56 protein-coding genes, 1 tRNA gene and 2 riboswitches (1 of these 59 only partly in view) are annotated in these 56457 nt (G+C 65.5%); of the genes, 37 read left to right on the top strand and 20 right to left on the bottom strand.

The features are described from left to right. The 3 genes from glpK to AC59JP_RS20835 all read left to right on the top strand — a co-directional run. Window positions 1-1320, top strand: partial view of a glycerol kinase GlpK gene (gene glpK, locus AC59JP_RS20845; protein ID WP_497327742.1) — the 3' portion only. Its footprint begins 192 nt before the window's first position; the window shows 1320 of its 1512 coding nt (coding positions 193-1512); its start codon lies off the left edge, out of view; it ends in the stop codon at window positions 1318-1320. Next, the gene (locus AC59JP_RS20840; RefSeq protein WP_497327741.1) at window positions 1317-3026 is read left to right on the top strand and encodes a glycerol-3-phosphate dehydrogenase/oxidase; all 1710 of its coding nucleotides are present in this window, start codon (window positions 1317-1319) and stop codon (window positions 3024-3026) included. Before glpK ends, AC59JP_RS20840 begins: the two co-directional genes overlap by 4 nt. Window positions 3027-3095: 69 nt before the next feature. Further along, window positions 3096-3797, top strand: coding sequence for a type 1 glutamine amidotransferase domain-containing protein (locus tag AC59JP_RS20835; protein ID WP_497327740.1), 702 nt, complete (start codon window positions 3096-3098; stop codon window positions 3795-3797). A 45-nt stretch (window positions 3798-3842) separates the two neighbouring features. Here the strand turns inward: AC59JP_RS20835 and AC59JP_RS20830 are convergent, their stop codons facing one another. The 6 genes from AC59JP_RS20830 to AC59JP_RS20805 all read right to left on the bottom strand — a co-directional run bounded on the left by AC59JP_RS20830 (window position 3843) and on the right by AC59JP_RS20805 (window position 11311). Then, on the bottom strand, window positions 3843-5078 hold the full coding sequence (locus AC59JP_RS20830; RefSeq protein ID WP_497327739.1) for an APC family permease: 1236 nt from the start codon (window positions 5076-5078) through the stop codon (window positions 3843-3845). Continuing rightward, window positions 5078-5923, bottom strand: a complete 846-nt coding sequence (locus AC59JP_RS20825; protein ID WP_497327738.1) for a 3-hydroxybutyryl-CoA dehydrogenase — start codon at window positions 5921-5923, stop codon at window positions 5078-5080. The genes AC59JP_RS20830 and AC59JP_RS20825 overlap by 1 nt, the downstream gene beginning before the upstream one ends. 51 nt (window positions 5924-5974) lie before the next feature. After that, window positions 5975-7567, bottom strand: a complete 1593-nt coding sequence (locus tag AC59JP_RS20820; protein WP_497327737.1) for an AMP-binding protein — start codon at window positions 7565-7567, stop codon at window positions 5975-5977. A gap of 78 nt (window positions 7568-7645) precedes the next feature. Next, on the bottom strand, window positions 7646-9481 hold the full coding sequence (locus AC59JP_RS20815; RefSeq protein ID WP_497327736.1) for an acyl-CoA dehydrogenase: 1836 nt from the start codon (window positions 9479-9481) through the stop codon (window positions 7646-7648). 118 nt (window positions 9482-9599) lie between these two features. Then, the gene (locus AC59JP_RS20810) at window positions 9600-10223 is read right to left on the bottom strand and encodes a class I SAM-dependent methyltransferase (protein ID WP_497327735.1); all 624 of its coding nucleotides are present in this window, start codon (window positions 10221-10223) and stop codon (window positions 9600-9602) included. Continuing rightward, entirely contained in the window at window positions 10223-11311 is a 1089-nt protein-coding gene (locus tag AC59JP_RS20805) for a CaiB/BaiF CoA transferase family protein (protein WP_497327734.1), read from the bottom strand. The genes AC59JP_RS20810 and AC59JP_RS20805 overlap by 1 nt, the downstream gene beginning before the upstream one ends. 66 nt (window positions 11312-11377) lie before the next feature. On the opposite strand from AC59JP_RS20805, the gene purT reads away from it, so the two are divergent. Together purT and AC59JP_RS20795 are read left to right on the top strand one after the other, a co-directional pair. Beyond that, window positions 11378-12571, top strand: coding sequence for a formate-dependent phosphoribosylglycinamide formyltransferase (purT, locus tag AC59JP_RS20800; RefSeq protein WP_497327733.1), 1194 nt, complete (start codon window positions 11378-11380; stop codon window positions 12569-12571). 21 nt (window positions 12572-12592) lie between these two features. Continuing rightward, complete coding sequence (locus AC59JP_RS20795; protein WP_497327732.1) at window positions 12593-13075, top strand: DUF456 domain-containing protein; 483 nt, start codon at window positions 12593-12595, stop codon at window positions 13073-13075. Window positions 13076-13080: 5 nt separating this feature from the next. Here the strand turns inward: AC59JP_RS20795 and AC59JP_RS20790 are convergent, their stop codons facing one another. Then, entirely contained in the window at window positions 13081-13815 is a 735-nt protein-coding gene (locus AC59JP_RS20790) for an amidohydrolase family protein (protein ID WP_497327731.1), read from the bottom strand. Between the two features lie 68 nt (window positions 13816-13883). On the opposite strand from AC59JP_RS20790, the gene AC59JP_RS20785 reads away from it, so the two are divergent. After that, window positions 13884-14768 (top strand): SMP-30/gluconolactonase/LRE family protein, encoded by an 885-nt coding sequence (locus AC59JP_RS20785; RefSeq protein WP_497327730.1) that lies wholly within the window; start codon window positions 13884-13886, stop codon window positions 14766-14768. A gap of 11 nt (window positions 14769-14779) precedes the next feature. On the opposite strand, the gene AC59JP_RS20780 is transcribed toward AC59JP_RS20785, so the two are convergent. Further along, the gene (locus tag AC59JP_RS20780) at window positions 14780-16159 is read right to left on the bottom strand and encodes an FAD-dependent oxidoreductase (RefSeq protein ID WP_497327729.1); all 1380 of its coding nucleotides are present in this window, start codon (window positions 16157-16159) and stop codon (window positions 14780-14782) included. A gap of 83 nt (window positions 16160-16242) precedes the next feature. After that, a complete protein-coding gene (locus AC59JP_RS20775; RefSeq protein WP_497327923.1) occupies window positions 16243-16635 on the bottom strand; it encodes a tautomerase family protein in 393 nt (130 codons plus the stop codon). 165 nt (window positions 16636-16800) lie between these two features. Between AC59JP_RS20775 and AC59JP_RS20770 the strand changes: the two genes are divergently transcribed. Then, window positions 16801-17223 (top strand): GtrA family protein, encoded by a 423-nt coding sequence (locus AC59JP_RS20770; protein WP_497327728.1) that lies wholly within the window; start codon window positions 16801-16803, stop codon window positions 17221-17223. A gap of 44 nt (window positions 17224-17267) precedes the next feature. Next, a complete protein-coding gene (locus AC59JP_RS20765) occupies window positions 17268-17660 on the top strand; it encodes an Rv0361 family membrane protein (protein WP_497327727.1) in 393 nt (130 codons plus the stop codon). Here the strand turns inward: AC59JP_RS20765 and AC59JP_RS20760 are convergent. Further along, on the bottom strand, window positions 17657-19555 hold the full coding sequence (locus AC59JP_RS20760) for an MDR family MFS transporter (RefSeq protein ID WP_497327726.1): 1899 nt from the start codon (window positions 19553-19555) through the stop codon (window positions 17657-17659). The two genes, AC59JP_RS20765 and AC59JP_RS20760, sit on opposite strands and share 4 nt — an antisense overlap. A gap of 143 nt (window positions 19556-19698) precedes the next feature. Between AC59JP_RS20760 and AC59JP_RS20755 the strand changes: the two genes are divergently transcribed. Both AC59JP_RS20755 and AC59JP_RS20750 read left to right on the top strand, forming a co-directional pair. After that, entirely contained in the window at window positions 19699-20109 is a 411-nt protein-coding gene (locus tag AC59JP_RS20755) for a rhodanese-like domain-containing protein (protein WP_497327725.1), read from the top strand. Further along, window positions 20073-21329 carry an O-succinylhomoserine sulfhydrylase gene (locus tag AC59JP_RS20750; RefSeq protein WP_497327724.1) on the top strand — a complete coding sequence of 419 codons (1257 nt, stop codon included), beginning with the start codon at window positions 20073-20075 and terminating at the stop codon, window positions 21327-21329. Before AC59JP_RS20755 ends, AC59JP_RS20750 begins: the two co-directional genes overlap by 37 nt. A 60-nt stretch (window positions 21330-21389) precedes the next feature. On the opposite strand, the gene AC59JP_RS20745 is transcribed toward AC59JP_RS20750, so the two are convergent. Continuing rightward, on the bottom strand, window positions 21390-22484 hold the full coding sequence (locus AC59JP_RS20745; protein ID WP_497327723.1) for an isochorismate synthase: 1095 nt from the start codon (window positions 22482-22484) through the stop codon (window positions 21390-21392). Next, window positions 22481-23242: an HAD-IIA family hydrolase gene (locus tag AC59JP_RS20740; protein WP_497327922.1), complete on the bottom strand. Its 762-nt coding sequence runs from the start codon at window positions 23240-23242 to the stop codon at window positions 22481-22483. The genes AC59JP_RS20745 and AC59JP_RS20740 overlap by 4 nt, the downstream gene beginning before the upstream one ends. A gap of 27 nt (window positions 23243-23269) precedes the next feature. Between AC59JP_RS20740 and AC59JP_RS20735 the strand changes: the two genes are divergently transcribed. Beyond that, window positions 23270-24196 carry an AraC family transcriptional regulator gene (locus tag AC59JP_RS20735; RefSeq protein ID WP_497327722.1) on the top strand — a complete coding sequence of 309 codons (927 nt, stop codon included), beginning with the start codon at window positions 23270-23272 and terminating at the stop codon, window positions 24194-24196. A gap of 7 nt (window positions 24197-24203) precedes the next feature. Here the strand turns inward: AC59JP_RS20735 and AC59JP_RS20730 are convergent, their stop codons facing one another. The 3 genes from AC59JP_RS20730 to AC59JP_RS20720 all read right to left on the bottom strand — a co-directional run bounded on the left by AC59JP_RS20730 (window position 24204) and on the right by AC59JP_RS20720 (window position 25849). Continuing rightward, window positions 24204-24506, bottom strand: coding sequence for a WhiB family transcriptional regulator (locus AC59JP_RS20730; RefSeq protein ID WP_497327721.1), 303 nt, complete (start codon window positions 24504-24506; stop codon window positions 24204-24206). Between the two features lie 81 nt (window positions 24507-24587). Then, window positions 24588-25700, bottom strand: coding sequence for a YeiH family protein (locus AC59JP_RS20725; protein ID WP_497327720.1), 1113 nt, complete (start codon window positions 25698-25700; stop codon window positions 24588-24590). Then, window positions 25697-25849, bottom strand: a complete 153-nt coding sequence (locus AC59JP_RS20720; protein WP_497327719.1) for a hypothetical protein — start codon at window positions 25847-25849, stop codon at window positions 25697-25699. The genes AC59JP_RS20725 and AC59JP_RS20720 overlap by 4 nt, the downstream gene beginning before the upstream one ends. A gap of 193 nt (window positions 25850-26042) precedes the next feature. Between AC59JP_RS20720 and AC59JP_RS20715 the strand changes: the two genes are divergently transcribed. The 4 genes from AC59JP_RS20715 to AC59JP_RS20700 are packed head-to-tail and all read left to right on the top strand — an operon-like array spanning window position 26043 to window position 29618. Next, window positions 26043-26684 (top strand): ABC transporter permease, encoded by a 642-nt coding sequence (locus AC59JP_RS20715; RefSeq protein WP_497327718.1) that lies wholly within the window; start codon window positions 26043-26045, stop codon window positions 26682-26684. Continuing rightward, window positions 26684-27904: a betaine/proline/choline family ABC transporter ATP-binding protein gene (locus tag AC59JP_RS20710; protein WP_497327717.1), complete on the top strand. Its 1221-nt coding sequence runs from the start codon at window positions 26684-26686 to the stop codon at window positions 27902-27904. The genes AC59JP_RS20715 and AC59JP_RS20710 overlap by 1 nt, the downstream gene beginning before the upstream one ends. Then, window positions 27901-28638, top strand: a complete 738-nt coding sequence (locus AC59JP_RS20705; protein WP_497327716.1) for an ABC transporter permease — start codon at window positions 27901-27903, stop codon at window positions 28636-28638. Before AC59JP_RS20710 ends, AC59JP_RS20705 begins: the two co-directional genes overlap by 4 nt. Beyond that, the gene (locus tag AC59JP_RS20700) at window positions 28635-29618 is read left to right on the top strand and encodes a glycine betaine ABC transporter substrate-binding protein (RefSeq protein ID WP_497327715.1); all 984 of its coding nucleotides are present in this window, start codon (window positions 28635-28637) and stop codon (window positions 29616-29618) included. Before AC59JP_RS20705 ends, AC59JP_RS20700 begins: the two co-directional genes overlap by 4 nt. 16 nt (window positions 29619-29634) lie before the next feature. Here AC59JP_RS20700 and cysC read toward each other — a convergent pair whose 3' ends face one another. The 3 genes from cysC to AC59JP_RS20685 all read right to left on the bottom strand — a co-directional run bounded on the left by cysC (window position 29635) and on the right by AC59JP_RS20685 (window position 33711). Continuing rightward, window positions 29635-31494, bottom strand: coding sequence for an adenylyl-sulfate kinase (gene cysC, locus AC59JP_RS20695; protein ID WP_497327714.1), 1860 nt, complete (start codon window positions 31492-31494; stop codon window positions 29635-29637). Continuing rightward, window positions 31491-32279, bottom strand: coding sequence for a trehalose 2-sulfotransferase (gene stf0, locus AC59JP_RS20690; RefSeq protein ID WP_497327713.1), 789 nt, complete (start codon window positions 32277-32279; stop codon window positions 31491-31493). The genes cysC and stf0 overlap by 4 nt, the downstream gene beginning before the upstream one ends. A gap of 94 nt (window positions 32280-32373) precedes the next feature. Then, the gene (locus tag AC59JP_RS20685; protein ID WP_497327712.1) at window positions 32374-33711 is read right to left on the bottom strand and encodes a sulfatase family protein; all 1338 of its coding nucleotides are present in this window, start codon (window positions 33709-33711) and stop codon (window positions 32374-32376) included. A gap of 32 nt (window positions 33712-33743) precedes the next feature. Here AC59JP_RS20685 and AC59JP_RS20680 point away from each other — a divergent pair, with 32 nt between their 5' ends. Then, complete coding sequence (locus tag AC59JP_RS20680) at window positions 33744-34613, top strand: formylglycine-generating enzyme family protein (protein WP_497327711.1); 870 nt, start codon at window positions 33744-33746, stop codon at window positions 34611-34613. After that, complete coding sequence (locus AC59JP_RS20675) at window positions 34610-35080, top strand: GNAT family N-acetyltransferase (RefSeq protein ID WP_497327710.1); 471 nt, start codon at window positions 34610-34612, stop codon at window positions 35078-35080. The genes AC59JP_RS20680 and AC59JP_RS20675 overlap by 4 nt, the downstream gene beginning before the upstream one ends. On the opposite strand, the gene AC59JP_RS20670 is transcribed toward AC59JP_RS20675, so the two are convergent. Then, window positions 35072-35142 (bottom strand) — tRNA-Cys (locus AC59JP_RS20670). The genes AC59JP_RS20675 and AC59JP_RS20670 overlap by 9 nt on opposite strands. Before the next feature lie 96 nt (window positions 35143-35238). Further along, the gene (locus tag AC59JP_RS20665) at window positions 35239-35445 is read right to left on the bottom strand and encodes an ANTAR domain-containing protein (protein WP_497327709.1); all 207 of its coding nucleotides are present in this window, start codon (window positions 35443-35445) and stop codon (window positions 35239-35241) included. Between the two features lie 277 nt (window positions 35446-35722). Here AC59JP_RS20665 and AC59JP_RS20660 point away from each other — a divergent pair, with 277 nt between their 5' ends. The 20 genes from AC59JP_RS20660 to AC59JP_RS20565 all read left to right on the top strand — a co-directional run bounded on the left by AC59JP_RS20660 (window position 35723) and on the right by AC59JP_RS20565 (window position 56443). Next, window positions 35723-36568, top strand: coding sequence for an ABC transporter permease (locus AC59JP_RS20660; protein ID WP_497327708.1), 846 nt, complete (start codon window positions 35723-35725; stop codon window positions 36566-36568). Continuing rightward, on the top strand, window positions 36565-37599 hold the full coding sequence (locus tag AC59JP_RS20655; protein ID WP_497327707.1) for a taurine ABC transporter substrate-binding protein: 1035 nt from the start codon (window positions 36565-36567) through the stop codon (window positions 37597-37599). Before AC59JP_RS20660 ends, AC59JP_RS20655 begins: the two co-directional genes overlap by 4 nt. 13 nt (window positions 37600-37612) lie before the next feature. Then, window positions 37613-38392, top strand: a complete 780-nt coding sequence (locus tag AC59JP_RS20650; RefSeq protein ID WP_497327921.1) for an ABC transporter ATP-binding protein — start codon at window positions 37613-37615, stop codon at window positions 38390-38392. Between the two features lie 4 nt (window positions 38393-38396). Next, the gene (locus tag AC59JP_RS20645; RefSeq protein ID WP_497327706.1) at window positions 38397-39095 is read left to right on the top strand and encodes a GNAT family N-acetyltransferase; all 699 of its coding nucleotides are present in this window, start codon (window positions 38397-38399) and stop codon (window positions 39093-39095) included. 19 nt (window positions 39096-39114) lie between these two features. After that, a complete protein-coding gene (locus tag AC59JP_RS20640) occupies window positions 39115-40224 on the top strand; it encodes an LLM class flavin-dependent oxidoreductase (protein ID WP_497327705.1) in 1110 nt (369 codons plus the stop codon). Window positions 40225-40267: 43 nt separating this feature from the next. Continuing rightward, window positions 40268-40361: riboswitch (SAM riboswitch) on the top strand. Window positions 40362-40370: 9 nt separating this feature from the next. Then, the gene (locus AC59JP_RS20635; RefSeq protein ID WP_497327704.1) at window positions 40371-41327 is read left to right on the top strand and encodes an amino acid ABC transporter permease; all 957 of its coding nucleotides are present in this window, start codon (window positions 40371-40373) and stop codon (window positions 41325-41327) included. Then, entirely contained in the window at window positions 41324-42106 is a 783-nt protein-coding gene (locus AC59JP_RS20630) for an amino acid ABC transporter ATP-binding protein (protein ID WP_497327703.1), read from the top strand. The genes AC59JP_RS20635 and AC59JP_RS20630 overlap by 4 nt, the downstream gene beginning before the upstream one ends. Before the next feature lie 38 nt (window positions 42107-42144). Next, window positions 42145-43116 (top strand): ABC transporter substrate-binding protein, encoded by a 972-nt coding sequence (locus tag AC59JP_RS20625; RefSeq protein ID WP_497327702.1) that lies wholly within the window; start codon window positions 42145-42147, stop codon window positions 43114-43116. Window positions 43117-43165: 49 nt separating this feature from the next. Further along, window positions 43166-43657: a GNAT family N-acetyltransferase gene (locus AC59JP_RS20620; RefSeq protein ID WP_497327701.1), complete on the top strand. Its 492-nt coding sequence runs from the start codon at window positions 43166-43168 to the stop codon at window positions 43655-43657. Next, a complete protein-coding gene (locus AC59JP_RS20615; RefSeq protein ID WP_497327700.1) occupies window positions 43657-44574 on the top strand; it encodes an LLM class flavin-dependent oxidoreductase in 918 nt (305 codons plus the stop codon). Before AC59JP_RS20620 ends, AC59JP_RS20615 begins: the two co-directional genes overlap by 1 nt. After that, window positions 44571-45914: an LLM class flavin-dependent oxidoreductase gene (locus AC59JP_RS20610; RefSeq protein WP_497327699.1), complete on the top strand. Its 1344-nt coding sequence runs from the start codon at window positions 44571-44573 to the stop codon at window positions 45912-45914. The genes AC59JP_RS20615 and AC59JP_RS20610 overlap by 4 nt, the downstream gene beginning before the upstream one ends. A gap of 45 nt (window positions 45915-45959) precedes the next feature. Beyond that, a riboswitch (SAM riboswitch) is annotated at window positions 45960-46054 on the top strand. 175 nt (window positions 46055-46229) lie between these two features. Next, the gene (locus AC59JP_RS20605) at window positions 46230-47858 is read left to right on the top strand and encodes an ABC transporter substrate-binding protein (RefSeq protein WP_497327698.1); all 1629 of its coding nucleotides are present in this window, start codon (window positions 46230-46232) and stop codon (window positions 47856-47858) included. A 1-nt stretch (window position 47859) separates the two neighbouring features. Further along, window positions 47860-48837, top strand: a complete 978-nt coding sequence (locus tag AC59JP_RS20600) for an ABC transporter permease (protein ID WP_497327697.1) — start codon at window positions 47860-47862, stop codon at window positions 48835-48837. Further along, the gene (locus AC59JP_RS20595; protein WP_497327696.1) at window positions 48830-49714 is read left to right on the top strand and encodes an ABC transporter permease; all 885 of its coding nucleotides are present in this window, start codon (window positions 48830-48832) and stop codon (window positions 49712-49714) included. The genes AC59JP_RS20600 and AC59JP_RS20595 overlap by 8 nt, the downstream gene beginning before the upstream one ends. Continuing rightward, complete coding sequence (locus tag AC59JP_RS20590) at window positions 49711-51321, top strand: dipeptide ABC transporter ATP-binding protein (protein WP_497327695.1); 1611 nt, start codon at window positions 49711-49713, stop codon at window positions 51319-51321. The genes AC59JP_RS20595 and AC59JP_RS20590 overlap by 4 nt, the downstream gene beginning before the upstream one ends. Then, window positions 51318-52361, top strand: a complete 1044-nt coding sequence (locus AC59JP_RS20585) for an LLM class flavin-dependent oxidoreductase (protein WP_497327694.1) — start codon at window positions 51318-51320, stop codon at window positions 52359-52361. The genes AC59JP_RS20590 and AC59JP_RS20585 overlap by 4 nt, the downstream gene beginning before the upstream one ends. A 3-nt stretch (window positions 52362-52364) precedes the next feature. Then, window positions 52365-53720: an NtaA/DmoA family FMN-dependent monooxygenase gene (locus AC59JP_RS20580; RefSeq protein WP_497327693.1), complete on the top strand. Its 1356-nt coding sequence runs from the start codon at window positions 52365-52367 to the stop codon at window positions 53718-53720. Beyond that, window positions 53717-54511, top strand: a complete 795-nt coding sequence (locus AC59JP_RS20575; RefSeq protein ID WP_497327692.1) for a DUF1684 domain-containing protein — start codon at window positions 53717-53719, stop codon at window positions 54509-54511. Before AC59JP_RS20580 ends, AC59JP_RS20575 begins: the two co-directional genes overlap by 4 nt. Further along, window positions 54508-55476, top strand: coding sequence for an isopenicillin N synthase family dioxygenase (locus tag AC59JP_RS20570; protein ID WP_497327691.1), 969 nt, complete (start codon window positions 54508-54510; stop codon window positions 55474-55476). Before AC59JP_RS20575 ends, AC59JP_RS20570 begins: the two co-directional genes overlap by 4 nt. A gap of 25 nt (window positions 55477-55501) precedes the next feature. Further along, the gene (locus AC59JP_RS20565; protein ID WP_497327690.1) at window positions 55502-56443 is read left to right on the top strand and encodes an NADP-dependent oxidoreductase; all 942 of its coding nucleotides are present in this window, start codon (window positions 55502-55504) and stop codon (window positions 56441-56443) included. Window positions 56444-56457 lie beyond the last annotated feature (14 nt).

Raw genomic sequence — 56457 nt, 5'->3', positions numbered from 1 at the left:
CTGGCCAAGGCCGACCTTCGGCCGAACGACATCGCCGCCGTCGGCATCACCAACCAGCGCGAGACCGCGCTGGTGTGGGAGCGCGCAACGGGCAAGCCGGTCTACAACGCCATCGTGTGGCAGGACACCCGCACCGACCGCATCGTCACCAAGCTCGGCGGCGGCGACGCCAACAAGTACACCGCCACAACGGGATTGCCTCTTGCCACGTACTTCTCGGGACCCAAGGTGAAGTGGGTGCTCGACAACGTCGACGGCGCGCAGGAGAAGGCCGACGCGGGCGAGCTGTGCTTCGGCAACATGGACACGTGGGTGCTGTGGAACATGACCGGCGGCGTCGACGGCGGACTGCACTACACGGACCCGACCAACGCATCGCGCACCTTGCTCATGGACCTCGACACCCTCTCGTGGGACGAGAGCATCTGCGCCGACATGGGTATTCCGATGTCGATGCTTCCCGAGATCCGCAGTTCCTCCGAGGTGTACGGCAACGTGCGCGAGCGCGGTTCGCTGAGCGGTGTCCCCATCGCGGGCATCCTCGGCGACCAGCAGGCCGCGACGTTCGGTCAGGCCTGCCTCTCACCGGGTGAGGCAAAGAACACGTACGGCACAGGCAATTTCGTGTTGCTGAACACCGGTACAGAGAAGGTCATGAGCAAGAACGGTCTGCTCACCACGGTCTGCTACAAGATCGGCGACCAGCCGACGGTCTACGCCCTCGAAGGTTCGATCGCCGTCACCGGATCGTTGGTGCAATGGCTGCGCGACAACCTCGGAATGATCTCCACCGCAGCCGATATCGAGACGGACGCCAAGTCGGTCGACGACAACGGCGGCGCCTACTTCGTGCCCGCGTTCTCCGGTCTGTTCGCCCCGCACTGGCGCAGCGATGCGCGCGGCGCGATCGTCGGACTGACTCGATTCGTCAACAAGGGCCATCTCGCGCGCGCCGTGCTCGAGGCCACGGCTTACCAGACCCGCGAGGTCATCGAGGCCATGAACGCCGATTCGGGAGTCGACCTCGAGGTTCTCAAGGTCGACGGAGGTATGGTGGTGAACGAGCTTCTCATGCAGTTCCAGTCGGACATCCTGAACGTCGATGTCGTCCGGCCGGTCGTTGCCGAAACCACGGCACTGGGAGCTGCGTACGCAGCCGGCCTCGCTGTCGGATTCTGGCAGGGCGAGGACGACATCCGCGAGAACTGGGCCGAGGACAAGACGTGGACGCCGTCCATGGACGAGGGGCAGCGCGAGAAGCTGTACGCCGGTTGGAAGAAAGCCGTCACACGAACACTCGATTGGGTCGATGCCGAATGAGTTCCACCACAACAGCTCTCAGTCCACAGGCGCGAACCGAGGCGCTCCGTCGCCTCGCGTCCGAGGAGATGGACGTCCTCGTGATCGGCGGAGGCGTCGTGGGCACCGGCGCCGCCCTCGACGCCGTGACCCGCGGTCTCAAGACCGGTTTGGTCGAGGCGCGCGACTACGCGGCGGGAACGTCGAGTCGGTCCAGCAAGCTCTTCCACGGCGGTCTGCGGTACCTCGAACAATTCAACTTCGCGTTGGTGTTCGAGGCGCTGAAGGAGCGCTCGCTGGTTCTGAACGAACTGTGCCCGCACCTAGCGCGCCCCGTGCCCTTCATTTACCCGCTCGAGAAGCTAATCGACCGCCCGTACGTGGGCCTCGGCATCGGCGTCTACGACGTGATGGGAGCGGGACGCGGCGTTCCCTCGCACCACCGGCACCTGGGCAAGAAGAAGACGCTCGAGTCCTTCCCGTCGGGCAAGCGGTCCGCCATCCGCGGCGCCGTCCGGTTCTACGAGGGCCAGGTCGACGACGCACGCCACACCATGATGATCGCCCGCACCGCGGCGTCCTACGGCGCACTGTGCGCCAACAGCGTCCGCGTGACGGGTTTCCTCCGGGAGGAGGACCGTGTGGTGGGAGTGATCGCGACGGACCTCGAGTCCGGTGACTCGTTCGAGATCCAGGCCAAGCAGGTCATCAACGCAGCGGGCGTCTGGACCGACGAGATCCAGCAGATGGTCGGCGGCAGAGGGCAATTCCAGGTCCGCGCGTCGAAGGGCGTGCACCTGGTGGTCCCGCGCAACCGCATCAACTCCTCCACCGGCATCATCACGCGCACCGAGAAGTCGTTGCTGTTCGTCATTCCGTGGGGAAGTCACTGGATCATCGGCACCACCGACACCGACTGGAAGCTCGACCTGGCGCATCCCGCGGCCAGCAAGAGCGACATCGACTACATCCTCTCCCACGTGAACAAGTTGCTGCAGGACGAGTTGGACCACAAGGACGTCGTCGGTGTCTACGCCGGCCTACGCCCCCTGCTCTACGGCGAGTCCGACTCGACCAGCACGCTCTCGCGCGAGCACGCGGTGTCGTCGCCGGTACGTGGACTGACCGTCATCGCTGGTGGCAAGTACACCACCTACCGCGTGATGGCAAAGGACGCAGTCGATTCCGCGGTCCACAACCTGGACCGCCGGGTACCGGACTGCGTGACCGAGAAGATTCCGCTCGTCGGCGCAGACGGCTACTACGGTGCGTGGAACGCGCGCCAACTCGCCGCCGAGCGCGCCGGTATTCGCGTCGGGCGGATGGAGCATCTGCTGGGCCGATACGGAACCCTGACCGGTGAGGTTCTCGCGCTGATCGAGGAGAATCCGGCACTGGGGGAACCGCTCACGAGTGCGCCGGGCTACCTCAAGGCCGAAGCGGTGTACGCGGCCAGTCACGAAGGCGCGCAACACCTCGACGACATCCTCACCCGGCGCATCCGCGTGTCGATCGAGCTCGACGACCGCGGTGAGGCCGCCGCGTCCGAGGTTGCCGCTCTGGTGGCACCGGTGCTCGGCTGGTCGGACGACCACATCGCCGACGAGGTCGAGCACTACCGCAAGCGCGTTGCGGCCGAACGTGATTCACAGTCACAGCCCGACGACGAGACGGCCGACGCCGCTCGGCTCGGCGCCCCGGACGTTCGGGTCGGTGTCACCGGGTAATCCACAAGGACGGTTCGCGCGGCCGCGTGTGGGGTACCCGACTGCGTTGTCTACGAGAGGAATCGACACATGACGAAATTACTGTTCGCAGTTACCGGAGCGGACCACTGGACGCTGAAGGACGGGACGAAGCACCCCACCGGCTTCTGGGCCGAGGAGCTGGTCGAATCGCACCGCACCTTCGCCGACGCCGGCTGGGACATCACCGTGGCCACGCCGGGCGGAGTCAAACCGACCGTCGACGAGGGCTCCCTCGCCGTCGACGCCAACGGTGGGGACGCCGACAAGGTGGCCGACCAGAAGGCGTACCTGCAGAAGATCGACTCCGTGCTGGCCTCTCCGGCCAAGCTCGAGGATCAGAAGGCGTCCGACTTCGACGTGGTCTTCGTTCCCGGCGGTCACGGCCCGATGGAGGACCTCGCGGTGTCGAAGGAGTTCGGCGCACTCGTCGTCGACTTCCTGAGCAGCGACAAGGTGGTCTCCGCGGTCTGCCACGCCCCGGCAGCGCTGCTCCCCGCGACCAACGCCGACGGATCGTGGGCGTTCTCCGGGTACGACGTCACCGGCTTCACCAACGAAGAGGAGACGCAGGCAGGGTTGGCCGACAAGGCGCCGTGGCTGCTCGAGGACCGTCTTCGCGACGGCGGCGGATCGTTCACCTCCGGTGAGGCGTGGGGCCCGCACATCGTCGTCGACCGCAAGGTCTACACCGGGCAGAACCCGGCATCGACGAAGCCGCTGGCCGAGCGCCTGGTCGCCGATCTCGGTTGATCGAACGCGTTCCCGATGGGCCCGGAGGTCTGTCGGGAACGCGGTCTATCGGGAGCGCGAGCGGGTCGCGGCGTAGGCCAGCGCACCCACCAGCAGGACCGCGGCACCCGTGACGACGGACACGGCCGGTAGGAACACGGCGAGCACGACGCAGCCGAGTGCTCCCACCAGGGGAACCACCCGATCCCGAATCCGCGCCGACAACGTCCACGCCGACAGGTTCGCGACGAGGTAGTAGGTCAACACCGCGAACGACGAGAAACCGATGGCCTGTCGCACGTCCACCGTCCCGGCAATCACGGCGACGACGATGCCGGTCGCCACCTCCGCGTGGTGCGGTCCACCGAACCGAGGATGGACCGCGGCCAACGTGCCGGGCAGGTGACCGTCCCTGGCCATGGCGAACGTCGTGCGCGACACTCCGAGAAGCAGCGACAGCAACGATCCCACCGCCGCGACCACGGCACCGACGCGCACCACCGTGTCGAGTCCGTCGAAGCCCGCCGAGCGCACCGTCTGCGCCAGCGCATCCGTAGCCGACGCGAGCGTGTCGACGCCCAGCGTGTGCACCACTGCCGCCGTCACCGCCGCATAGACCACGAACGTCACCGCCAGCGCGATCGGAATTGCGCGCGGGATGGTGCGCTGCGGATCGCGTACCTCTTCACCGAGCGTGGCGATGCGCGCGTAGCCCGCGAAGGCGAAGAACAGCAGGCCGGCGCCCTGCACGATTCCGTGGACGCCATGTGACTGCGCCGGCGAGGCCGTCGCGGCGCTACCGACGATGCTCAGGATCACCACCATCGCGAGGACCGCCAGAACGACCGCCAGAATGACACGTGCGAGCACCGCAGACTTCTGCACACCCACGTAGTCGACCGCCGTCACCAGCAGAACCGCCACCACCGCAACGAGGTTCGCCTGCTGCGGCCACGCGTAGTTGCCGACGGTCAACGCCATCGCCGCGCAGGACGCCGTCTTGCCGACCACGAATCCCCACCCGGCCAGGTAACCCCAGAACGGCCCCAGACGCTCGCGCCCGTAGACGTAGGTGCCCCCGGACTGCGGGTACAGCGCCGCCAACCGCGCCGACGACGACGCATTGCAGTACGCGACCACCGCGGCCACCGCCAGCGCGACGAACAACCCACCACCGGCCGCGGCGGCCGCCGGACCGAGCGCCACGAAAATGCCCGACGCGATCATGGCGCCCAGCCCGATCACGACAGAATCGCCAACCCCCAGTCGGCGCTGCAGTTCTGCTCCCCCCTGACCGCCCATCAGTAGGTGTAGAACCCCTTGCCGGTCTTGCGCCCCAGATAGCCCGCATCGACCATGCGCTGCAACAACACCGGCGGAGCGTACTGCTGCTCACGGAACTCCGCGTACAGCGATTCGGCCACCGCGAGGGTGACGTCCAGGCCGACGGTGTCGGTGAGGCGCAGCGGTCCCATCGGGTGGGCGCAGCCGCTGACCATGCCCTCGTCGATGTCCTCCGCGCTGGCGAACCCGCTCTCGAACATGCGGATCGCCGAGCACAGGTACGGAATCAGCAACGCGTTGACGATGAAGCCCGCCTGGTCCTTGGACTCGATCGTCTTCTTGCCCAACGTCTCCCGCGCGTACGTGGTGACCTTCTCGACCACTGCGGGGTCCGTCTTGAGCGAGACGACGATCTCCACGAGCGGCAGCACCGGCACCGGATTGAAGAAGTGCACACCGACCACTCGCTGCGGGTTCTTCGTCGCGTTGGCCAGCTTGATCACCGGGATCGACGAGGTGTTGGTGGCCAGAATGGTGTCCGGTCCGACGATCGCGTCGAGCTTGGAGAAGAACTCCGTCTTGAGCGAGAGAATCTCCGGCGCAGCTTCGATGACGAGCTCGCGATCGGCGAAGTCCTCGATCGTGGTGGTCACAGTGATACGTCCCAGTGCTTCCGCCGACGCGTTGTCGTCGAGTCGACCCGACTTCACTGCCCGCGCAAGCGATTTCTCGATGCGCGCCACCGCCGCGTCGGCCGCCTCCTCGTCGCGCTCGAGGACGAGAACCGTCGACCCCGCTCGGGCGGCGACTTCCGCGATGCCCGCCCCCATGGTTCCGCCGCCGATGACTCCGAGCTTGTCCAAAATCGTGCTCCTCAGTAGTGGGATCTCAGAAAGGGGATCTCGAGACAGATGTTAACCCTGGATCCGACGGGCACTCGAGGCCCACTCTGCATCGCGCAGTTCCTTCTTGCGGATCTTGCCCGTCGACGTCTTCGGCAGCTCGACGACGAAATCCACCGCACCGGGCGCCTTGTACGCAGCGATCTTCGACATCACGTGTGCGACCAGGTCCTCGGCGGTGGCGTCCGAGCCCGACGTCAGCACCACGAAGGCCTTCGGCCGCTCGCCCCACTTGTCGTCGGGCACACCGACAACGGCGACGTCGGCTACCGCGGGATGACTGGCGAGCGCTTGCTCGACCTCGATCGTGGAGATGTTCTCGCCACCGGAGATCACGACGTCCTTCGCCCGGTCGAGAAGTTGGACGTACCCGTCGGGGTGCATGACGCCGAGGTCACCGGAATGGAACCAGCCGCCTGCGAAAGCCGTTGCGGTGCCCTCGGAATCGTCGTAGTAGCCCTTCATGACGTTGTTGCCGCGCATCACGATCTCACCCATCTCGACGCCGTCGCGTGCCACGTCGACGAGGGGGAGTTCGTCCTTGCGGACCACGCGCAGATGGTCGGCGGTGAGGAGGCCGACGCCCTGACGCGCCAGTCGCGTCGCCTGTTCGTCGTCGTCCAGGTCCTTCCACTCAGGCTTCTCCTCGCACACCGAGTAGGGACCGTACGTCTCGGTGAGGCCGTAGACGTGCACGAGAGTGGCTCCGAGAGAACGGATCTTGCCGATGATCGTCGGGCTGGGAGGTGCGCCGGCGGTCACGATGGTGAGCGGCCGCTCCAGGGCGTGCGCCTCCGGTGCCGTCGCCAACGTGGTGAGCACTGTCGGTGCGCCACAGAGGTGATCGACGCCGAGGGTGTCGATCAGGTCCCACATGACGTCGCCGCGGACGGCGCGCAGACACACGTGGGTGCCCGAGGCGGCGGTCACGGCCCACGTGGTGCACCACCCGTTGCAGTGGAACATCGGCAGCGACCACAGATACGTCGTGTCGACCCCGAAGCCCTGATGGTGCAGCTCGCCGAGGGAGTTGAGGTAGGCGCCGCGGTGGGTGTACATGACGCCCTTGGGTCGGCCGGTGGTGCCGGAGGTGTAGTTGATGGTGATCGTCGCGGTCTCGTCGTCGACTTCCCAGGGGATCGGGTCGTCGCACCCGCGGGCCAGAACGTCCGAGAACGGTACGGCGGCACCGGTGAATTCACCGCTGGGGCTGGGGGTTTCGACGATCTCCCGGACGGTCTGGAACGACACGTCGGGTAGCAGGGCGCCGTCGCCGGCCAACATGACGGCGCCGGAATGGTCGCAGATGTACTGCATCTCTTCCGCGGAGAGCCGGGTGTTGATGGCGACCAGCACGGCCTTCGCCAGCGGAACCGCATAGTGTGCGGCGAGCAGTTCGGCGGAGTTCGAGGCGATGAAGGCGACGCGATCACCTTCCGCCACCCCGGACGCGCGAATCGCGTGCGCGAACCGCGTGACCAGTGCGGCGAACTCGGAGTACGTGAACGTTCGGTCGCCGTCGATCACGGCGACCTTGTCCGGGTACACCTCCAGGGCGCGTCCGAGGAAGCGAAGCGGTGTCAGTGGTGTGTCGATACCGGCCATGGCCCGAGTCTAGGCACCCGCGAACGACGCGAGCCGCACCTTCGAGAAGAAGGTGCGGCTCGTGGGTCGATCAGGAAATCAGAACGCTGCTTCGTCGAGCTCCATGATGTCGTTCTCGATGTTGGACAGGATGTTCCGCGTTGCAGTCAGCTTGGGCAGCTGGTTCTTGGCGAAGAACGACGCAACGGCGATCTTGCCCTCGTAGAAGGCCTTGTCCTTGCCCGTGTCGCCGGCGTCGAGCGCCGCGATGGCCACCTCGGACTGGCGAAGCAGCAGCCAGCCGATCATCAGCTCGCCGACGCTCATGAGCAGACGAACGGAGCCGAGGCCGATCTTGTACAGCTCGGACGGCTGCTCCTGCGCACCCATGAGGTGCTGGGTGAGCGTGGCGACCATGCCCTGCACGTCGTCGAGTGCGGTGGCGAGCAGTGCACGCTCGGTCTTGAGGCGACCGTTGCCCGCTTCGCTGTCGATGAACGCCTTGATCTGACCGGCGACGTGCGCCAGGGCGACGCCGCGGTCACGGGCGATCTTGCGGAAGAAGAAGTCCTGGGCCTGGATGGCCGTGGTTCCCTCGTAGAGCGAGTCGATCTTGGCGTCGCGGATGTACTGCTCGATCGGGTAGTCCTGCAGGTAACCCGATCCGCCGAGAGTCTGCAGGCTCTGGGCGAGCTGCTCGTAGGCGTTCTCGCTGCCACAGCCCTTGACGATCGGCAGGAGCAGGTCGTTGACGCGGAACGCGGTGTCCTTGTCGGCGCCCGACACCAGCTTCGCGGTCTGCTCGTTCTGATGCGATGCGGTGAACAGGTAGATCGCGCGCATGCCCTCGGCGTAGGCCTTCTGCGTCATGAGGCTGCGACGGACGTCGGGATGGTGCGTGATGGTGACGCGCGGGGCGGCCTTGTTGGTGTTGTTCACCAGATCGGCGCCCTGGACGCGCTGCTTCGCGTAGTCGAGTGCGGTGAGGTAGCCGGTGGACAGCGTCGAGATGGCCTTGGTGCCCACCATCATTCGGGCGTGCTCGATGACGTCGAACATCTGCGCGATGCCGTTGTGGACGTCGCCGACCAACCAGCCCTTGGCCGGAATGCCGTGTCCGCCGAGGGTGAGCTCGCAGGTGGCCGACACCTTCAGGCCCATCTTGTGTTCGACGTTGGTGACGAACACGCCGTTGCGCTCGCCGAGTTCGCCTGTCTCGGAATCGAAGTGGAACTTCGGTACGAAGAACAGCGACAGGCCCTTGGTGCCCGGCTTTCCGCCCTCGGGGCGAGCGAGCACGAGGTGGAAGATGTTCTCGAACAGGTCGTCGGAGTCGGCCGAGGTGATGAAGCGCTTGACGCCCTCGATGTGCCACGTTCCGTCGGGCTGCTCGACTGCCTTGGTGCGGCCCGCGCCCACGTCGGATCCGGCGTCGGGCTCGGTGAGCACCATCGTGGCGCCCCAGCCGCGCTCGGAAGCCAGTGCGGCCCACTTCTTCTGCTCCTCGTTGCCGTTGTCGGCGAGGATCTGCGCGAAGCTGGGTCCCGCGGAGTAGAAGAAGGCGGCGGGGTTCGATCCGAGCACCATTTCGGCGATCGACCACAGCAGCACGCGAGGTACCGGAATGCCGCCCAGTTCTTCGCTGACTCCGAGGTGATCCCAGCCGGCTTCCTGGTACGCGCGGTAGGACTTCTTGAACGACTCCGGGAGCGTCACCGTGTGGGTCTCGGGATCGAAGGTGGGGGGATTGCGGTCGGAATCGGCGAACGACTCGGCCAGCGGCCCCTCGGTCAGGCGACGGACCTCGTTCAGCATGTCCTTGGCCGTGTCGACGTCGAGGTCGCCGAACTCACCGGACGCGAGTGTCTCGCCCAGGCCGAACAACTCGAACAGGTTGAATTCGATGTCACGCAGATTGCTCTTGTAATGGCCCATGGTGGTGCGTTCTCCGTCTCAGGTGGTGCGGTCTCTTGTTTTACGAGTACCGCCGCTACGGTCGAAACCGACGTCGGTCCAACCGGCCAAAGCTACTGGCCGGTAACATAGCTCTATATTACGCCGGAAGAGTCGCGCTGCCAACATCGGGTTTTTGCGCGAAAACCACCGCATCGAGGGCGGAGCCCCCGCTCGTCTCGCGGCGTCGCGTCTCGGCGATCGAAACGGTCATTCGACTGTCGAAATCCGCCACGAGATCGTTTGGGGTGTAAAGGATGTCGGGATCCTGAGGACCGCCGACGCCGTCGGCGAGATTGGCCGAATCATGACCACAAATCACGAGGTTTCCCTCAGGTTTCAGGGCCGAAATTGCCGTCCCGATCGTCCGTTTCCGATCCTCCGGTCGTAGGTGGAGGTACAGAACGAGCACCAGGTCGTAATTCGGCTCCACTATGAGTTCGGTCACGTCGCGATGAACCCACCGGATGCGGTTCTGGATGGCCGTGGTGGCCGTCCGTGCCACCGCAACACCCTTGCGTAGACCCTCCTCGCTGAAGTCGACCGCGTCGACCGTCCACCCACGGGTGGCGAGCCACAGGGCGTTCCGGCCCTCACCGCACGCGAGGTCGAGCGCTCGGCCCGGCGGCAGCGCCGTGGTGAGTTCCACGACGACCTGGTTGGGAGGCGATCCCCACTTCAGTTCCTGCCCAGCGTATTTCGCGTCCCAGGCGGCGGCGTCCATCAGCGCCAGAGCGAGTCCGGATCGGCCGCGACGCGGGGCGGCGACGACGGAACATCGGTGGCGCTTCGGGAAAAGCGCGGCGCCGGTGCGTGTTGGGAGACGCCGTCGATGTCGACCAGCGACCCCCGCGCCGCGAGGTGCGTGTGCCGCGGAGCTTCGCCGAACGTGAGCACGGGCGAGACACACGCATCGCTCCCGTCGAAGACTGCGGCCCATTCATCGCGCGTCTTCGTCTTGAAGGTGTCGGTGAACGTGCTTCGCAGACTCGACCATTCGGGCACGTCGTTCTGACCGGGCAGCGACGCGGGATCGAGTCCGAGTCCCTCCAGCAGAAGTGCGTAGAACTGCGGCTCGATGGCACCGACGGCCACGTACTTGCCGTCGGACGTCTCGTAGGTGTCGTAGTAGGGCGCGCCGGTGTCGAGCATGTTCGTTCCGCGCTCGTCCGACCAGAGACCCTGTCCGCGAAGACCCCAGATCATGTGCGAGAGGGCGACGGTTCCGTCCACCATCGCGGCGTCGACCACCTGTCCTTCTCCCGACGTCTGACGTTCGACGAGCGCGGCGAGGATGCCGAACACGAGGAACATCGAGCCACCGCCGAAGTCCCCGACCATGTTCATCGGCGGGACCGGCCGCTCACCGGCCCGGCCGATCGCGTGCAGCACGCCGGTAACGGAGATGTAGTTGATGTCGTGACCGGCCACGGACGACCACGGACCGTCCTGACCCCATCCGGTCATGCGCCCGTAGACGAGCTTCGGGTTGCGGGCGTGGACCGCGTCCGGGCCGAGGCCCATCCGCTCGGTGACACCCGGCCGGAAGCCCTCGATGAGCACGTCCGCGCGTTCGACGAGGCCGAAGACCTTCTCGAGATCGGCGGCGTCCTTCAGGTTCGCCTCGACGACGGTCTTGCCGCGCTGCTGCTGGTCCGCGGGCACACCCTCGGGCGGCACTCCACCGGGTCGCTGCACCCGCACCACGTCGGCGCCGAGATCGGCGAGCAGCAGTGCCGCGTGCGGGGCCGGCCCCAGACCGGCGAGTTCGACGACGCGGATACCGGCAAGGGGACCGTGTGAAGGTGACATGAATCTGAACCCTATAGATGCACCGATCGGGGATGAATGACCGAAACGGTCAGGTCCCGTGACACGATGATCGGCGTGAGAATCGGAACCCCGCTCAGTGCCGGTGCAACCAAGGTGATGCTGCTCGGGTCGGGTGAGCTCGGCAAGGAAGTGATCATCGCGTTCCAGCGACTCGGCGTCGAGGTGATCGCCGTCGACCGCTACGAGAATGCGCCCGGCCACCAGGTTGCCCACCGCGCGTTCACGATCGACATGAGCGATCCGGCGGCGCTTCTCGCGCTGATCGAGTCCGAACGGCCCGACTTCGTCGTACCCGAGATCGAAGCGATCGCCACCGACGCGTTGGGAACCGTCGAAGAGCGCGGGCTCGCCGAGGTCGTTCCGAACGCTCGCGCCACGCAGCTGACGATGAACCGCGAGGGGATTCGCCGCCTCGCCGCCGAAGAGCTGGGCCTGCCCACCTCGCCGTACGCGTTCGCCGATTCGCTCGCCGAGGTGCAGGAGGCGTTGTCGCGCATCGGTTTCCCTGCGGTGATCAAGCCGGTGATGTCGTCGTCGGGCAAAGGTCAGTCGGTTGTCCGCTCGGACGCGGACGTCTCGGCGGCGTGGGACCACGCGCTGTCCGGCTCACGCGTGGACTTCGGCCGCGTGATCGTCGAGGGATTCGTCGACTTCGACTACGAGATAACGATGTTGACCGTTCGCGGCGTCGACGGCACGTACTTCTGCGAGCCCATCGGGCATCTGCAACAGTCCGGCGACTACGTCGAATCCTGGCAGCCGCAACCGATGTCGCAGGGTGCCCTGGACGCCGCGCGGGACGTCGCACGCAAGGTCACGGACGCACTCGGAGGTCGCGGCATCTTCGGCGTCGAACTCTTCGTCAAGGGCGACGACGTGTACTTCTCCGAGGTGAGCCCGCGTCCACACGACACAGGACTGGTCACGCTTCGCACGCAACGACTTTCGGAGTTCGAACTACACGCCCGCGCCGTCCTCGGCTTGCCGATCGACACCACGCTGCTCTTCCCCGGCGCGTCCGCCGTGATCTACGGCGGCGTCGACGCGGCCGGAATCGTATTCGACGGCGTGGCAGAAGCATTGGGCACGCCCGAGACCGACCTTCGGCTGTTCGGCAAGCCCGAGAGTTTCGTCAAGCGGCGGATGGGAGTGGCGGTGTCAACCGGGCCGTCCGTCGAGGTCGCACGAGAGCGTGCCCGCACCGCGGCGGGCCTGGTGCAGCCGTCGACGCGGGGCTGACCGTACGTCTAGCCTCTGTGCATGAGCGGACAGGGTGAACTTCTCGTAGGTCTCGTCGTGCTGATCGGATTGATCGGCATCGTCGTTCCGGTTCTGCCCGGCACCATCCTGATCTTCGCCGCGATCGGGGTGTGGGCTTACGTCGTGGGAACCGCGACGGCGTGGACCGTGTTCGGTGTTGCGACAGCGATTCTCGTGGTTTCCGGTGTCGTGAAGTACACCTGGCCCGGCCGCAAACTCAAGGACGCAGGCGTTCCGACCAAGTCGATCGTGGTCGGCGGAATCCTCGGCATCGTCGGGTTCTTCGTCATCCCCGTCCTCGGACTGTTCATCGGCTTTCTGCTCGGCGTCTTCCTCGCCGAGTTGCCGCGGTTCGGCACCAGCCGAGATGCGTGGCGCTCGACGGTGCACGCGACCAAGGCGGTCGGGCTGTCGATCCTCGTCGAGCTTTTCGGGGCTCTGGTGGCGTCGGGGGTGTGGGCGGGGGCTGCGGTGCTCGCTTAGCGCCTTTACCGAATCCTGTACCACTTCTGAGCATTCCGATACAGCACCGCCTGCAGGTCCCCGCCGACGGCTTCGGCGACCAGATCGAGGTCGGCCGGCTCGAAGGGCCGACGTGCCCGGGTGCCGGGGAGGTCCGTGCCGAACATCAGTGCCTCGGGGTTGACCTTATGGATCTTGCGCATGGCGTCGAGTGGGTCGAGCTCGACCCGGCCGAAGCCAGTGGCTTTGATGCGCACTCCGCGATCGGCGAGTTGGAGCAGGTAGGGAAGTGCTTCGCGTGACAGTCCGAGGTAGTCGATGCTCACCGCCGGCAGCTTGGCCAGAACAGGATTCAGAGAGCGGAGCAGCGGCGCGCCGACGTTGAACTCCGCGTGCCACCCCACCAGTTCGTGAGCGCGCACCGCTTGCTCGGTCATGGGGCCGATGTCCAGCGCTCCCCGACGAAGGTTGAACCGCAGGCCCCGCACACCGGCACGGTCCAGAGCGGCGATCTCGTCGTCGGACGTCGTTTCGGGAAGTTGCGTCACGCCCACCCAGCCGGGACCCAGTTCGGAGAGAGCGGTGGTGAGGTAGGTCTGATCGGTGCCCTGGAACGATGCGCTCACCACGGCGCCGCCCGTCACACCGAGTCCGTCGACGACCTTCTCGTAGTCGCGGATGGTGAAGGGGTCGGGAACGAAACCGCTGTTCTCCACCAGGGGAAATCGCGGATCGATGATGTGTACGTGGCTGTCGAACACGACCTCAGAATGCCCCATGGTTGGATGAGACACACATCACACATAACTGCATTGGCTAGGAGTCACCCATGAAGGCGTCCGTGTCGGTCGTTCTCGAGAACCGCAAATATCTCGAATGCCCGCGTTGGCATCCGGACGACAACGGCATCGGCCGCATCTGGGTGTCCGATTTCTACACGCACGAGGTGCTCTCCGCCCTCCCCGACGGATCCGACCTCCGGGTCGAAGCGGTGGTCGAAGGGCAACCGTCCGGGCTCGGCTGGCTGCACGACGGTCGCCTGCTCGTGGTGTCGATGAAGGACAAGACCGTGCTGCGCCGTGAACAGAGCGGCGAACTGGTGTTGCACGCCAACCTGTCCGACTACGCCACCGGCAACGCGAACGACATGCTCGTCGACGATCAGGGACGCGCGTACGTCGGGAACTTCGGCTTCGACCTGATGAACATGGCGCCCATCGAGACCGCGAGCCTGGTTCGCGTCGACCCGGACGGCAGTGTCCACGAAGTCGCCGCCGACCTGCACTTCCCCAACGGGATGGCGCTCACCTCGAACGGCGATCTGTTGGTGGACGAGACGCTCGGTAACCGCGTGAGCGCCTTCACCATCGCCGAGGACGGCTCGTTGGGTGAGCGTCGGGACTGGGCGAAGTTCGGTGACGTTCCCACCAGCACCGACATGACCGAAGGCATCGGGCAGGTCGTGGTGGCGGCCGACGGGTGTGCCCTCGCCCCCGACGGAACCCTGTGGGCCGCAGACGCTCTGGGTCAACGCGTCGTGCAGGTGCGGGAGGGCGAAGGCATCGTCGACGAGATCACCTTCGACACCGGCGTGTTCGCCTGCGGGTTCGGAGGCGACGACGGCCGCACGCTGTTCGTCTGTGCTGCACCGGATTTCAACGAGCATGCTCGCAAGGAGGAACGGGCAGCACAGCTGTTGGCCGTGCGGATCTGAGCGCTGCTACCTCAGACCTTGTCGGGCTCCGACGCCGCCAGCATGTCCTCGCGCTCGACGACCTTGACGCGTTCGCGGCCTTCGGGCTCACCCAGCGACCGCTCGTGTGCGTCGAGGCGGTACCAGCCCTGCCACGTGGTGTACGGGACGTTCTTGTCCTCGAGGAACTTCACCACGGCGTCCTCGGAGGGTTCGGTGGCGCCGGCGAATCCGTCGGAGTCGGCGATGAGGTTGGCGACGGTTTCGTTGGCGTCGCCCTTGGTGTGGCCGATGAGCCCGACGGGTCCGCGCTTGATCCACCCGGTGACGTAGGTGGCGTCGACGGTGGCGCCGTCGAGGGTCTGCACGCGGCCGGCTTCGTTGGGGATGGTGCCGGCGAGCTCGTCGAAGGGCAGGTCGGCGATGTTCTGGGAGAGGTAGCCGACGGCGCGGTAGACGGCCTGGACCTCCCAGTCGGTGTACTTGCCGGTTCCGGTCACGTTGCCGGTGCCGTCGAGTTCGGTGCGTTCGGTGCGCAGCCCGACGACCTTGCCGTCCTCGCCGAGGATCTCGTGAGGCGACTCGAAGAAGTGCAGGTACAGCTTGTGGGGGCGGGTGCCGACGTCGCGGATGGCCCAGTCCTGCAGGGTGTTGGCGACCATGTCGACCTGCTTGGACTCGCGACGCGCCTTCTCGGAGCCTTCGTCGTAGTCGATGTCCTCGGGGGCGACGATGACCTCGATGGTGGGCGAGTGATCGAGTTCGCGAAGTTCGAGGGGGGTGAACTTGGCCTGCGCCGGTCCGCGGCGGCCGAAGACGTGCACCTCGGTGGCCTTGTTCGCCTTGAGACCGTCGTAGACGTTGGCGGGGATTTCGGTGGGGAGCAGTTCGTCGCCGGTCTTGGCGAGCACGCGCGCGACGTCGAGGGCGACGTTGCCGACGCCGAGGACGGCAACCTTCTCCGCGTCGAGGGGCCAGGTGCGGGGGACGTCGGGGTGGCCGTCGTACCAGGAGACGAAGTCGGCGGCGCCGTAGCTTCCGTCGAGGTCGATGCCGGGGATCTTCAGGTCGCGGTCGGCGTTGGCGCCGGTGGAGAAGATGACGGCGTCGTAGAAGCGGCGCAGCGTCTCGAGGTCGATGTCGGTGCCGTAGTCGATGTTGCCGAGCAGGCGCACCTGCGGCTTGTCGAGGACCTTGTGCAGGGCGGTGATGATGCCCTTGATGCGCGGGTGGTCGGGGGCGACGCCGTAGCGGATCAGGCCGAACGGGGCCGGCATGCGTTCGAACAGGTCGATGCTGACGCCCGGTCCGGAGACGTTGTGATCGGACTTCATCAGCGCGTCGGCGGCATAGATGCCTGCCGGGCCGGCGCCCACGATGGCGACACGAAGAGGACGGGTCTGCTCGGTCATCAGCTGCGGTCTACCTAACATCGGGGACGTCGTGGACACCCCAGCATAAATTAAGCCCGACCTAAGCTGGACCGGTAGGTCTGTCAGAGATCGCCTTCGAGGAATTGAGCGCGGCCCAGACCGAAGGACCAGTCCTCCGGTGCGTTCTCGACCACGGAGACGACGAGGTCGTGAGGGTCCAGGCCGACGTCCGACTGCAGTCGCGTCGCAAGGCCTGCGTACAACGCCTTCTTCTGATCGACGCTCCGGCCCTGCTGCGTGATCTGCACGACCACCACGTCGTCGCTGCGCTCGAATCCCAGCCCGGTGTCGAGGGCGACGATGTGGCCGGGCTTGTGCTCGCTGATGATCTGATAGCGATCGCGCTCGGGTGCCGCGAACGTCTCGATCAGCACCTGGTGGATTGCGTCGGTCAACGACTTCAGACGATCGCGGTCCCAGCGGCCTTCGATGACGTCGATACGAATCAGGGGAATCGGACTCACTCCTTCGGTAGGGGTACTTCTTTACTACCCACCGAGTAGTACACGACATTCCCTCGGTGGGGCAGGTCACATTCGGGACTCGAACCAGCGCTTCCGGTGGTTGAACGACGAAGTCCCTGTGAGCGGCACTCGTCGCACATCGATCGAGGAGTAGCCGTGACCAGTTCGACCATGAGGTGGACGGACACCCGTCTGAGGTCCGATGCCGTCTGGTCGCAACTCGTCCGGTTCGCCGCCGTCGGCGGATCGAGCAACGTCGTCTACGTCGCCCTGTTCGCTGCGATGGCGAAGTTCGGATCCGTCTATGCGAACCTCGCCGGAGTGGTCGTCAGCACCGTCCTGGCCACCGAACTTCACCGCAGACTGACGTTTCACGCCGCATCACGCGTCGGTTGGTTCACTGCGCAGTGGGAGGGCGGGGGTCTCGCGCTGATCGGGCTCGCGACCAGTTGCGCAGCGCTCGCCGCCCTGCATGCCCTCGTCGACGCGCCCACGATGGCGATGTCCGCTGCCGTCGTGATCGCGGCCAGCGCATCGTCGGGGCTCGTCAGGTTCCTCGCACTTCGGGGCCTGTTCTGACCCCCTGAACGACCCTCGGTGGCGCAGCGGGGAAGATCGGACACATGGCTGACGACCCGGACCGCGCGCACGCATCGAGTTCGACGCCGATTCTCGCGGCGTTGGTGATCGCAGTGTTGCTGATCGTCGGCGTCGTGCTGGTGTCGGTGTTCCGGCCGGCCGATCAGAACGTCTCCGAGAACGATCGGGTCGGCACGGCCGTGACTCGCTACGTCGACGCCCGCAACGACGGAAACCTCGCCGACGTTCTTTGCACGCCCAGCACCCCGCAGCCGTTCTCCAGCGAGAACGGTGAGATGAAGCTGAAGACCATCGACGGGATCACCGTCGACGGCTCCACCGCGACCGCCGACATCACCGCCGAGTTCGGCGGTGAGGACATCAGCGGTCAGATGTCCTTCACCAAGAGCGGCGACGACTGGAAGGTCTGCAGCTAGCTCTTCTCGTGCGCGCCGTGCTGCTGCTCGGGTAGCCGGTTCAGCAACTCGCTGCGGGTCTCGCCGGCGACGCCGGAGAACGGCACGTCGTCCGGCGCTTCGTGCTTGCCCGTGAGATCCGTGTCCCTGGGATCGGTGTCCCTGAGATCCGAGCCCGCGTGATCCGAGCCCGCGTGATCCGAGCCCGTGAGATCGTCTGCGGACACAACCCCTGCCTGCAGTCGGGCCTCTTCCGCACTCTGCGCGGCGATTCCGCTCTGGGTACGCAGCGGAACCTCCTTGTAGAAGAGGTTGATGACGAAGGCGAGCAGCAGCAGGAATCCGGCTGCGACGAACACCGAGTCCATCGCGTTCGAGAAGCCGATCTGGAACGGCGCCGCCAACTCGGCGGGGAGCTTCTGAATGAACGACGTGTCGTCGAGCACTCCACCGGCGGCCTCTCCGCCGCCACTCGCGAGCCCGCGGGCGAGCCCGGAGACCGTCGGATCCGAACTCGACGCGGCCGACTGCACAGCCGAGACGAAGTTGGAATCGCCGGCTGCGCTGCGCAACGCGTCGGCGATGGTGTCGGTGACGCGCGAGAACAGGAGCGACAGGAAGACGGCGACGCCGATGGTGCCACCGATCTGGCGGAAGAACGTCGCCGACGACGTCGAGACGCCCATGTCCTTGGGCGGCAACGCGTTCTGGATGGCCATGGTGAGCGGCTGCATCACGTTGCCGAGTCCGAAGCCGAACCCGAACATGACGACCATGATCAGCCAGAGCTGCGTGTCGTAGTGAATGAACGAGAACAGGAACATGCACGCCGTCATCAGGGTGGTGCCGATGATCGGGTAGGGGCGGTAATGCCCTGTGCGAGAGATCAATTGGCCCGAGAAGATGGACGCTGCCATGATGCCGAGCACCAGCGGGAGCATCTGGAAACCGGCGAGGGTGGGCGAGGATCCCTTGACCACCTGCAGGTACTGCGGAAGCAGTGTGATGCCGCCGAACATCGCCGCGCCGGTGATGACGGACAGCAGCAGGCCCACGCTGAACGTCGAGTTCTTGAAGAAGCGCATCGGGATCAACGCGTCGGTCTTCATGCGGATCTCGACGAGGATGAACCCGATGACTCCCAGAACGCCGATCACGTAACAGGCGATCGACCCGGTCGAGCCCCATCCCCAGGTGCGACCCTGCTCGGCGACGATGAGCAGTGGAACCAGGCCGATGGCCAGCATCGCGGCGCCGCCCCAGTCGACGACCGCGCTGCCGTGGCGGCGCGGGAGGTTCAGCACGCGCCACACGACGAAGAGTGCGACGAAACCGATCGGGACGTTCACGAAGAAGACCCAGCGCCATCCGGTGATGCCCAGGATGGAGTCCTGGCCGGACAGCACACCGCCCACCACGGGGCCGAGGACGCTGGACGTGCCGAACACCGCGAGGAAGTAGCCCTGGTACTTGGCGCGTTCACGCGGCGGCACGATATCGCCGACGATGGTGAGAGCGAGCGAGAACAATCCGCCCGCGCCCAATCCCTGGAATGCGCGGAAGGCGGCGAGTTCGTACATCGACGTCGCAAATCCGCAGAGCGCCGAACCGATCACGAAGATTGCGATAGCAGTGAGAAAGAACTGCTTTCTTCCGTAGATATCGGACAATTTGCCGTACAGCGGAGTCGATATCGTGGCCGTGATGAGGTACGCGGTGGTGACCCACGCCTGAACCGAGAAGCCGTTCAGGTCATCGGCAATGGTCCTGATGGACGTCGACACGATTGTCTGGTCGAGCGCTGCGAGAAACATTCCCAGCATCAAACCGGACAAAATGGTCAAAATTTGTCGGTGGGTGAATTCGCCCGGGTTCGATTCACCAACGGACGCAGTCGTCGTGTCGGTATCGCTCATGGATGCAGTCCTTCGATACGAATATGTGCAGGCACCGGAAAGTGACCTGACCGAATTACATCGTGCCCTTGTTTGCGCGATCGTGCAAAAAGTGGGCGAGGGCGTCGACGGGCGGTCCCCGCGCGCTGTGGGAAACTCGTGGTGTGACCTATGCAGGAGACATCACCCCCCAGCAGGCGTGGGAGTTGCTCGCGTCGGACCCCGAGGCTGCCCTCGTGGACGTCCGCACCGACGCGGAGTGGCGGTTCGTCGGCGTTCCCGACATCAGTTCGCTGAACAAGCCAACCGCCTTCGTCGAGTGGGTCGACGTGAACGGTGCCCGCAACGAGCACTTCGTCGAGCAGTTGCGTGAGCAGGGCGTCGACGGTGAACGCCCGGTGGTCTTCCTGTGCCGCTCCGGTCAGCGATCCATCGGCGCCGCGGAAGCTGCGACGGCCGCCGGCATCGGCCCGTCGTACAACGTGCTCGACGGCTTCGAAGGCGCGACGGACGAGAACGGTCATCGCGGGGTCGTCGGATGGCGCGCTCTCGGCTTGCCGTGGAGGCAGCAGTGACCGACGCCCGCCCACGCGGCGGAGCATTCGACAAGCCGCTTCCCGACGGTGTCGGTCCGGCCACCCTCGGTGTCCGCGGCGGGATGAACCGTTCGGGGTTCGAGGAGAACTCCGAAGCGATCTACATGACGTCGGGGTACGTGTACGAGAGTGCGGCGTCGGCCGAGGCCGCCTTCACCGGCGACGTCGACCACTACGTGTACTCCCGCTACGGCAACCCGACCGTCGGCATCTTCGAGGAGCGGATGCGGCTGCTCGAAGGCGCCGAAGCGTGCTTCGCGACGTCCAGTGGCATGTCCGCGGTGTTCACCGCGCTCGGAGCGCTTCTGAAAGCCGGCGATCGTCTCGTCGCGGCCCGATCGCTGTTCGGATCGTGCTTCGTGGTGTGCAACGAGATCCTTCCCCGGTGGGGCGTCGAGACGGTGTTCGTCGACGGCGACGACAACGAGCAGTGGGCCCGCGCCCTGTCCGAGCCGGCCACTGCGGTGTTCTTCGAAACGCCGTCCAACCCCATGCAGGCGCTCGTCGACGTGCGCACCGTGTCCGAGCTGGCGCACGCCGCCGGGGCGAAGGTGGTGCTGGACAACGTGTTCGCCACTCCCTTGCTGCAACGCAGTCTCGACCTCGGCGCGGACGTGGTGGTCTACTCCGGCACCAAGCACATCGACGGACAGGGCCGCGTCCTCGGCGGCGCCATCCTCGGACCGAAGGACTACATCGACGGACCCGTGCAGACGTTGATGCGTCACACCGGCCCGGCGCTGAGCCCGTTCAACGCGTGGGTCCTGCTCAAGGGTCTCGAGTCCATGCCCGTTCGAGTGCGCGCGATGACCGAATCGGCGCTGAAGATCGCGCAGTTCCTCGAGGGGCAGGACGGCATTCGCTGGGTTCGGTACCCGTACCTGCCCTCGCACCCGCAGTACGAGTTGGCGAAGTCGCAGATGAAGGGCGGCGGCACCGTCGTTACCTTCGAACTCGAGGGCGGCAAGGCGCGCGCGTTCGAGTTCCTCGACGGTCTGCGCATCATCGACATCTCGAACAACCTGGGCGACGCGAAGTCGATGGTCACCCACCCGGCCACGACGACCCACCGAGCGATGGGCCCGGAAGGCCGTGCGGCAGTGGGTATCACGGACGGAGTGGTCCGCATCTCGGTGGGGCTGGAAGATGTCGAGGATTTGATCGGGGACATCGGTGGGGCGCTCGGTCGCCGTTCTTGAAAACCGCCGTTCTTGACAACCGCTGTGTCCTGAAACCCGCTGTGCGTGAAAACCGCCCCTCTAGGGGCCGAATTCGCGCACAGGGGTAGCCGCCAGGATCGTCCCGAACTTCGCCGTCGTCTCCTCCAGCTCGGCGTCTGCATCGGAATCCGCCACGATGCCGCCGCCCGCGGTCGCCACACCGCTGAGTCCGTCGAGGGCGAGATCGATGCAGCGAATCGCCACCATCCACTCTCCGTCGCCGGATGCGTCGCACCAGCCGACCATCCCGGCGTAGAAGCCGCGACTCCGTCCGCCTTCCAGGAGTCGAATGGTCTGCAACGCAAGCGGTGTCGGAGTACCGGCCACCGCAGGCGTCGGATGAAGAGCGAGCGCAAGATCCAGCGCGGAGGTCGACGGGTCCTTCAGTGTGGCGGTGATCGGCGTCGCGAGATGCCACACGGCGGGCGTGCTCGTCAGCGTCGGGCCGTCGGGTACTGAAATGTCACTGCACAGCGGCTCGAGGGCTTCAGCAATGGCGTCGACGACGAAGCGATGCTCGGCAAGATTCTTCTCGCTCGCCAGAAGGGCGGCGCCGGCAGCGGCGTCGGCCACCGGATCCTCCAGTCTCGCAGCAGTTCCGGCGAACGGTCGACACGCCACCTCGGTGCCCGTTCGCCGAATCAGCAGCTCGGGGCTCGCGCCCACGAGGTGGCGGCCGTAGTACTGGCCCCGCGCCGCGGTGAGGTCCGCGCAGAATCCGTTGTGGCCCGGGTTGGACGCAATCAGCTTCGTCACCAGCGCAATTGGGTCCAGCGGGGCATCGAACACCAGCGTCATCGACCGGGCGAGCACCACCTTGCGCAAAGCTGAATTCGGATGGTTCAGGATGGCGAGTGCACGGCGCACGCGCGCAACGTGATTGGCAGGTGGTGGGTTGCGTGAGGCGATGACTGCGCCCGGAAGGGTCGTCGGCTCACCGATCCACGGTGCGTCGGACCGCGTGAACGTCTCCGGCTCCACCAGGGCGCACAGCGTGTCGGTCTCGAACCCGATGGCGCCCACCACGGTTGCGCCCTCCTGCAAGGCTTCTCGGGCGTCGTCGATGTGGTCGAAGGACTGCCGAACTCCCGAGGCGTCGACGCTTCGGTCCGGTCGCGAGTAGACGAACCTCATCCGAACGGCGACGCTGTCTTGCCGACCAGATCGGCCACGGAGTTGATCACCTTCGTCGGCCGATACGGGAACTGTTCCATGCTGGCGATGGTCGAGATGCCGGTCAGCACCAGGATCGTCTGCAGACCAGCTTCGAGCCCGGACACGACGTCGGTGTCCATGCGGTCGCCGATCATCAGCGTGCTCTCCGAGTGCGCCCCGATGGCCCGCAGCGCCGAGCGCATCATCAGCGCGTTCGGCTTGCCCACGTAGTACGGCTCCTTGCCCGTCGCGCGCGTGATGAGCGCAGCGACCGATCCGGTGGCTGGCAGCGAACCGTCGCGCGAGGGTCCGGTGGCGTCGGGGTTCGTGGCAATGAACCGCGCACCCCGCTCCACGAGGCGAATGGCGGTGGTGATGGCCTCGAACGAGTACGTCCGTGTCTCGCCGAGCACGACGTAGTCCGGCTCGATGTCGGTGATGATGTAGCCGATGTCGTGCAGCGCAGTCGTCAGGCCCGATTCGCCGACCACGTACGCGGTGCCGTTGGGCCGCTGGTTCGCCAGAAACGTCGCAGTGGCCAGCGCCGAGGTCCAGATGGATTCCTCGGGGATCTCCAGCCCGGTGCGACGCAGACGCGCCTGCAGGTCACGGCGTGTACGAATCGAGTTGTTCGTCAGTACGACGAACTTGGTGCCCGACTCCTGGAGTTCGGTGAGGAACTCGTCCGCTCCGGGGATCAGGTGATCCTCGTGCACGAGAACCCCGTCCATGTCCATCAGATAGGTCCAACCGGTATCGCTCACGTGTCCATTGTGAAGGTCTCGGGCCCCCTCGTGTGCAATCCGGTGCTGGTAACCGCGGTGAGCGCGGTCAGCAGCACCGGATTCTTTCCCGGTGACGGTCCGAGATGGAAGACTTCTCACATCCCAGACACATCAGACGGTCCTCGCGGTCACGACGAGGCCATCCTGCGCCCGACCGAGGCCGCCCGGCGAATCGACGTCGCGAGGCGGGCGCCCGCTGCCGAATTGGCCCCCTGGGTCGACTACTACTGGCGCGTCCGCTGGACCGACATCGAACCGCACGATCAGCCCGTTATCCCCCAGTCGTGCATTCATGTCGCCGCCGAAAACGGACGCCTCTTCGTGCACGGCATCAACCGCCGCGCCTTCATGCGCACCCTGGTCGGGACGGGACACGTGATCGGGGCGTCGTTTCGGCCGGGGTGCTTCCGTCCGTTCATGCGGCAGAGCGTCCGGTCGTTGACCGATCGGGTCGTCCCCGCCGGCGAGGTGACGGGAGTCGACGACGTTCCGATGGCCGCCTGGCTTCTCGACTCCTCGCGTTCGGACAACGATCTTGTCGACGGAATGAACCGGTGGTTGCTCTCCGTCGACATCGAGGACGACCGAGTGGCGTTGGAGATCGCCGATCTCGTCTCCCGTGTGGAGCAGGATCGCTCCGTCGTACGGGCCGAGCAACTGGCCGCGATAGCCGGTGTGAGCCTACGGACGTTGCAGCGCAGGTTCGTCGAGTACGTCGGGATCGGACCGAAGTGGGTGATTCAGCGGTGCCGCATGCTCGACGTGGCCGCTGCCGTCCACAGCGGGGAACCTGTCGACTTCGCAGTTCTCGCAACCGAACTGGGCTTCAGCGACCAACCGCACCTGACGCGGGCGTGGACCGCGCTGGTGGGGAGCCCGCCGGCGACGTATCGCAGCGGGGCCTGAGGCGCCCTCAGGCCGAGCGCGATCGGGTCTGCAGCATCGACCACCGCTCGGCCGCGGTTGTGACGCCCCACACGCCGTGGGGCTCACCGGCGTCGAGTGCGTGGCGCAGGCACGGTTCGATTACAGGGCACGATGCGCAGATGGCCTTGGCGGAATCTTCCCGGTCTCGTCGCCGATTGCCACGTTCGCGCGTCGGCGCGAAGAACAGCGTCGGATCAGCAGACCGGCAGGCCCCGGAAAGCCGCCACGCCCATACGTCGGGACTGGCATCGGGAAGCACCACATTTCGAATTACTCGACTCGAGGTCATGGCACCCAGTTTCGTCGAGTGAGCTCACGATCGGCAGAGTTTCAATCGTCCGGATTTGATCGATTCCCAGCCGGGTCGCCCTCAGGTCGACGGTAACTCGAAGCTGCCGAACAGGACTGTCGCAAGGCCCAGCGCCACAACGATGTTGACGACGGTGGCAGAACCGAACACCACGATCGGACGCCACCCCGCCTCGCGTATTCCGGATGCGGAGAATTCCAGTCCGATCGAGACGAACGCGAAGATGAGGAACCAGGTTCGAAGGTCGTTGACTGTCGTGATGTCGGCTTTGCCGCCGGAGGCGTTGGCCACCCACAGCGTGCCGACGATCGACGCGGCGACGAAACCGAGGACGAACTTGGGGAACCGTGCCCAGAAGTCGCGCAACGTCGGACGAGCCGACGACGTCCGCTTCACCTTCACTGCGAAGTAGGCGGTGAGTGCGATCGCGACGACACCGATCAGCGCGTTCTGAGTCGTCTTGACGATGGTGGCGATTTGCAGGGCGTCCTCGCCGGCGATGGCACCCGACGCGGCGACCGCCGCGGTGGTGTCGATGTTTCCCCCGATCCAGGCGCCGGCGACCGCGTCGGACAACCCGAAAACGCCTGCGAGCCAGGGAAGAACGAAGATCGACGGCAGAGCGAACACGATCACGAGCGACGCGCTGTAGGCGAGTTGCTCCTTCTTCGCCTGTACCGCACCGGCTGCGGCGATGGCCGCGCTGACGCCGCAGATCGAGACGGCCGACGCCAGCAGCGCTCGCAGCTTGTCGTCGATCCCCAGCCTGCCCGCGAACCACCAGGTGAACCCGAAGACGATGGTGATCAACAAGATTGCCTGAACGACGGCCGGTCCCGCCGCGGTCACGAGAACCTTCAGATCGACCGATGCGCCCAGCAGCACGAGGCCGGTCTTGATGAAGAACTCGGTCCGGTACCCGCCGGACAACTTCTCTCGTACGCCCAGCCTTCCGAGCACGACGTTGCCGAGCAGTCCCAGCGCAATTGCGTACACCGGGAACTCGATTGCCTTACCGAGCCGCTCGAAAGGAGTGTCGGACAGCCAGTTCGGAACCTGCGTGTCGAGGAACCGGACCAGTGCGCCCAGAACGAGTACGACGGCCACACCGCCCACCGCCAAGGGCAGACCGCGACTCGCGCGCTCGTTCTCCAGAGCCAGGTTGTCGCTCACGGGATCAGGCTCCCCGGAATCACGCCGAGCAGAACGAGAGCGATGAGCACCAGGCCCACCACCACGGAAGCCCAATCCTCGGTCAGCCAGGTACGTCGCACGTCGTCGATGGACCGGTCGCCTGCTCGCTCGGCGGATGTGTCGGACATGAATTGGAACGCTATCGGCGATATGCGAGGTAAGCGCCGATTGCGATCATCGTGATTCTTATGCTGTCGGACGACTTTCGCTCGGCGTGATTCAAACTTCTTTTCCCAGCTCGGACGGACCTCCCGTACTCGCGAGTCTGCGCGGCGATCAGATGCACGGATATAGTCTCGCCCGACGGCGAGGGAGAATTGCGTGAACTTGTTGAACTACCTGAAGGGGCGGGAGGGGTTTCTCGCGTTCTTGACGTATCAGCATGCGTCGCTGGCGTTTCAGACCGTTCTCGTGGGAACCGTCCTGGCCGTCGTGGTGGCGATCGCGGTGTATCGATTGCCGCTGCTGTCGACACTCACCCTCACCACGAGCCGAATCGCACTCACCATTCCGTCTCTGGCACTCCTCGCGTTGCTCATCGTGCCGTTCGGTCTCGGTGTGGTGCCCTCGTTCATTATGTTGGCATTCTTCGCGGCCATGCCGGTGGTCGGCAATGCGGTCGTAGGGCTGCGGTCGGTTCCGGAGTCCGTTATCGAGTCCGCGAGAGGTATCGGGTTCTCGCAGCGCCGCATCCTGCTCCAAGTCGCCCTTCCGATCGCGTGGCCGGTCATCCTCACCGGAATTCGGGTGTCGACGCAGATGGTCATCGGTGTCGCTGCGATCGTCGCGTACGTCCTGGGTCCCGGCCTCGGATCACTCATCTTCAACGGGCTCTCCCGCCTCGGCGGTACCAACGCCCTCGAAATGGCCGCCACCGGAACGATTCTCATCGTCGTCATCGCGTTGGTGTTCGACGCCCTGCTCGTCCTTCTCGGGCGCCTCACGATTGCCAAGGGACTCTGATGACCGACACCACCACAACGACCACAGCCGCGACGAATCGCACAGTCACCGGCGCGTCCATCCGCCTCGACGGCGTCGTCAAGCAGTATCGCGGTCAGGACAAGCCGGCCGTCAAGAAGCTCGACCTCGAAATCGAGGCCGGCGACATCGTCGCGTTCGTCGGTCCGTCCGGTTGCGGAAAGACCACCACGCTGAAGATGATCAATCGACTCATCGAACCGAGTGAGGGCCGCATCTTCATCGGCGACCGCGACGTGACCGGCGAGGACGCGGACAAGCTGCGCCAGTCCATCGGATACGTCATCCAGTCGGGCGGGCTGTTCCCACACTGGTCGGTGGCAAGGAACGTCGGGGCCATTCCCAAGGTGCTCGGATGGGATTCGAAACGCATCGACGAGCGCACCGAGTATCTGCTCGATCTGGTCGGTCTCGACGCAAACACTTTTCGAGACCGCCTGCCCAAGGACATGTCCGGCGGTCAGCAGCAACGAGTGGGCGTCGCCCGAGCTCTGGCGGCGGATCCGCCGGTTCTGCTCATGGACGAGCCGTTCGGCGCCGTCGACCCCATCACCCGAGTCCGCCTGCAGGACAGACTGATCGCGATTCAGCACGAGCTCGGCAAGACCATCGTCATCGTCACACACGACTTCGAGGAGGCCACCAAACTCGGCGACAAGGTGCTCATCCTTTCCGAGGGCGGACACATCGAGCAGTACGCCACCCCGGCTGAGATCTTGGCGAATCCGGCGACGCCCTTCGTCGAGGAGTTCGTCGGGTCGGGTGCCACACTGGCCCATCTCACCCTGTCCAGGGTCAAGGACGTCGCCCACGAGCCTGTGGTCACCGCACGCGTGGGCGACCCGTCGCAGGACGTGATCACACAGGCGCGAGCCCACGGTGCCACGTGGATCGTCGTGGTCGACGACGACGGTCGGCCGCGTGCGTGGCCGTCGCTGGACGAGCTGGCTACCAAGGAGCGTGTCTCGGACTACGTCGACACTCGTCTACCGACGGTAGCCCCGTCGTCGACCCTCAACGACGCGCTGGACACCATGCTCGCGGCCAGTCAGGGCGGGGTCCTGGTGACCGACGGCCGCGGCGCTGTGACCGGAGCGCTGACCATCTCGACCGTGATGACCGTGATCCGAAATCAGCTGTCCGAGGCCCGTCCGAACGACGCCTCGTCCTACGTCTCGCACACGGATGGCTCCGGATCGTGACCCGTTTTCGCAGCACACCGATCGATGTCTGGCTCGAACCGCTCGTGGTCGTCGTCCTCGGTGTCGCGTACGTCGTGTGGTACCGCTCGACCACACTCACCTCGACCGAGAAAGCGTCGCTCGGATGGGACAACCTCCGAACGACGTTGGCCTCACACGTGATTCTGACGCTGACGGCAACCGTCATCGTCGTGGCGATCGCGGTTCCGCTCGGCATCGCGCTGACGAGAGAGAAAGCCAAGAAATTCAACCCGATCGTCGTCAACTTCGCGAACGTCGGACAGGCTGCTCCCGCGGTGGGCCTGATCGTGTTGCTCACCATGTGGCTCGGCACCGGATTCCGAACTGCGGTGGTCGGTCTCGTCGTCTACGCGATCCTGCCGATTCTGCAGAACACCATCGTGGGACTGCAGCAGGTCGATCAGCGCACGATCGAAGCGGCGCGCGGCATCGGCTTCTCCGGTGTGCGCACGCTGGTGCAGGTGGAGCTCCCGCTCGCAGTGCCGGTCATCCTCAACGGTATTCGCACCGCACTCGTCATCTTGGTCGGCACTGCCACGCTCAGCACCTTCATCGGAGCCACCAGCCTCGGCACACTCATCACCACCGGCGTCACGCTGTTCCTGCCCAAGCTGCTCATCTCCGGAGCGATCCTGGTGGCGCTGTTGGCGTTGACCATCGACTGGCTCGGCCGCCTGATCGAGCTGATCGCAACACCCAAGGGAGTGGCATGAGCAGCCTGCGTCACCGCCTCGCCGTCCTCGTCAGCGCCGGTCTGGTCGCGACGACAGTGGCAAGCTGCGGCCTCGTCAGTTCGTCGGGCACCTTCAAGTCGGCGTCGTTGCCGGGCCGGGAACGCCCCCTCGACGGGGCCGGCTTGGTGGTCACGTCCAAGAGTTTCACCGAGGGAGTAATTCTCGGGAAGATCACTGCGACATATCTAGCGGCGGCTGGAGCCGACGTGTCGGACCTGACCGGTGCGCCGGGCTCCGCGTCGTCACGGCAGGCGCAACTGAACGGCGACGCCGACATCCTGTGGGAATACACCGGAACGGGTTGGGTCAATTACCACGCCGAGACCGAGACCATCTCCGACCCGCAAGAGTTGTGGCAGAAGGTCCACGACATCGAGAAGGCCGATCACGACCTCGAATGGCTGCCGCCGGCCAACTTCAACGACACCTACGCCTTCGCAGCCTCCGCGGCTACTGCGCAACGGCTGAACGTCGCGACGCTGTCCGACGTCGCGAAGCTGCCGGTATCGGACCGAACGTTCTGCGTCGACGATGAGTTCTTCTCGCGCGCAGACGGATTCGTACCGATGTTGGAGAAGTACGGAATGTCGCTCAACGGCCCCGGTGGTGTTCCCACCGCAAACATCACCCGTATGGACGCTGGAGTGATCTACCCGTCGACCGCGCAGAGCGCGCCGTGCAACTTCGGTATGGTCTACACGACCGACGGCCGTATCAAGAACCTCGATTTGACTGTGCTGGAGGACGATCGGAAGTACTTCTTGCCCTACAGCGGCTCAGCCGTACTGCGGGCAAGCATCTACGAGCAGTACCCGGCCGTGGCCGACCTGCTGGGGCAGGTGTCGGAACGCCTCACCGACGATCTGATGCAGGATCTGAACGGGCGGGTCGACATCGAGGGGCAAGACCCGGCGAACGTCGCGTTCGATTGGCTGAAGAGCGAGAACCTGATCAGCTGAGACAGGCTGCAGTGCACTACTGTCCCAGCACCTCGAGTACCTGCCGGACAAGATCGTCGATGTCCGCACCGGTGGTGTCGATCGACAGGTCGGGATCCTCGGGAGTCTCGTAGGGAGCGTCGATTCCGGTCAACCCCTTCAGTTCTCCGGCCCGTGCGCGGGCGTAGAGGCCTTTGGGGTCGCGTCGTTCGCACTCTGCCAGGGGAGTGGTCACGGCCACCTCGATGAACCTCAGGTCTGCCGCGTCGTTTAGTGCACGCGCGATCTCGCGGTCCGATCGGAGCGGCGAGACCAACGACGCGATGGCGACGACACCGGCGTCGGCCAGTAGCCGGGTGAGATGCCCGACGCGCCTGACGTTCTCGGCGCGGTCACCGGGGCTGAAACCGAGGTCGTCGGACAGTCCGTGCCGCACGTTGTCGCCGTCGAGAAGGTATGCGGTGCGACCGGACTCGACCAGTGCCCGCTCCAACGCGACGGCCACTGTGGATTTCCCGGACGCCGGAAGACCGGTGAACCAGACGGTGGCGCCGCGCTGACCGGTCGACGCCCAGCGCTGCCCTCGGTCGAGGGCCGACGGGTGCCACTTGATGTCGTTGCGCGTCTGCGCACCCGGTTTGACCTCGCGGGCAACGGTGATGGTTCCGGCGCCGACGGTGTCGTTGGTGGTCTCGTCGATGAGAATGAACGAACCCGCGTCGCGGTTGCCGAGATAGGGATCGGCAACGACGATGGACGACGTGCGCAGCGTGACGGACCCGATGTCGTTGAGTGCCAGCTCGACGGGAGAGTCCTGCTCGTCGAGCGTCTCGGGATCCAGCTTCGACTCGAGGGCCTGGACGGTCGCGCGCACGGTCGACGCGGTGTGCTTGAGCTGGACTCGGTCTCCGGCCCGCAGCGGGGTTTCGCCGAACCAGCAGACGGTCGCGTCGAGCTCGCGGGCCAGCACGGGAAGGTGAGCGCCGTCGGCTGCGCTCACGATGACATCGCCGCGGCCGACGTCGATGTCGTCCGCCAAACCGATCGAGATCGACAGCGGCGCAACGGCAACGGTGCGGCTCTCGTCCAGAGCGTCGAGCTCGGTCACTGTGCTGGTGGATCCGGAGGGAAGCACGGCAACCGCGTCGCCCACGGACAGGGTGCCTGCCGACAGCCGGCCGGTGTAGCGGCGACGCTCTCCTGCAGTCGGTCGTGACACCCATTGGACGGGGAGGCGTAGTTCGGCGGGTTCGGCTGCAGGAGCGGTCAACTCGACGGACTCGAGGTACTCCAGCAGCGTCGGACCGGTGTACCACGGTGTGTTGGCGGAGCGGTGGACGACGTTGTCACCGTCCTTCGCCGCCAGTGGGACGATCGTCAGGTCGACGCCGCCGAGCCGCGTCGCCAGCTGCTGCAGTTCCGCTTCCACGTCCCGGAAGCGTGATTCCGAGTAGTCGATCAGATCGATCTTGTTCACCGCAGCCACCAGGCGCTTGACCCCCAGCAGACTGGAAATGCGTGCGTGGCGGCGGGTTTGGCGCAGAACGCCTGCACGCGCGTCGACCAGCAACACCGCGACGTGGGCGTTGGAGGCGCCGGTGAACATGTTGCGGGTGTAGCGCTCGTGGCCCGGGGTGTCCGCAAGGATGTAGCTGCGGGTGGCGGTGGAGAAGAACCGGTACGCCACGTCGATGGTGATGCCCTGCTCCTGCTCCGCGCGCAGACCGTCCGACAGCGCGGCGAGGTCGGGCACACCGTCGGACTTGGTGACGGCCTCGAGGTGATCGAGCGGAAGGCTGTCCGTGTCGAACATCAGGCGGCCGATCAAGGTGCTCTTGCCGTCGTCCACGGAGCCGGCGGTGGCCATGCGCAGAAGCTGGCGCGGAGTGTCGCTCATGCGACCACTCGTTCCTGCTTGAAACGGGCGATCCAGTCGTCCGACCGGGAATTGCCTTGACGCTTCAGTGCCGGTGGTGGGGCGAGGTCGGGGTCGAGGCCGATCGCGGAGAGCACTCGCGCCGTCACTCCGGTGGTGTCGGCGGCCAGGTCCGCGAAGTCCACGTCGACGGGATCGATTCCTGTGTCCGAGAACCACTCTCGCCAGCGTGCTTCCTGATCCTGGAGAATGGCGAGCAGGTGCGCGATCCCGTCGGCGTGGTACTGGGCTGCGGCGTCCTTCTCCGGGTCGCCCTTACCACGCCACACCTGGGTCTGCACTGCGCGCCACATCGAGACTGCTTGCGCCACAACATCGGTGCGGTATACGTGGATGAAGACGAGGTCACCGACGACATCGTGAATTGCGGACAACAGATCGTCACCGGATCGGTTCGGAAGATCGTTCGCTCGGTCGAGGAGAAGCGGCGTCTGGTTCCACATCAGTTTGCCGCCCCACACGCCGTTCGAGCTCCGGCCCTCGCGAAGGATGCGGTCGCGCCACTCCGAGCTCGACTCCGTGGACGGTGTTCCCGGTTCCAGCGGCGCGAGCAGTTCCAAGATCGTTTCGTCCGTCACTCCCTCGAACCACTGCCGCGGCTGGGGAGCAAGCGATGTCGACGGCAGGTATTGAAAGAATTCGTGCGGCTCACCGGCCTGACCGGTGGCACGAAGCGATTCCACCAGCAGTGTGCTGCCGCTGCGTTGCGACGCGAGAACCAGGTACGAACGCGGTTGATCGCTCATGGTCGCAGATACTAACGGCTGCCGAACTGCGTCGCCCACCAGTGCTTTTCAAGCTCGATGATCGTAATTCTTGCCGATCGGATCGATGTGTGTATCAGTCGGAGACGATCCCGCGTTCGGCGCTGAGTGGCGAGCGTGAGGGGAGTTTCAAACCGTGAATCGCGGCGTAGTCGTGGGTGTATCGCTCCGAAATTCGTTCGCCGACGAACTCCGACGGGATCACGTCGCGGGTGAACTCCCGCCAGGTGTGCAGGCGCATCGCGAGGTCGGCCGCCACCGCGGAGTAGTCCGGATCGTCGTGCAGATTCACGGTTTCGCCGGGATCCGCGGTGAGGTCGTACAGCTCTCGCGGGGGCCGCGGTCCGTCGACCGTGCCGATCACCGCCTGGCCCGACGGGCTCTCCTCGATGTCCCAAGGTAGGTCCAGCTCGGGACGTGCGGCGTAGTTCTCGATGTAGCTGAACTGCTTGGTTCGAACGGCGCGGATGGGGTCGAACGAGTCGTGATACGTCTTCGAGGTGAACACCTGTTGACGCGCCGGATCTCCGCCGACCGTCAGCTGGGAGGCGTGCGAAATACCCTGCACCTCCTCCGGCACGGGCACACCGAGCAGCTCGAGCAACGTGGGCACCAGGTCCACACCGCTGAACAGGTCGTCGTAACGAGTGGTGGTCGCTGCTCGACCGGCGGGCGGCCGGACGATCAATGCGATACCGGTACCCGGCTCGTACAGCGTCGACTTGGCCCGCGGGAACGCCGGTCCGTGGTCGGTGAAGAAGACCACCCACGTCGACTCGTCGAGACCCTGCTCGGTGAGAGTGTCGAGCAACCTTCCGACGGCGGCGTCCGCAACGGTCACCGATCCGTGGAATTCGGCGAGATCGGCGCGTACCTCGGGTGTGTCGGGCAGATAGTCGGGAACCTCGATCGTCGTCGTGTCGTCGGGTGTGTAGCGCTCGCGGGGATACGGGCGGTGCGTCTCGAAGAAGCCCGCCGTCAACAGGAACGGCTCGGGGTGCTCGGTGCGCAACCATGCCTGTGACTTCTCCACCACGTACTCGCAGTAGGAATTGGAGACGTCGAACTCGTCGAATCCGAGCCGAGAGGGGAACGACGTCTCGTGCTGCATACCGAACAGCGTTGTGTGCCAACCTGATCGAGACAGGATCGCGGGGAGGGTCTCGACGTCGGGCCGATACTCCCATCCATGGTGGGCCAAACCCACCAACCCGTTGCTCTGGGGATATCGACCGGTGAACATCGATCCTCGTGACGGAGAACAGAGCGGGGCAGTGGCGTGCGCTCGGGTGAACAGCACCCCCTCCGCGGCCAGCGCGTCGAGCCTCGGACTCGACACGGACGAATGGCCGTACGCGCCGAGATGCCGCCCCAGGTCGTGCCAATGGATCAGCAGGACGTTCTCTTTCGCCATGGTCACTGACTACCACATGCGATCATGGAGTGATGGCCGGCTGTTGCTCCCCTTCTCGAGAAGGACCGGGCGCGCAGGGGCGTTCGGTAGGGGTCGGTGGTTCGGCTCCGGCCCTCGTGCCGTTGCCGGGCGGCACCTTCCTCATGGGCAGTGATGACGAGTTGGCCTACCCCGCCGATCTCGAGGGACCGGTGCGGGCAGTGCCCGTCGACCCGTTCTCCATCGGGGTGACGACCGTGACCGTAGCGCAGTTCGACACCTTCGTATCCGACACCGGGTACGTCACCGACGCGGAGACCTTCGGAGACTCCCTCGTGGCCGCGGCGGCACTCCCCAGCTCCGACGCATCCCCCGTCGTTCCGCCCACGCCGTGGTGGCGGGTGGTCGGCGGTGCGACGTGGCGTAGGCCGTCGGGTAGGGAGTCGCGGGTCGACGCGGTCCGCGACCTGCCGGATCATCCCGTCACCCACGTCTCGCGACGCGACGCCCGCGCGTTCTGTACGTGGTCGGGGACGTCCCTGCCGAGCGAGGAGCAGTGGGAGTTCGCTGCCCGCGGCGGCTTCGAGCAGAAGCCGTTTCCCTGGGGCGCCGACGAGGACTTCGAGCGGATGAACGTGTGGAAGGGCGAATTTCCCGGTACCCGAACCGACACGGTGCTGACCGAGCCGGCGATGTCGTACGCGCCCAACGCGTTCGGGCTCTACAACTGCACCGGCAACGTCTGGGAGTGGACGACGGGAGCCTTCGACGCCGCCCGCCGAGATTATCGGGGTGTCATCCGCGGCGGGTCGCACATGTGCCATGCGAGTTACTGTCGGCGGTACCGCACGTCGGCTCGATCGGGGGCGGGTGACGACACATCGAGTGGGCACATAGGGTTTCGTGTCGTGATCAACGAATGAACGACGTTCGCGAGGTCGACTGGGATCACCCGGATGCCGAACAACTGCGAGCGGAGATGGCAGCGGAAGTCGGGCCGCGATACGCCGACCGGGAGGCCGAGTTCGCGCGCGCGCAGGCGAATGCGGTTGCACTGGAGACTGTTGCGACCACGATCGTCGTGTACGCGGCCGGCGAGCCCGTAGGCCACGCCGCCCTGCGGTGGAACGGCGGCGATCTGGAATTGAAGCGCATGTTCGTGCGACCGGCTGCCCGCGGAACCGGAGTGTCGCAAGCGATTCTGGCCGCTGCGGAGAATGCGGTGCGAGCCGCCGGCCTGTCCCGCTTGATTCTGCAGACCGGAGACCGTCAACCCGACGCCGTTCGGCTCTACGAGAAGAGCGGGTACACGCGGATCCCGATCTTCCCGCCGTACGAGTCCATGCTGTTCTCGAACTGCTTCGAGAAGGTTCTCGATTCGAGCGGATGACGGGAGTCGAACCCGTGTGCACGGCTTTGCAGGCCGTTGCCTCGCCGCTCGGCCACATCCGCAGGTGTGTTCTCGGCCGTCACCCGGCGATGCGGTGACACCACGAACTTTGCAGAGCGCTCTGCACCGCAACAGCATTCGGATCGACGTGATCGGAATCAGTCACGCGACGTCCGCAGCCGGGTCGGAATCTGCGCGGACGCGATCAGGTTCCGGGACGCGCGCAGTAGGCCGACGTTCTGACTGCGCGCCCGCCTCACCAGCACCTCCACGGCGTTTTCGCGGGTGTATCCGTACACACCGATGAGTACGCCGATGGCGATGTCGATGTCTGTTCGCGCTGACGGCGAGACCGTGGTGCTCATGGGAACTCCGTTGGAGTGCAGGGATGGTCGCATCACTCTCCCGGTAGCGGACGATCCTGCACAGCATTCGGATCGACGTGGTTCGAAATGCATCGGTAATTCGAATCAGCTCGAGCAAAACTATGGACCGAAACCCCATCATCGGTTGCGGCACAGGCGAGTTGCGTGATCGAACTCGGTCGCGTACAAATTCCCGAATGCGCGCCTCCTGTTGCCGGTGATCTCCCCGCTTCTGTCGCGACCGCGTGCTCGTCCTCCTTCGTGGGAAGTCCCCTACATGTCCTCGTCTCTTGGCGTCACCGAATCACTCTCACGCCGAAAAGGTCGCGCCCGCAGATCCTTCGGCGTCTCCACCGTCGCTCTTCCCTTGCTGTCCTTCGTGACTTTCGTCGTCGTCTGGCAGATCGCGGCGTCGTCCGGCGTCTGGAACGAGACGTTCGTGCCGTACCCGTCCACCGTGTGGGACGCCTTCGTCACGGTCTCGACCACGCACGACGGCGTCCGCGGCTACCAAGGTTTCCTGCTCTGGGAGCACCTGTACATGACGCTGCGGCGGGTTCTGCTCGGTGTGGTCGTGGGTGTCGTGCTGGGCATCGTTCTGGGCTTGGCAATGGGCACCGTGGGGTGGGTTCGCAAGGTTCTCGAGCCCTGGCTCACGTTTCTGCGGGCACTGCCTCCGCTCGCGTACTTCTTCCTGCTCGTCATCTGGCTCGGCATCGACGAAGCGCCCAAGGTGACGCTGTTGGCGCTCGCCGCTCTGCCTCCGACTGCGGTCGCGACCACCGCTGCCGTTCTGGCTGCACCGACCGCTCTGATCGAAGCAGCCCGGGCGTTGGGCGCGTCACGTCTCGCCGTGTTGAAAGACGTGGTGATTCCGTCGGCGCTCCCGGAGACGTTCACCGGGATTCGACTGGCAGTCGGAATGGCGTACTCGTCGGTCGTCGCCGCAGAACTGTTCAACGGCCTGCCCGGCATCGGCGGAATGGTCAAGGACGCAAGCAATTACAACAACACCCCGGTGGTCCTGGTCGGCATCTTCGCCATCGGAATCTCGGGGTTGATCATCGACGGCCTGTTACGCGCGGCAGAGCGCCGCGCTGTTCCCTGGAGGGGAAAGATATGAGATCACTGGTTCGTGTTGTCGCGGCTGCGGCGGTCCTCGTGCTGGCACTGGGTGGTTGCGCCGTCGGAGGCGACAACGCCTCGGACAGCAGCAAACCCACGCTGCGGCTGGCCTACCAGTCGTTCCCGAGCGGCGATCTCGTGGTGAAGAACAATCGCTGGCTCGAGGACGCGCTCCCCGACTACAACATCGAGTGGACGAAGTTCGATTCGGGCGCTGACATCAACACCGCGTTCATCGCCGGCCAGATCGACTTCGGTGCAATCGGCTCCAGTCCGGTCGCGCGCGGATTGTCTGCGCCACTGAACATTCCGTACCAGGTGGCGTTCGTGCTCGACGTCGCCGGCGACAACGAAGCGCTGGTTGCCCGGAACGAGACCGGGATCGAGTCCGTCGCCGACCTGAGGGGTAAGAGAGTGGCTACGGCCTTCGCCTCCACCGCGCACTACAGTCTTCTGGCCGCACTGAATCAGGCCGGTCTGACGGCCAACGACGTCCAGCTGATCGACCTGCAACCACAGGCGTCTCTGGCGGCGTGGGAGCGGGGGGATGTCGATGCCGTGTACACCTGGCTTCCTACCCTCGATCAACTCCGAACAGACGGTACGACACTGATCACCAGCCGCGAGCTGGCCGCGAACGGGAAGCCGACCCTCGACCTCGGTGTGGTGTCGACGGCGCTCGCGACATCGAAGCCCGAGGTGGTCGATACCTGGCGCAAGGTCGAAGCACGCGCTCTGGACCTGGTGCAGAGCGACCCGGATGCCGCTGCCACCGCCGTCGCAGCCGAGATCGGAATCAGCAAGGACGAGGCCAAAGGCCAGCTCGCGCAAGGTGTCTTCCTGACCAAGGATCAGCTGACGTCGCCGGAGTGGCTCGGCACCGACGGCAACCCGGGGAACATTGCCGACAACCTGCACAGCGCGGCCGAGTTCCTGGCCGAACAGCAGCAGATTCCGTCGGCACCGGATCTGTCGACGTTCCAGTCGGCCATCTATACGAAGGGACTCCCCGGTGTCCTCACAGACTGACGTCTCCGGTGACATCCGAGTCGACGGGTCCGTCACCCTCGACGACGTCACCAGGGTCTACGGGTCGGGGAAAGATGCGGTAACGGCCCTCGGTCCCATCGATCTGCGCATCGAGCCCGGTGAGTTCCTGGTTCTCGTCGGCGCGTCGGGGTGTGGCAAGAGCACACTGTTGCGATTGGTGGCAGGGTTCGACGCGCCGACCGAGGGTTCGGTCACCGTCTCGGGTCGACGTCCGGAACCGGGAGTCGGCGCGGGAGTGGTGTTCCAGCAGCCCAGGCTCTTTCCGTGGAAGACCGTGGGCGGCAACATCGATCTCGCGCTGCGATACGCGCAGGTACCCAAGACCGAGCGGCGAGTCACGCGGGATGCACTGCTCGAACGGGTCGGTCTGACCGGAACCGAGAACAGGAAGGTCTGGGAAGTATCGGGCGGTCAGCAACAGAGAGTCGCTATCGCGCGCGCCTTGGCCGCGCAGACGCCGTTGTTGCTGCTCGACGAACCGTTCGCCGCGCTGGACGCTCTCACGCGCGAGCGCTTGCAGGAGGATGTGCGCAGAGTCGGCCACGAAACGGGGCGGACCGCCGTCTTCGTCACGCACAGTGCAGACGAGGCGGCGTTTCTCGGTTCCCGCATCGTGGTGCTGTCGACCCGACCCGGACGAATCGCTCTGGACATCGCATCCGATCTCCCGCGCACGGGTATCGACCCGGACGAACTACGCGGCACCTCGGAGTACGCGGCGCTGCGCGCCGAGGTCGCCCATGCGGTCAAGAGCGCCGCGCGGCAGACGTGATCGGATGACGACGGAGACTGCCGTGCACCCGCTCGACGACCCGGTGCGCTCGTCGCTGCGCAGAGCCCATGCGCGGTTCGCGACCTGGTCGGGGCGGATCGCGCGCTACGACACCGAGGTCGCCGGGTTCGTCGGTCACCCGCCGGAGATGACCGAGCAGGACTACGTCGACCTCGCCGCCCTGATCGGGCCCGGCGTCGAGGTTGCGTTGCGCGGCCCGTACATTCCGCCCGCCGGATGGGAATTGCTCGGTGAGTTCGGCTCGGTGCAACTGGACGGATCTGCCCTCGCCGTCGAACCGGATGCGGAGGCCATTGTCCTCGGCGCGCAGCACGTCCCGGCGATCCTGGATCTCGTGGAACGAACCCAACCCGGTCCGTTTCGGACGCGGACGATCGAGATGGGCACGTATCTCGGACTTTTCGACGCGGGTGCACTGGTCGCGCTGGCCGGAGAGCGGATGCATCCGCAGGGGTGGACCGAGATCAGCGCGGTCTGCACCGATCCCGACTACCGCCGCCGAGGACTGAGCGCACGATTGGTGCGGGCGGTCGGACACGGAATCCGCGAGCGCGGCGAGGTGCCGTTTCTGCACGCGCGTGCGGACAACTACTCCGCCATCGCGATGTACGAATCGCTGGGGTTCGTGCTGCGCAAACGATCCGTGCTCACACTGGTTCGCACACCGCCGATTTCCCCATAGACCCCCACTGGAGCTACCCGTGACCGCACGCATCTTCTGGTTCCTCCCGACGGCCGGTGACGGTCGGTCCATCGTCGGCTCTTCTCATGCCTCCGCGCAGAAGGCAGAACCTGCCGGTTTTCGACGGCCCACGCTGCGCTACCTGACCGAAGTTGCGCAGGCAGCCGACCGGCTCGGGTACGAAGGGGTTCTGACTCCGACCGGAACGTGGTGCGAGGACGCGTGGCTCACCACCGCTGCGCTGCTCCACAGCACCCGGCGCCTGAAATTCCTCGTCGCGTTCCGCCCGGGCCTGACGCCCCCCACGTTGGCCGCACAGCAGGCGGCAACCCTGCAACGCTTTTCCGAGGGCCGGCTGCTGTTGAATGTCGTCACCGGCGGTGACGACGCCGAGCAGCGGCGGTTCGGTGATTGGAACGACCACGATCGCCGTTACGCCCGCACGGACGAGTTTCTCGATCTCGTGCGTCGAATCTGGACCGAGGGACCTGTCGACCACGACGGCGAGTTCTTCCGGGTCGCGGATGCGCGAGTGTCCGAGCCTCCCGACCCGTTGCCCGAGTTCTGGTTCGGCGGCTCGTCCGATCCTGCTCTGGCGGTGGCGGCCAAGAGAGTGCAGACGTACCTGACGTGGGGTGAGCCTCCGGCTGACGCACGCGCGAAGATCGAACGCGTGCAGGCGCTTGCGGACGAGGAGGGCCGCAAGCTCACCTACGGCATTCGTCTGCATACCATCAGCCGCGACACCTCAGAGGAGGCATGGGCGGTGGCGCAGCGACTGCTCGACGCGCTGCCGGACGAGCAAGTCGCCGATGCCCACCTGTTGCATTCGTCGTCCCAGTCGGAGGGGCAGCGGAGAATGGCTGCGCTGCACGGCGGGTCGAAGGACTCCCTCGAGATCTATCCGAACCTGTGGGCCGGGGTCGGTCTGGTTCGCGGTGGAGCGGGTACAGCTCTGGTCGGGTCGCACAGGGAAGTCGCGAATGTGATTGCCGAATATCATGATTGCGGTTTCGACGAGTTCATCCTGTCCGGTTATCCACACCTCGAAGAGGCGTATCACTTCGCGGAGGGCGTGCGTCCCATTCTCGATTCGCGAGGAATCACCACGCCCTTCCAATCACGCTGATTCGAACTGTCGACCCGGATCGACACTGCGCGTAGGTTTTGCCTAGCCATCCAGAGCGACCGAGAGACCTGGCTCGTCGACGTCGCAGCAACCCCGTGCCGAGCACGTGCGGGTGCTACCGCCAGGACCGATGGGAGAGAACCGAAGTGACCACTACCGACGCGCGCCCGGCTGCCGAGAAGGCGGACCCGGCCGACGGCGAGAACTTGATCGTCGCCAGAACGTGGCACCCGTGGCGATGGGTGACATCCATCGCCGCACTGGTGCTGGTTGCGCAATTTGTCCATGGACTCGCCACCAACGCCGGCTGGGACTGGGGCACATTTGCCCAGTACTTCACGGCCAAGTCCGTCGTCGCCGCGCTGTGGTTGACGATTCAGCTGACGTTCTGGGGAACGTTGATCGGCTTCGCGTTGGGGATCGCCCTCGCCGCTGCCCGGCTGTCCCAGAACCCGGTGCTACAGATCATTTCCTGGTTCTACATTTGGGCATTCCGATCGATTCCGCTGATCGTGCAACTGCTCTTCTGGTTCAACATCGGGTACCTCTATCAGACGCTGTCGCTGGGAATTCCCTTCGGGCCGTCGTTCTTCGCGTTCGACGTCAACAGCGTGATCAGCGGCTCGACGGCGGCGATCATCGGCCTTGCCCTGCATCAGGCCGCGTACTCCGCCGAGATCGTTCGCGCCGGCATCATCTCGGTCGACCAGGGTCAGCTCGAGGCGGCCGCCGCACTGGGCATCCCGAAGCGGCGTGAGTTCTTCAAGATCGTTCTGCCGCAGGCAATGCGGGGTATTCTGCCGAATGCCGCCAACGAGGTCATCAGCTTGTTCAAGGGCACCTCGATCGTGTCGGTAATGGCCATCGCCGAGTTGTTCTATCAAGTGCAGGTCATCTACGGCCGCAGTGGACGCGTCGTGCCGATGCTCATGGTCGCGACGGTCTGGTACGTCATCTTGACTTCGATCCTGTCGGTCGTGCAGTTCTACGTCGAGCGCCACTACGCCAAGGGCGCACTGCGCACCGTGCCACTGACGCCGATTCAGAAGCTGCGCAGGCAACTTGCGGGAGTTCCGCTCTCACCGCGCGGAGCGACCCGATGACAATCGAGTTGGAACACTCCAGATTTGCCGTCGAGGCCAGGGGAGTGCACAAGTCCTACGGCCCACTCGAGGTGCTGAAGGGCGTGGACCTCACCGTCCGCCCCGGCGAGGTGACCGCCATCCTCGGTCCGTCGGGTTCGGGCAAGTCGACGCTTCTGCGCACGCTGAACCACCTCGAGAAGATCGACGCCGGCTCCATTCGGGTCGACGGCGAACTGGTCGGCTACCGGCGCAAGGGAAACAGGCTCCACGAGCTGAAGCCGAAAGACATTCTGCGCCAACGTTCGCAGATCGGATTCGTGTTCCAGAACTTCAATCTGTTCCCGCATCTGACTGTTCTCGAAAACGTCGTCGAAGCTCCGCTGTCGGCTCAGAAGCGACGTCGGTCCGAGGTCGAGCCGGAAGCCCTCGAGTTGCTGAAGCGCGTCGGCGTCGGCGACAAGGCGCACGACTACCCGCGCAGACTGTCCGGCGGACAGCAGCAGCGCGTTGCCATCGCACGTGCACTCGCGCTGCGGCCCAAAGTCATCCTGTTCGACGAACCGACCTCGGCGCTCGATCCCGAGTTGGTCGGTGAGGTCCTCGAAGTGATTCGCAGTCTCGCTCGCGATGGCGCGACGCTGATCATCGTCACGCACGAGGTGGGCTTCGCACGCGAGGTCGCCGACACCGTGGTCTTCATGGACGGCGGCGTCGTGGTCGAACAAGGTTCTCCTTCAGCCGTATTCGACAACCCCGAGAACGAGCGGACCAGGTCTTTCCTGTCGCACGTTCTCTGATTCCTCCTCTCCCGCAACACAGAAACGAAAGTAGAACCATGTCTTCATCGTCCCGGCGCCTCGCGTCGGTCCTGTCCGCTGCTGCCGTCCTCGCGCTCGTCGCCACCGGATGCAGTGACCCCTCGGCGGAGAGCACCGTCGTCTCGAACGAGGGTGTGTCCTACGATCTTTCGCCCGAGCAGAGCGGGCGTATCCACACCGAGAAGGTCGACGCGATTGCCGCCGAAGTGCCGCAGGCCATCAGGGACCGGGGAACCATCGTCGTGACCGGTACGGCGGGATCGGTTCCGCCCCTGGGCTTCTACGCGACGGATGACACGACGGTCATCGGATCGGAGATCGATCTGGCCAACCTGTTCGCCGACGTGCTCGGGCTGAAGGTGGACCGACAGACCGCGGACTGGGCGCAGAACTTCGTCAAGATCGACTCCGGCGAGAACGACGCGTTCATCTCCAACGTGACGGTGACCGAGGAACGCAAGGAGAAGTACGACTTCGCGACCTACCGCCTGGACAACCTGGCTCTGGAGGTCCCCACCGACTCGAGCTGGACATTCACGGATCGAAAGGACATCGCCGGAAAGAAGATCGGCGTCTCGTCCGGAACGAACCAGGAGCAGCTGCTGGTCGACTGGAACGCACAGAACGCTGCCGAAGGAATTGCACCGGCAGAGATCGTCTACTACCAGAACTCCGCGGATTACTATCTTGCGCTGTCGTCGAAGCGCATCGACGGTTACCTCGGACCCAACCCGTCGGCGCAGTACCACTCGTCGAGTACCGGTGAGTCCAAGATCATCGGCACGTTCTCCGGAGCGGGTGACGCTCTTCAGGGTGAGATTGCCGTTCTGGTGAAGAAGGACAACGGTCTGGTCAAGGCATTCAACGACGCCATCAACCACACCATCGAGAACGGCACCTACCAGAAGGTGCTGGAGAAGTGGGGCCTGAGCAGCGAGGCCGTGACGACGTCGGAGATCAACCCGGTCGGGCTGCCGAAGAAGTCCTAGGGGAAGTCGTATGGGAATGGTCGGCCTGAACCCGGCGTTGAAGCTCAGCATGACTGCACCGCAGCTCACGGTCGCGCACGTGGATCAAGCCGATCTGCGCGCGCGGCCCCTGCTCGCCGAACTGGCGGTCGAGTACAGCAGCCGGTACGGCGGCACTCCGGACGAGCTGTTCGAGGAACTGTCGGCCTATCCCGGCGAAGAATTCGCGCCGCCGCACGGTGGGCTCATCATGATCCTTCAGGACGGTGAATCCGTTGCCGGTGGGGCGTTTCGACGGTACGACAGCAGAACCGCCGAGCTGAAGAGAATTTGGACCTCGGCGCGGCACCGACGACGAGGTCTTGCACGCCGCGTTCTGACCGAACTCGAAGCCGAGATCGGGGCTCGGGGGTATTCGCGGATCTACCTCACGACCGGATGGCGCCAGCCCGAAGCCGTCGGCCTGTACGTCGCGGCCGGCTACACACCGTTGTTCGATCCTCGGACCGAACCGATCGAGGGCGTGCCCCGTGCCTTCGAGAAGACCATTGGAGCTGTGTAATGACCTCTGCCACCGACAGTTTCGCCGTCGGAATCGACGTCGACCCGAAGGACACCGTCGCCGGCGACGTTCTCACCTCCCGTGTCGTCGGTGCCGAGAACGCAGGATTTACGTTCGTGACGTTCGAGGATTCTCCGGTTCACGAGGGTTTCGAGAGGGTGGATGCCATCACCCGCGCGGCATTCGTCGCCGCAACCACGAGCACGATCGGACTCGTTCCGGTTGCCGGGACCACGTATTCGGAGCCGTTCCACATTTCCTCGCAGCTGGCATCGCTGGACTACGCCTCACGCGGGCGCGGAGGGTGGATCGCGGAACGCTCGCACCCTCTGGCCGCCGAGGCGCTGGGCAAGCCGGTGGTCGAGGGCTCGGATCTCTATCGCGAACAGCGTGACTCGATCACCGTGGTGCGGGATCTGTGGGACTCGTGGGAGGATGACGCTGTGGTCCGCAACGTCGCCACCGGTCGGTTCCTCGACGCGAGCAAACTCCACTACATCGATTTCGTGGGGGAGTCGTACACCGTGAAGGGGCCGTCGATCGTGCCTCGACCTCCGCAGGGGCAACTGGTGGTGTTCGGGCGGGACGGTGAAGTGGATCCCGATCAGGTCGACGTCGTGCTCGTGTCCGGAACCAGACCGACCGTCGATGCTCTCCTGGTAGAGGAGATCACCGTCGACCTCGTCGACAAAGCCTCCGCGGCCTCGCTTCTCGATCGGCTCGTCGCTCTTGCGGACGAGGTCGACGGAGTCCGGCTCCGGCCCACCGACCTGGACCGCGACCTGCGTGCACTCGCTCGGTACGTCCTCCCACCGCTCTTCGAACGTGGCATCGCCCATCGGCCGGTACCGGGTACCTCGCTTCGGCAGTCGCTCGGATTGACCCGTCCCGCAAACCGATTCGGAGCTGCGTCATGAGCATCGACACCGGTCGTTCCGCAGACTCCGCTCCTCACAGGTTCCCCGACGCCCACGTCCACTTCGGTGTCTTCATGCAGGGCGTCAACCACACCACGATCTGGTCGGATCCTGCCTCGGGCTCGCAGATCGACTTCGAGACGTTCCGCCGTATCACCCAGACCGCCGAACGCGGATTGTTCGACGCATTCTTTCTTGGTGAAGGACTGCGGCTACGGGAACAGGACGGGAAGATCCTCGATCTCGACATCGCGGGTCGTCCCGACGCGATCACACAATTGGCTGCGCTGGCGGGTATCACTCGCAAGATCGGACTGGTCGCGACCCAGAACACCACCTACAACGAACCTGCCGATCTCGCTCGTCGGCTCTCCGGTCTCGACGTGCTGTCCGGCGGCAGGGCGGGGTGGAACGTCGTGACCACCGACAACGCGTGGACCGGTGAGAACTTCCGTCGCGGCGGCTTCCTCGACCATGCGCTGCGGTACGAGCGGGCCGGCGAGTTCCTCGATGTTGCTCGTGCACTCTGGGATTCGAACGGCGCCACTGTTCGCCACACCTCGCCACAGTTCGACATCACCGCCACGGCGACGCTTCCGTCCAGTCCACAGGAACATCCGGTCATCTTCCAGGCCGGTGATTCCGGTCAAGGGCGTGACTTCGCTGCCAAGCACGCAGACGTGATCTTCTCCCGTCACGGAACGCATTTCGACGACGCACTGGAATTCGCTGACGACATCAGGGCGAGGCTCGCGGCACAAGGTCGGCCCGAAGAGGACATCAAGGTGCTCCCGTCGACACAGATCGTGTTGGCCGAGAACGCATCCGAGGTCGAGGAAAAGGTGCGCTGGGTCATGGACGGCCAGTACACCGGTCCTACCGCGCTCTCCTTGGCCGCGCTGGTGTGGGGCAAGGATCTGTCGTATCTCGACCCGGACGGCCCACTTCCGGTCGAAGATCCGGTTCCACAGGCGATCTCGGGGACTCGGGGCGCGTTCCGCGACGGAAACGACCCGATCGAGGTGGCGCGGGAATGGCGCGCACTCGCGGAGGCCAAGAATCTGTCGCTCAGGGAGGTGGTCATCGAGACCACGTCGCGCAGCGGGTTCGCCGGCACACCAGGCCAAGTGGCCGACGAGCTCGTGTGCTGGGTCCGCGGCGGAGCGAGCCACGGGTTCAACATCTCCCCGTACATCGTCCCTGGCGGGCTCGACGAGATCGTCGACTGGTTGGTGCCGGAACTGCAGGAACGCGGTGCCTACCGGACGTCGTACGAGGGTTCCACGCTGCGTGAGCACCTGGGCCTGGACCGACCCTTGACTCGCCGAAACCACGTCTGATCCTTCGGTTTTGCGCCGCCCGCCGGGGCGGCATACTATGAAGACTCACCATCCAGAGCGACCGAGAGACTTGGCTCGTCGACGTCGCAGCAACCCCCCGCGCGTGCGGGTGAGGGTGCTACCGCCAAGACCGATGGAGGCACCATGAACTGCATCTCAGGGTCCGGCACCAACACCTGGGCCCGTCGCCATGTCGATTTCGGTCGACTGTCGGCATCGACCTGTCGCAGCTGACGCTCCGGTCACTCCTCTTCTGACACGCGCGCGGATCTCCGCCGCGTTCCTTTCTCGTACCACGATCACGGAGATTCCTCGGTGCCCACTCACCATGCACACAGACCTGCTCTGAAGACGCTCGTCGGCCTCGTCGCTCTCACCACGGTACTGACCGCCTGCGGGGGAGCCGGCGGAACGCAGAGCGCGGACGCGGGCCCCGCCCAGCCAGGCGGCACGCTGAAGTACGGGCTCTCGACGGCGCCGACCTGCTCGGACCCCGCTCAGGCAGGAACCAATCAAACCATCTATGTCACAAGGGCAATCGTCGATTCGCTCACCGATCAGAATCCCGACACGGGCGAGATCGTGCCGTGGCTCGCGGACAGCTGGGAGGTCGGTGCGGATGCAACGGTGTTCACGTTCAAGCTCAAGGGCGGTGTCACGTTCAGCGACGGAACGCCGGTGACAGCGCAGTCGGTGAAGAACAACTTCGACGCCATCGTGAACACCGTCGGCGCGGCCAAGGCTCCGTTGGCCGCGAGCTACCTTCAGGGTTACGTCGGAACCACCGTCGTCGATCCGCAGACGGCGCAGGTCACGTTCTCCTCGCCCAACGCGCAGTTCTTGCAGGCGTCCGCGACGTCGCAGCTCGGATTGCAGGCCGACGCCACCACGTCTCAGACGCCCGAGGTGCGGTGCCAAGGCGGCAACATCGGCAGCGGCCCGTTCACCTACACCGACTACCAGCAAGACCGGTCGGTGACGCTGGCCAAACGAGCCGGATACTTGTGGGGTTCAGAGGCTTTCGGACATACAGGTGAGGCGTACCTCGACGGGATCGAATTCACGGTGGTGCCGGAATCCGGTGTTCGCACCGGCAGTCTGTCCTCGGGCCAGCTCGACGCCGTCAGCGACGCGCTGCCACAGGACGCGCCCACCATCGAGGCAACCGGTGGTCGCGTCCTCACGACATCGAACCCCGGCACCCCCTTCGGAATTCAGCCCAACGTCTCACGCGGTGTGCTCGCGGACCCCGAGGTGCGCAAGGCTCTCGTGCCGGCGATCGACCGGCAGCAGCTGGTCGACACGGTCCTCGGACCCGACTTCAAGCCGGCCACGAGCACACTCGCGAGCAAGACGCCGGCCTACGTCTCGCTTCCGGACGTGACGTTCGATCCCGAGAAGGCGAAGTCGATCCTCGATGCCGCCGGGTGGGATCCCGGCGCCGACGGAATACGCGAGAAGGCCGGGCAGAAGCTGAGTTTCAAGATTCTCTTCAGCGCCGTCTTCGCCGGTAACCAAGCGATTCTCGAACTGCTCCAGCAGCAGCTGCGTGACGTGGGGGTCGATGCACAGCTGGATCTGACGTCGGTTCCCGATTCGATCGCCCGGCAGAACGCCGGTGACTTCGAGGCCACGTACTACAACAGCACCCGCGCCGACGGCGACATCCTGCGTACGTCGTTCGCCGTCGACGGACGGAACCTGAACCAGCGCGGCCCGATTGCCGATCTCGACGCGTCTCTGACCGATCAGTTGCGCACCACCGACACCACCCAGCGCGGTGAGATCCTGGCGGATGCTCAGCAGCAGGTACTCGACAACGGGTTGTGGATTCCGACGGTGGAGCTGTCCCAGGCGGTCGGTGCCAGTGCGGCGGTGCAGGATCAGCGGTTCGATGCCTCGGCCCGACTGCAGTTCTTCGACACCTGGCTGAGTAGGAGCTGACATGCTGCGCTACCTCGGATTGCGTGTGCTGCAGGCAGTCGGCGTGTTGTGGGCGGCCTTCTCGATCTCCTTCGTGGTGCTGTTCCTGCTTCCGTCCGATCCGGTCAGCATTGCCGTCGACTCCGGCGGCGGCAGTGGCACGCCGGTCGACGCGGCGGCGGTCGCCGAACTCCAGGCCCGCTACGGCCTGGACAAGCCGGTACTCGAGCAGTATTGGACGTCGCTCACCAACGCGGTCCGAGGTGACTTCGGAACATCCATCTCCACCGGTCAACCGGTGACCACCGCCATCCTCGATGCAGTGCCGAGCACACTGGCCCTGGCCGGCTTCGCGCTGGTGCTTGCTGTGGTCTTCGGCGGAGGCCTCGCGTTCGTCGCGACGTACACCCGTGCGCGGTGGTTGCGCACGGCCCTGTTGTCGTTGCCTCCCCTCGGAGTGGCGGTGCCGACCTTCTGGGTGGGTCTGCTTCTGCTGCAGGCATTCTCCTTCGGACTGCCGATCTTCCCCGCATTCGGCGATCGCGGGTTCGGTTCGTTGGTTCTTCCGGCGATCACCCTTGCGGTGCCGACCGGAGCGGTCATCGCCCAGGTGCTCTCCACCAGCTTGACCACCACGTGGCGCCAACCGTTCACCGCTGCCGCGGAGGCGAAAGGGGCGTCGCGCTGGCGAGTTCAGACGCGCCACGTGCTCCGGTTGGCGAGCGTCCCGGCCTTCACGATCGCCGGCGTGCTCGTCGGTGAACTGCTGGCCGGGTCGGTGGTCGTCGAAACCGTGTTCTCCCGTGCCGGTGTCGGGCGACTCACGCAGACCTCGGTTCTGGCGCAGGACATACCCGTGGTGCAGGGCATCGTGGTGATGACATCGCTGGTCTTCGTGCTCGTCATGCTTGCGGTGGACGTCGTCTACCCGCTGATCGATCCTCGAATAGTGCAGCGCAGCAGCAAGACCGAGAAGAGCAAGGAGGCCGCACATGTCTGACGTCCTGGTTCTCGACAAGCTGCCCGTGGGCACTGCGCCCGAACCGACCCCACGCCGCCGGCGGGGATCACTGCGCCGAGTGACAGGCACGGTGGGCGTCGCAGTGTCGGTGATCGTGCTGATCGTCGCGCTCGGATTCGCTGTCGCGCCGTCCGTGTTCGCGAGCGGTGACCCACTGCGCGCCGCGCCGGCGGACAAGCTCCAGGGCCCGAGTGCCGCCCACTGGTTCGGGACCGACAACATCGGCCGCGACGTCTACACCCGAGTGGTCCACGGAGCCGGACTGTCGCTCAGCGCAACCCTGTTGGCGGTCGCCATCGCGTTGGTCGCCGGCACCGTTCTCGGCCTCCTGAGCGGCGCCGTGGGCGGTTTCGTCGATTCGGTACTGATGCGTCTCGTCGACGTTCTGCTGTCGATTCCGGCGTTGCTGTTGGCGCTGGCCCTGGTCACCGTATTGGGATTCGGCACCGTGAACGTGGCGATCGCGGTCGGTGTCACGCTCATCGCGAGTTTCGCCCGCGTCATGCGGTCCGAGGTACTGCGTGTTCGTCGGTCGTTGTACGTCGAGGCGGCGTTCGCATCGGGGTCGCGGTGGCACACGGTGCTGTGGAACCACATTCTGCGCAACGCCTATCCGCCCGTGATCGCCTTGGCCGCGGTGCAGTTCGGTATGGCGGTGCTGTTCGTCTCCTCGCTCAGCTTCCTCGGATTCGGCGCAGTTCCGCCGACGCCGGAATGGGGATCGCTGGTATCCGAGGGTCGCAACTTTCTGGCCACGTCCTGGTGGCTCACGACGCTTCCCGGACTCGTGATCGTCGTGGTGGTGTTGGCAGCGCACCGCGTCGGGCACGCGCTCGATCGGGGTGATCGCGCATGAGCGCTCTGCTCTCCGTGGACGGCCTGAAGGTCTCCTACGGTATGACCGAAGCGGTGCGCGGAGTCGACTTCGAGATCGCACGCGGTGAAGTGCTCGCTCTCGTGGGCGAGTCCGGCTCGGGCAAATCGACGACCGCACAAGCGATCATCGGTCTGCTGGCCGGCTCCGGTGCGATCACCGGTGGCACGGTGACGTTCGACGGTGAGCGTATCGACAACGCGAACCACCGCCGGTTCGAGAAGCTCCGCGGAGCCCACCTCGGTCTCGTCCCGCAGGACCCCACCACCTCCCTCAACCCCGTCAAGCGCGTCGGCGAGCAGGTGGCCGAGGTCCTGCGTATTCACGGTCTGGCCGACCGTCGCACGGCCGCAACCGAAGCCGTGCGCATCCTCGACGAGGCGGGCATCGACAACCCCGAGTTGCGGGCGCGCCAGTATCCGCAGGATCTGTCCGGAGGGCAACGCCAGCGCGTGCTCATCGGCATCGCGCTCGCGTGCCGGCCGGAACTGGTGATTGCCGACGAGCCGACCAGCGCGCTGGACGTGACCGTGCAACGTCGCATTCTCGACCACCTCGCCGCCCGGACGTCCGAGCACGGCACCTCGGTCTTGTTGATCACGCACGACCTCGGGGTCGCAGCGGACCGCGCCGACCGAATCGCGGTCATGCAGAACGGTGAGATCGTCGAAATAGGCACCGCGCGCGACGTTCTCGACAATCCCAGCGCCGACTACACCAGAAAGCTGATCGCGGCGGCGCCGAGCTTGACGTCGGTGCGGGTACCGCGGGCAGACCGGACGGACGACGCCGGATCCGGTTCGCAACCCCCGTCCACCCTGCTCTCGCTCCTCAACGTCTCCAAGACCTTCGCGATCGGGCGGGGCCACCGCCTGCAGGCGGTCGACGACGTCTCCTTCGACGTCGAGCGCGGCCGCACCGTCTCCATCGTCGGCGAGAGCGGGTCGGGAAAGTCGACGACTGCGCGCATCGCGCTCAGACTCGAAGACGCCTCGGCCGGCGCGATCCATTTCGACGGTGACGACATCACCGACGTGCGCGGCACAAGATTGCGAGCGCTGCGTCGGCGCTTCCAGATCGTGTATCAGAACCCGTACGCGTCGCTCGATCCGTCGCTGCGAGTGAAGGACATCGTGGCGGAGCCGTTGGCCGCCTTCGGATTGGGTACCCGCTCGAACCGTCTCGACCGAGTGGCGGAACTGCTCGATCAGGTCGCATTGACCCCCGATTATCTCGAGCGTCGGCCCGCGCACCTGTCCGGTGGACAACGCCAACGTGTGGCGATCGCACGGGCGCTCGCTCTCCATCCCGAGCTGCTCGTTCTCGACGAGCCGGTGTCCGCGCTGGACGTCTCGGTGCAAGCTCAGATTCTCGACCTGCTCGCGCGGCTGCAGGACCAGCTGAACCTGAGCTACCTGTTCATCTCCCACGACTTGGCGGTTGTTCGCCAGATCAGCGATCGAGTACTGGTGATGCGCGGTGGGCAGGTCGTCGAAACCGGCTCTGCAGAAGAGATTTTCGACAACCCACAGCACGAGTACACCAAGGAACTGCGCGATGCGGTTCCGGGAACAGGAGTTCTGTCATGAGCACCCTTGCCGTCGAGTTGGTGGGCGCGGGAGCGCACCCGCAGGCCTGGCGCCGGCCCGACAGCCGGGCCGAAGAGTTGTTCGGTGGCCGCTACTGGGTGGACGCCGCGCGAGCTGCCGAAGCTGCCGGCGCAGACTTGCTGTTCGTCCCCGACTCGTTCGGTGCGCGTTCGCTCGACGCCGTGGCGATCGCTGCACGGGTGGCCCCGTCGACGTCGGTTCTGGGATTGGTTCCGGCGGTCACCGTGACGCACACCGAGCCGTTCCATGTGTCGAAAGCCATTGCGAGCGTCGATATTGCCTCGCTCGGCCGCGCCGGGTGGCAGGTGGAGGTGTCCGAGGGTGCCGCGGAGGCGGCGCTGGTCGGTCGGAAGGGCCTGCAGGACGCCGACTCCTTGTGGCGCGAGGCAGGGGAGGCAACCGAGGTCGTCACTCGACTGTGGGACAGCTGGGAGGACGATGCCGAGATCAGAGACGAGTCGACGAACCGGTTCATCGATCGAGACAAGCTGCACTACATCGACTTCGAGGGCGAGTTCTTCTCGGTGAAGGGCCCGTCGATCACACCGCGGTCCCCTCAGGGACAGCCGCCGAGCGCGGTGCGTGTGAACACTCCGGAGTCTGCGGCGTTCGCGGCCGCACGCGCCGATATCGTTCGCATCCGGGCCGCGACGGTCGAGGATGCGGCAGTGGTGACGGCTCGTATTCGTCGCGGCGTGGTGGCCTCGGGCCGCGACCCGCAGAACGTACGCATCCTGCTCGACATCGATGCGCTGGTCGGCGACGACGCGTCCGGTGACCTCGAACAGCTCGAAACCTGGGCGGGAGAGACGTTCTCGACGGACACCGTCTCCTTCGTCGGTCATGCTGCCGCGCTGACCGAACTCGTCGCGTCGGTCGACATCTCGGTGGCCGACGGGGTGACCGTCCGGCCACTCACGCTGTCCTCGCTGGTCTCGCTCTCTCCCGGCCGGACCCGGCCGGGAACGCTTCGTGACCATCTCGGCCTCGCCAGGCCCGTCAACCAGTACGCGATCTGAGGATTGACCATGTCTCGCAAACAGATACATCTCGCGGCCCACTTTCCGGGTGTGAACAACACGACCGTGTGGAGCGATCCGGCCTCGAAGAGCCAGATCGACTTCTCCTCGTTCGAGCACCTTGCCCGCACGGCCGAGCGGGGATTGTTCGACTTCTTCTTTCTGGCGGAGGGACTGCGCCTGCGCGAGCACCGCGGCAGGATCCACGATCTCGACGTCGTCGGTCGGCCGGACACACTGACGGTCCTGAACGCGTTGGCCGCTGTCACAACACATCTGGGGCTGGCCGGCACCATCAACACTACGTTCAACGAACCGTACGAGCTGGCCAGACAGTTCAGTTCCCTCGACCACCTCTCGGACGGTCGCGCAGCGTGGAACATGGTCACGTCGTCGGATGCGTTCACCGGTGAGAACTTCCGCCGCGGTGGGTACCTGCCTTACAGCGACCGGTACGTACGGGCAGGCGAACTGATCGATACTGCGCGACAGTTCTGGGACAGTTGGCAGTCGAACGGATTGGTCGTCGATCGCGAGCACGGTGTCTTCGGTGCGGAACCTCCGGTGGTGGAAGCGAAGACGTCGCAGTTCGACGTTCGCGGGCAGTTCGGGTTGCCGCGCAGCCCGCAGGGCCACCCGGTGTTGCTGCAGGCGGGCGATTCGAGTGACGGTCGCGAGTTCGGCGCAGCGAAGGCCGACGCCATCTTCACTCTCCACGGCAGCATCGAGGCCGGGAAGAAGTTCTACTCCGACGTCAAGGGTCGTTTGGCGAAGTACGGGCGTGAGCATGCGGACCTCAAAGTGCTGCCGGCAGCGACGTTCGTGCTCGGCGACAGCGCTCGAGACGCCGAAGAGAAGGCGCAGCACATTCGCCGGCAGCAGGTCTCCGGGAAGACCGCCATCTCGTTCCTCGAGCAGACCTGGGGGCGGGATCTGTCCGGGTACGACCCCGACGGGCCCCTGCCGGACGTCGAGCCGACGGGCGACGCGAACATCACGCGCGGCAAGGCGCGCCACGCCGATCCTCGGGACGTTGCCAAGGCGTGGCGAGAGCGGGCAGAGGCCGACAACCTCAGCATCCGTGAACTGATCATCGAGGTGACGTCGCGCCAGCAGTTCGTCGGGACGGCGTCGCACGTGGCCGACGAGATCGACCGCTATGTCCAGGAAGACGCCTGCGACGGTTTCATCCTGGTCCCGCACATCACACCGGGTGGCCTCGACGAGTTCGTCGACACCGTGGTGCCGGAATTGCAGGAGCGAGGCAGCTTCCGCACCGAGTACACCGGAAGCACCTTGCGAGAGCACCTCGGGTTGAAGCACCCGTACGATCGAATCGAAGGAGTACGTGCATCATGACCACTGCAACAACATCGTTCGAGCAGGACTGGCAGACCTGGCACGCCGAGCGGGAGGCCTACTTCGTCGACCCTCTCGGCTGGGTTGCCCTGACCGGACTGTTCTGGCTCACCGACACACCGTCCGCCGTGGACGACCTCCCCGGTCTGTGGCGGGCCGACGACGACGGCCTGTACGTCACGGCCGACACGATCGACGGGCTGAGCGTCGACGGCGTGGTGATCGACGGGACGGCGACTCTCCGCCCGATCGAGGGCGCTCCCGGTCTGATCATCGCGGCCGGTGACCGCCGCATCGAGGCAATCCGCCGCACCGGCTCCGTCGCTCTGCGCGTGCACGATCCGAAAGCTCCGACACTGCAATCGTTCGGTGGCATACCGACATTCGAGCCGTCCGCGTCGTGGGTCGTCTCCGGAACGTTCACCCCGTACGACACCGAACGGACGGTCACGACCGGCGCCGTCGTCGAGGGTCTGGAACATCATCACGCCGGGCTCGGTGTCATCGACTTCGAACTCGGCGGTGCGCCACAGCAACTCGTCGCATTCAGGGGCAAGGTGTCGGGCTTTCACATCCTCTTCACGGACGAGACATCGGGCGTGAGCACGTATCGCGCGTGCCGGTCGTTGGCGGTCGACGCACCCGATGCGGACGGCCGGGTGATCCTGGACTTCAACCGCGCATCCAATCTGCCGTGCGCACTGACCGATTACGCGACCTGCCCGGTCGCACCACCCGAGAACCGGTTGCCGGTGGCGGTCGAGGCGGGCGAGAAGCTGCCGTTGCTGTGACGACGTTGCCTGTCCTCGATCTGCGTCGCGCGGAATCCGACCCCGGCGGATTTCGGTCCGAGCTGCGCGAGGCCACGCACGAGTTCGGATTCTTCTACCTCGTCGGTCACGGTGTGCCCGACGAGCAGATCGACGAAGTCCTGAGCTGTGCACGTGAGTTCTTCGCGTTGCCGCAGGGCGCGAAAAACGAGATCAGCCTGTTGAATTCGCCGCAGTTCCGCGGCTACACCAGGCTCGGCGGGGAACTCACCAACGGAGCCGTCGACTGGCGCGAGCAGATCGACATCGGTCCTGAGCGCCCGGTGGTGGACGGAGCCGAGGGATACTGGAACCTGCAGGGCCCCAACCAATGGCCGTCCGCAATGCCGTCTTTGCGGTCGACTTTCGAGGAATGGGACCGCACGCTGTCCGCGGTCGGGTTGCGGCTGCTGCGTCACTGGGCCGTTTCGCTCGGCGCGCCCGAGAACACGTTCGACGCCGCTTTCGAGGACAAGCCGGCCACCTTGATCAAGGTCGTCCGCTATCCAGGAAGCGGCGACAATCCGCAAGGCGTTGGAGCGCACAAGGATTCGGGTGTCTTGACGTTGCTTCTGGTGGCGCCCGACTCCGAAGGACTGCAGGTCGAATCGGAGAACGGCGAGTGGATCGACGCTCCGCCGCTGCCCGGCGCGTTCATCGTCAACATCGGAGAGTTGCTGGAGGTGGCGACGGGCGGGTATCTCCGCGCGACGCGCCACCGGGTGTTGGCTCCCCGTCCCGGTGTCGATCGCATCTCCGTTCCCTACTTCCTCAACCCGGCCCTCGACGCTATCGTGCCGATCATCGATCTCCCGGCCGAGTTCCCCCGGCGAGGTGTGGCGACCGATCCGGACAACCCTATCTTCTCGACGTACGGCGAGAACGCGTGGAAGTCACGAACGCGGGCGCACCCGGACGTGGCGCAGAAGTGGCACGGGAACAAGTGACGTCGAAGGAAAGTTGAAACCGAACATGACACGAGTAGCGGTGGCAACGGGATTCGGTGGCCCGGAGGTTCTTGAGATCGTCGACGAGGTTGTCGCGAAGCCGGCGGCTGGTCAGGTTCTGGTGGACATCAAGGCCATCGGCGTCAACCCGTTCGACTACAAGCTGTACAGCGGCGAGTTCGGCTCGGACGAGTCGACGCTGCCGAAACACCTGGGCAGCGAGGCCTCCGGCATCGTCACGGCGGTCGGAGCGGGCGCCGTCGGTCCCGCGGGTGCGATCACGGTCGGCGACGAGGTCATCGTGACCGGAATATCCGGTTCCTACGCTGAGCAGTTGCTCGTACCGGGTGACGTGGTGGTGCCGAAGCCGAGCAATCTGAGTTGGGAAGAGGCGGCAGGTTTCCTGTCGGTGGCTGGAACTGCATACGACACACTGGAAGTCGCGAAGGTTTCCGAGGGTGACACGGTTCTGGTCCATGGAGCTGCGGGCGGCGTGGGGTCGCTCGTGGTGCAGCTGGCGAAGGCGCGCGGGGCCCGTGTGATCGGCACAGCTCGTGCGGTCAATCATGATGCGATACGCGACTACGGCGCCGAGCCGGTCGAATACGGCGACGGACTGCTCGATCGCGTCCGCGCCCTCGCGGCGGACGGTGTAGACGTCGCCATCGACACGGTCGGGACGGACGAGGCAGTCGACGTCTCTCTTGCGCTGGTGAACGACAAGACCCGCATCGTGACGATCGCCGCGTTCGACCGTTCTGCGTCCGAAGGCTTCCCGTCGGTGGGCGGTGGCAACCCCGAGAGCGCGAAGCGGCGCAAGGAAGCCCGTCTCGCCCTCGTGGACGCAGCGGCGAAAGGCGACGTGAACGTAGCGATCGCCAAGACGTTCCCGCTGGACCAGGTCGCTGCTGCGCACGAAGAACTCCGTCGACAGCACCCGCGGGGGAAGTTCATTCTGATTCCGTAGCAGCTCGACAGAAG

This window comes from Rhodococcus sp. 320_ES, assembly GCF_059691855.1.
The sequence above is the reverse complement of the archived record's forward strand: the minus strand, read 5'-3'. Positions and strand labels throughout refer to the sequence as shown.

Bases quoted from the DNA above. Each gene is read 5' to 3' on its own strand.
- AC59JP_RS20675 (WP_497327710.1), top strand. From the start codon at position 34,610: ATGAACGACGTTCGCGAGGTCGACTGGGATCACCCGGATGCCGAACAA.
- AC59JP_RS20810 (WP_497327735.1), bottom strand. From the start codon at position 10,223: ATGGACGCCGCCGCCTGGGACGCGAAATACGCTGGGCAGGAACTGAAG.
- AC59JP_RS20720 (WP_497327719.1), bottom strand. From the start codon at position 25,849: ATGTCCGACACATCCGCCGAGCGAGCAGGCGACCGGTCCATCGACGAC.
- AC59JP_RS20630 (WP_497327703.1), top strand. From the start codon at position 41,324: ATGACAATCGAGTTGGAACACTCCAGATTTGCCGTCGAGGCCAGGGGA.
- AC59JP_RS20615 (WP_497327700.1), top strand. From the start codon at position 43,657: ATGACCTCTGCCACCGACAGTTTCGCCGTCGGAATCGACGTCGACCCG.
- AC59JP_RS20600 (WP_497327697.1), top strand. From the start codon at position 47,860: ATGCTGCGCTACCTCGGATTGCGTGTGCTGCAGGCAGTCGGCGTGTTG.
- AC59JP_RS20830 (WP_497327739.1), bottom strand. From the start codon at position 5,078: ATGGGCGGTCAGGGGGGAGCAGAACTGCAGCGCCGACTGGGGGTTGGC.
- AC59JP_RS20665 (WP_497327709.1), bottom strand. From the start codon at position 35,445: ATGAGCACCACGGTCTCGCCGTCAGCGCGAACAGACATCGACATCGCC.
- AC59JP_RS20565 (WP_497327690.1), top strand. From the start codon at position 55,502: ATGACACGAGTAGCGGTGGCAACGGGATTCGGTGGCCCGGAGGTTCTT.
- AC59JP_RS20625 (WP_497327702.1), top strand. From the start codon at position 42,145: ATGTCTTCATCGTCCCGGCGCCTCGCGTCGGTCCTGTCCGCTGCTGCC.
- purT (WP_497327733.1), top strand. From the start codon at position 11,378: ATGATCGGCGTGAGAATCGGAACCCCGCTCAGTGCCGGTGCAACCAAG.
- AC59JP_RS20700 (WP_497327715.1), top strand. From the start codon at position 28,635: ATGAGCAGCCTGCGTCACCGCCTCGCCGTCCTCGTCAGCGCCGGTCTG.
- AC59JP_RS20610 (WP_497327699.1), top strand. From the start codon at position 44,571: ATGAGCATCGACACCGGTCGTTCCGCAGACTCCGCTCCTCACAGGTTC.
- cysC (WP_497327714.1), bottom strand. From the start codon at position 31,494: ATGAGCGACACTCCGCGCCAGCTTCTGCGCATGGCCACCGCCGGCTCC.
- AC59JP_RS20795 (WP_497327732.1), top strand. From the start codon at position 12,593: ATGAGCGGACAGGGTGAACTTCTCGTAGGTCTCGTCGTGCTGATCGGA.
- AC59JP_RS20620 (WP_497327701.1), top strand. From the start codon at position 43,166: ATGACTGCACCGCAGCTCACGGTCGCGCACGTGGATCAAGCCGATCTG.
- AC59JP_RS20820 (WP_497327737.1), bottom strand. From the start codon at position 7,567: ATGGCCGGTATCGACACACCACTGACACCGCTTCGCTTCCTCGGACGC.
- AC59JP_RS20655 (WP_497327707.1), top strand. From the start codon at position 36,565: ATGAGATCACTGGTTCGTGTTGTCGCGGCTGCGGCGGTCCTCGTGCTG.
- AC59JP_RS20765 (WP_497327727.1), top strand. From the start codon at position 17,268: ATGGCTGACGACCCGGACCGCGCGCACGCATCGAGTTCGACGCCGATT.
- AC59JP_RS20815 (WP_497327736.1), bottom strand. From the start codon at position 9,481: ATGGGCCATTACAAGAGCAATCTGCGTGACATCGAATTCAACCTGTTC.
- AC59JP_RS20785 (WP_497327730.1), top strand. From the start codon at position 13,884: ATGAAGGCGTCCGTGTCGGTCGTTCTCGAGAACCGCAAATATCTCGAA.
- AC59JP_RS20660 (WP_497327708.1), top strand. From the start codon at position 35,723: ATGTCCTCGTCTCTTGGCGTCACCGAATCACTCTCACGCCGAAAAGGT.
- AC59JP_RS20590 (WP_497327695.1), top strand. From the start codon at position 49,711: ATGAGCGCTCTGCTCTCCGTGGACGGCCTGAAGGTCTCCTACGGTATG.
- AC59JP_RS20780 (WP_497327729.1), bottom strand. From the start codon at position 16,159: ATGACCGAGCAGACCCGTCCTCTTCGTGTCGCCATCGTGGGCGCCGGC.
- AC59JP_RS20750 (WP_497327724.1), top strand. From the start codon at position 20,073: ATGGCGCGCTCTCGGCTTGCCGTGGAGGCAGCAGTGACCGACGCCCGC.
- AC59JP_RS20745 (WP_497327723.1), bottom strand. From the start codon at position 22,484: ATGAGGTTCGTCTACTCGCGACCGGACCGAAGCGTCGACGCCTCGGGA.
- AC59JP_RS20685 (WP_497327712.1), bottom strand. From the start codon at position 33,711: ATGGCGAAAGAGAACGTCCTGCTGATCCATTGGCACGACCTGGGGCGG.
- AC59JP_RS20760 (WP_497327726.1), bottom strand. From the start codon at position 19,555: ATGAGCGATACCGACACGACGACTGCGTCCGTTGGTGAATCGAACCCG.
- AC59JP_RS20730 (WP_497327721.1), bottom strand. From the start codon at position 24,506: ATGACCTCGAGTCGAGTAATTCGAAATGTGGTGCTTCCCGATGCCAGT.
- AC59JP_RS20835 (WP_497327740.1), top strand. From the start codon at position 3,096: ATGACGAAATTACTGTTCGCAGTTACCGGAGCGGACCACTGGACGCTG.
- AC59JP_RS20840 (WP_497327741.1), top strand. From the start codon at position 1,317: ATGAGTTCCACCACAACAGCTCTCAGTCCACAGGCGCGAACCGAGGCG.
- AC59JP_RS20710 (WP_497327717.1), top strand. From the start codon at position 26,684: ATGACCGACACCACCACAACGACCACAGCCGCGACGAATCGCACAGTC.
- AC59JP_RS20805 (WP_497327734.1), bottom strand. From the start codon at position 11,311: ATGTCACCTTCACACGGTCCCCTTGCCGGTATCCGCGTCGTCGAACTC.
- AC59JP_RS20680 (WP_497327711.1), top strand. From the start codon at position 33,744: ATGGCCGGCTGTTGCTCCCCTTCTCGAGAAGGACCGGGCGCGCAGGGG.
- AC59JP_RS20740 (WP_497327922.1), bottom strand. From the start codon at position 23,242: ATGGACATGGACGGGGTTCTCGTGCACGAGGATCACCTGATCCCCGGA.
- AC59JP_RS20645 (WP_497327706.1), top strand. From the start codon at position 38,397: ATGACGACGGAGACTGCCGTGCACCCGCTCGACGACCCGGTGCGCTCG.
- AC59JP_RS20595 (WP_497327696.1), top strand. From the start codon at position 48,830: ATGTCTGACGTCCTGGTTCTCGACAAGCTGCCCGTGGGCACTGCGCCC.
- stf0 (WP_497327713.1), bottom strand. From the start codon at position 32,279: ATGAGCGATCAACCGCGTTCGTACCTGGTTCTCGCGTCGCAACGCAGC.
- AC59JP_RS20585 (WP_497327694.1), top strand. From the start codon at position 51,318: ATGAGCACCCTTGCCGTCGAGTTGGTGGGCGCGGGAGCGCACCCGCAG.
- AC59JP_RS20575 (WP_497327692.1), top strand. From the start codon at position 53,717: ATGACCACTGCAACAACATCGTTCGAGCAGGACTGGCAGACCTGGCAC.